This window comes from Pseudoalteromonas sp. G5_S1_54_S4, from assembly GCF_054968565.1.
The window spans coordinates 1-57,671 of sequence record NZ_JBQKUL010000009.1 but is presented as its reverse complement, the minus strand read 5'-3'; the positions used below and the strand labels follow the sequence as shown (position 1 = coordinate 57,671).

General features: G+C 39.6%; 51 protein-coding genes (1 of these 51 running past the window's edge). 12 read left to right on the top strand and 39 right to left on the bottom strand.

Going from position 1 to position 57,671, the window contains the following annotated elements:
• Positions 1 to 96: the final stretch of a lipid-binding SYLF domain-containing protein gene (locus tag ACTRWE_RS05855; RefSeq protein ID WP_008108715.1), read on the top strand. 468 nt of this gene lie to the left of the window's left edge; 96 of the gene's 564 nt are visible here — the last part of the coding sequence; its start codon lies beyond the left edge, outside the window; its stop codon occupies positions 94 to 96.
• Between the two features lie 437 nt (positions 97 to 533).
• Here the strand turns inward: ACTRWE_RS05855 and ACTRWE_RS05850 are convergent, their stop codons facing one another.
• The 5 genes from ACTRWE_RS05850 to ACTRWE_RS05830 form a co-directional block, all read right to left on the bottom strand.
• Positions 534 to 1,580 carry a patatin-like phospholipase family protein gene (locus ACTRWE_RS05850; protein WP_024601002.1) on the bottom strand — a complete coding sequence of 349 codons (1,047 nt, stop codon included), beginning with the start codon at positions 1,578 to 1,580 and terminating at the stop codon, positions 534 to 536.
• Positions 1,581 to 1,673: 93 nt separating this feature from the next.
• Positions 1,674 to 3,080 (bottom strand): alanine/glycine:cation symporter family protein, encoded by a 1,407-nt coding sequence (locus ACTRWE_RS05845; RefSeq protein WP_024601003.1) that lies wholly within the window; start codon positions 3,078 to 3,080, stop codon positions 1,674 to 1,676.
• A gap of 332 nt (positions 3,081 to 3,412) precedes the next feature.
• On the bottom strand, positions 3,413 to 4,408 hold the full coding sequence (locus tag ACTRWE_RS05840) for a patatin-like phospholipase family protein (RefSeq protein WP_462879634.1): 996 nt from the start codon (positions 4,406 to 4,408) through the stop codon (positions 3,413 to 3,415).
• 212 nt (positions 4,409 to 4,620) lie between these two features.
• On the bottom strand, positions 4,621 to 5,613 hold the full coding sequence (locus ACTRWE_RS05835; RefSeq protein ID WP_128583734.1) for an LLM class flavin-dependent oxidoreductase: 993 nt from the start codon (positions 5,611 to 5,613) through the stop codon (positions 4,621 to 4,623).
• A gap of 144 nt (positions 5,614 to 5,757) precedes the next feature.
• A complete protein-coding gene (locus ACTRWE_RS05830; RefSeq protein WP_128583733.1) occupies positions 5,758 to 6,504 on the bottom strand; it encodes a siderophore-interacting protein in 747 nt (248 codons plus the stop codon).
• A gap of 103 nt (positions 6,505 to 6,607) precedes the next feature.
• On the opposite strand from ACTRWE_RS05830, the gene ACTRWE_RS05825 reads away from it, so the two are divergent.
• From ACTRWE_RS05825 to ACTRWE_RS05815, 3 genes are all read left to right on the top strand, one after another.
• Positions 6,608 to 7,027 (top strand): MarR family winged helix-turn-helix transcriptional regulator, encoded by a 420-nt coding sequence (locus ACTRWE_RS05825; RefSeq protein ID WP_128583732.1) that lies wholly within the window; start codon positions 6,608 to 6,610, stop codon positions 7,025 to 7,027.
• Positions 7,028 to 7,108: 81 nt separating this feature from the next.
• Positions 7,109 to 7,522 carry a translesion error-prone DNA polymerase V autoproteolytic subunit gene (umuD, locus tag ACTRWE_RS05820; RefSeq protein ID WP_010388819.1) on the top strand — a complete coding sequence of 138 codons (414 nt, stop codon included), beginning with the start codon at positions 7,109 to 7,111 and terminating at the stop codon, positions 7,520 to 7,522.
• Complete coding sequence (locus ACTRWE_RS05815; protein ID WP_462879633.1) at positions 7,510 to 8,766, top strand: Y-family DNA polymerase; 1,257 nt, start codon at positions 7,510 to 7,512, stop codon at positions 8,764 to 8,766. The genes umuD and ACTRWE_RS05815 overlap by 13 nt, the downstream gene beginning before the upstream one ends.
• On the opposite strand, the gene ACTRWE_RS05810 is transcribed toward ACTRWE_RS05815, so the two are convergent.
• From ACTRWE_RS05810 to ACTRWE_RS05790, 5 genes are all read right to left on the bottom strand, one after another.
• Entirely contained in the window at positions 8,763 to 9,218 is a 456-nt protein-coding gene (locus ACTRWE_RS05810; protein WP_008468096.1) for a hypothetical protein, read from the bottom strand. The genes ACTRWE_RS05815 and ACTRWE_RS05810 overlap by 4 nt on opposite strands.
• Positions 9,219 to 9,403: 185 nt before the next feature.
• Positions 9,404 to 9,922 (bottom strand): DUF4240 domain-containing protein, encoded by a 519-nt coding sequence (locus tag ACTRWE_RS05805; RefSeq protein WP_013463337.1) that lies wholly within the window; start codon positions 9,920 to 9,922, stop codon positions 9,404 to 9,406.
• Positions 9,919 to 10,113: a YwbE family protein gene (locus ACTRWE_RS05800; protein WP_008468098.1), complete on the bottom strand. Its 195-nt coding sequence runs from the start codon at positions 10,111 to 10,113 to the stop codon at positions 9,919 to 9,921. Before ACTRWE_RS05800 ends, ACTRWE_RS05805 begins: the two co-directional genes overlap by 4 nt.
• A gap of 130 nt (positions 10,114 to 10,243) precedes the next feature.
• A complete protein-coding gene (locus ACTRWE_RS05795; protein WP_033103166.1) occupies positions 10,244 to 10,534 on the bottom strand; it encodes a hypothetical protein in 291 nt (96 codons plus the stop codon).
• Positions 10,535 to 10,537: 3 nt separating this feature from the next.
• Positions 10,538 to 10,747: a hypothetical protein gene (locus ACTRWE_RS05790; RefSeq protein WP_013463335.1), complete on the bottom strand. Its 210-nt coding sequence runs from the start codon at positions 10,745 to 10,747 to the stop codon at positions 10,538 to 10,540.
• 100 nt (positions 10,748 to 10,847) lie between these two features.
• On the opposite strand from ACTRWE_RS05790, the gene ACTRWE_RS05785 reads away from it, so the two are divergent.
• On the top strand, positions 10,848 to 11,651 hold the full coding sequence (locus ACTRWE_RS05785; RefSeq protein WP_171046529.1) for an ion transporter: 804 nt from the start codon (positions 10,848 to 10,850) through the stop codon (positions 11,649 to 11,651).
• 32 nt (positions 11,652 to 11,683) lie between these two features.
• Here ACTRWE_RS05785 and ACTRWE_RS05780 read toward each other — a convergent pair whose 3' ends face one another.
• From ACTRWE_RS05780 to ACTRWE_RS05695, 18 genes are all read right to left on the bottom strand, one after another.
• Positions 11,684 to 13,129 (bottom strand): methyl-accepting chemotaxis protein, encoded by a 1,446-nt coding sequence (locus tag ACTRWE_RS05780; protein ID WP_462879632.1) that lies wholly within the window; start codon positions 13,127 to 13,129, stop codon positions 11,684 to 11,686.
• A gap of 133 nt (positions 13,130 to 13,262) precedes the next feature.
• Positions 13,263 to 14,132: an MBL fold metallo-hydrolase gene (locus ACTRWE_RS05775; protein WP_076922788.1), complete on the bottom strand. Its 870-nt coding sequence runs from the start codon at positions 14,130 to 14,132 to the stop codon at positions 13,263 to 13,265.
• Between the two features lie 148 nt (positions 14,133 to 14,280).
• Positions 14,281 to 15,420, bottom strand: a complete 1,140-nt coding sequence (gene asd / locus ACTRWE_RS05770; protein ID WP_462879630.1) for an aspartate-semialdehyde dehydrogenase — start codon at positions 15,418 to 15,420, stop codon at positions 14,281 to 14,283.
• 227 nt (positions 15,421 to 15,647) lie between these two features.
• On the bottom strand, positions 15,648 to 18,281 hold the full coding sequence (locus tag ACTRWE_RS05765) for a TonB-dependent receptor domain-containing protein (protein WP_016900182.1): 2,634 nt from the start codon (positions 18,279 to 18,281) through the stop codon (positions 15,648 to 15,650).
• An 80-nt stretch (positions 18,282 to 18,361) separates the two neighbouring features.
• Entirely contained in the window at positions 18,362 to 21,151 is a 2,790-nt protein-coding gene (locus tag ACTRWE_RS05760) for a hypothetical protein (protein WP_013463330.1), read from the bottom strand.
• A gap of 310 nt (positions 21,152 to 21,461) precedes the next feature.
• On the bottom strand, positions 21,462 to 22,790 hold the full coding sequence (locus ACTRWE_RS05755) for a tetratricopeptide repeat protein (RefSeq protein WP_013463329.1): 1,329 nt from the start codon (positions 22,788 to 22,790) through the stop codon (positions 21,462 to 21,464).
• 37 nt (positions 22,791 to 22,827) lie between these two features.
• Positions 22,828 to 23,433, bottom strand: a complete 606-nt coding sequence (locus tag ACTRWE_RS05750) for an energy transducer TonB (protein WP_013463328.1) — start codon at positions 23,431 to 23,433, stop codon at positions 22,828 to 22,830.
• Between the two features lie 6 nt (positions 23,434 to 23,439).
• Positions 23,440 to 23,850, bottom strand: coding sequence for an ExbD/TolR family protein (locus ACTRWE_RS05745; protein WP_008111500.1), 411 nt, complete (start codon positions 23,848 to 23,850; stop codon positions 23,440 to 23,442).
• A 53-nt stretch (positions 23,851 to 23,903) separates the two neighbouring features.
• Positions 23,904 to 24,431 carry a MotA/TolQ/ExbB proton channel family protein gene (locus tag ACTRWE_RS05740; protein ID WP_008111501.1) on the bottom strand — a complete coding sequence of 176 codons (528 nt, stop codon included), beginning with the start codon at positions 24,429 to 24,431 and terminating at the stop codon, positions 23,904 to 23,906.
• 3 nt (positions 24,432 to 24,434) lie between these two features.
• Positions 24,435 to 25,802, bottom strand: a complete 1,368-nt coding sequence (locus ACTRWE_RS05735; RefSeq protein ID WP_013463327.1) for a MotA/TolQ/ExbB proton channel family protein — start codon at positions 25,800 to 25,802, stop codon at positions 24,435 to 24,437.
• A 10-nt stretch (positions 25,803 to 25,812) separates the two neighbouring features.
• A complete protein-coding gene (locus ACTRWE_RS05730) occupies positions 25,813 to 26,565 on the bottom strand; it encodes a DUF3450 domain-containing protein (protein WP_013463326.1) in 753 nt (250 codons plus the stop codon).
• Between the two features lie 223 nt (positions 26,566 to 26,788).
• Positions 26,789 to 27,409, bottom strand: coding sequence for a DsbA family protein (locus ACTRWE_RS05725; protein ID WP_128583728.1), 621 nt, complete (start codon positions 27,407 to 27,409; stop codon positions 26,789 to 26,791).
• A complete protein-coding gene (locus ACTRWE_RS05720; RefSeq protein WP_013463324.1) occupies positions 27,387 to 28,493 on the bottom strand; it encodes a GGDEF domain-containing protein in 1,107 nt (368 codons plus the stop codon). Before ACTRWE_RS05720 ends, ACTRWE_RS05725 begins: the two co-directional genes overlap by 23 nt.
• Complete coding sequence (locus ACTRWE_RS05715; protein WP_016900175.1) at positions 28,490 to 30,379, bottom strand: methyl-accepting chemotaxis protein; 1,890 nt, start codon at positions 30,377 to 30,379, stop codon at positions 28,490 to 28,492. The genes ACTRWE_RS05720 and ACTRWE_RS05715 overlap by 4 nt, the downstream gene beginning before the upstream one ends.
• Positions 30,380 to 30,617: 238 nt before the next feature.
• Positions 30,618 to 32,261 carry a M1 family metallopeptidase gene (locus ACTRWE_RS05710; protein ID WP_462879629.1) on the bottom strand — a complete coding sequence of 548 codons (1,644 nt, stop codon included), beginning with the start codon at positions 32,259 to 32,261 and terminating at the stop codon, positions 30,618 to 30,620.
• 196 nt (positions 32,262 to 32,457) lie between these two features.
• A complete protein-coding gene (locus tag ACTRWE_RS05705; protein ID WP_064663205.1) occupies positions 32,458 to 32,973 on the bottom strand; it encodes an RNA methyltransferase in 516 nt (171 codons plus the stop codon).
• Positions 32,973 to 33,485: a YcgN family cysteine cluster protein gene (locus tag ACTRWE_RS05700; RefSeq protein WP_016900173.1), complete on the bottom strand. Its 513-nt coding sequence runs from the start codon at positions 33,483 to 33,485 to the stop codon at positions 32,973 to 32,975. Before ACTRWE_RS05700 ends, ACTRWE_RS05705 begins: the two co-directional genes overlap by 1 nt.
• A 96-nt stretch (positions 33,486 to 33,581) precedes the next feature.
• Positions 33,582 to 35,399 (bottom strand): DUF885 domain-containing protein, encoded by a 1,818-nt coding sequence (locus tag ACTRWE_RS05695; RefSeq protein WP_462879628.1) that lies wholly within the window; start codon positions 35,397 to 35,399, stop codon positions 33,582 to 33,584.
• A gap of 159 nt (positions 35,400 to 35,558) precedes the next feature.
• Between ACTRWE_RS05695 and ACTRWE_RS05690 the strand changes: the two genes are divergently transcribed.
• Positions 35,559 to 36,830, top strand: coding sequence for a Xaa-Pro dipeptidase (locus tag ACTRWE_RS05690; RefSeq protein WP_462879653.1), 1,272 nt, complete (start codon positions 35,559 to 35,561; stop codon positions 36,828 to 36,830).
• Positions 36,831 to 37,124: 294 nt separating this feature from the next.
• Positions 37,125 to 39,545: a TonB-dependent receptor gene (locus tag ACTRWE_RS05685; protein WP_462879627.1), complete on the top strand. Its 2,421-nt coding sequence runs from the start codon at positions 37,125 to 37,127 to the stop codon at positions 39,543 to 39,545.
• Between the two features lie 52 nt (positions 39,546 to 39,597).
• On the opposite strand, the gene adhP is transcribed toward ACTRWE_RS05685, so the two are convergent.
• Positions 39,598 to 40,608 (bottom strand): alcohol dehydrogenase AdhP, encoded by a 1,011-nt coding sequence (adhP, locus tag ACTRWE_RS05680; protein ID WP_462879626.1) that lies wholly within the window; start codon positions 40,606 to 40,608, stop codon positions 39,598 to 39,600.
• A 216-nt stretch (positions 40,609 to 40,824) separates the two neighbouring features.
• Between adhP and ACTRWE_RS05675 the strand changes: the two genes are divergently transcribed.
• Positions 40,825 to 41,373, top strand: a complete 549-nt coding sequence (locus ACTRWE_RS05675; protein ID WP_013463314.1) for a GbsR/MarR family transcriptional regulator — start codon at positions 40,825 to 40,827, stop codon at positions 41,371 to 41,373.
• A gap of 49 nt (positions 41,374 to 41,422) precedes the next feature.
• Here the strand turns inward: ACTRWE_RS05675 and ACTRWE_RS05670 are convergent, their stop codons facing one another.
• Both ACTRWE_RS05670 and ACTRWE_RS05665 read right to left on the bottom strand, forming a co-directional pair.
• Complete coding sequence (locus ACTRWE_RS05670; RefSeq protein ID WP_016900168.1) at positions 41,423 to 42,439, bottom strand: lytic murein transglycosylase; 1,017 nt, start codon at positions 42,437 to 42,439, stop codon at positions 41,423 to 41,425.
• On the bottom strand, positions 42,432 to 42,713 hold the full coding sequence (locus tag ACTRWE_RS05665; protein WP_013463311.1) for a YcgL domain-containing protein: 282 nt from the start codon (positions 42,711 to 42,713) through the stop codon (positions 42,432 to 42,434). The genes ACTRWE_RS05670 and ACTRWE_RS05665 overlap by 8 nt, the downstream gene beginning before the upstream one ends.
• 155 nt (positions 42,714 to 42,868) lie before the next feature.
• On the opposite strand from ACTRWE_RS05665, the gene minC reads away from it, so the two are divergent.
• The 3 genes from minC to minE are packed head-to-tail and all read left to right on the top strand — an operon-like array spanning position 42,869 to position 44,653.
• Positions 42,869 to 43,573, top strand: a complete 705-nt coding sequence (gene minC, locus ACTRWE_RS05660) for a septum site-determining protein MinC (RefSeq protein ID WP_076923225.1) — start codon at positions 42,869 to 42,871, stop codon at positions 43,571 to 43,573.
• Between the two features lie 5 nt (positions 43,574 to 43,578).
• A complete protein-coding gene (minD, locus tag ACTRWE_RS05655; RefSeq protein WP_013463309.1) occupies positions 43,579 to 44,388 on the top strand; it encodes a septum site-determining protein MinD in 810 nt (269 codons plus the stop codon).
• Between the two features lies 1 nt (position 44,389).
• Entirely contained in the window at positions 44,390 to 44,653 is a 264-nt protein-coding gene (minE, locus tag ACTRWE_RS05650; protein ID WP_008111532.1) for a cell division topological specificity factor MinE, read from the top strand.
• A gap of 54 nt (positions 44,654 to 44,707) precedes the next feature.
• Here minE and rnd read toward each other — a convergent pair whose 3' ends face one another.
• From rnd to ACTRWE_RS05635, 3 genes are all read right to left on the bottom strand, one after another.
• Positions 44,708 to 45,838, bottom strand: a complete 1,131-nt coding sequence (gene rnd / locus ACTRWE_RS05645; RefSeq protein WP_013463308.1) for a ribonuclease D — start codon at positions 45,836 to 45,838, stop codon at positions 44,708 to 44,710.
• A 50-nt stretch (positions 45,839 to 45,888) separates the two neighbouring features.
• Positions 45,889 to 47,541, bottom strand: coding sequence for a long-chain-fatty-acid--CoA ligase FadD (gene fadD, locus ACTRWE_RS05640; RefSeq protein WP_028834578.1), 1,653 nt, complete (start codon positions 47,539 to 47,541; stop codon positions 45,889 to 45,891).
• Between the two features lie 115 nt (positions 47,542 to 47,656).
• Complete coding sequence (locus tag ACTRWE_RS05635; protein ID WP_462879625.1) at positions 47,657 to 48,508, bottom strand: alpha/beta fold hydrolase; 852 nt, start codon at positions 48,506 to 48,508, stop codon at positions 47,657 to 47,659.
• A gap of 187 nt (positions 48,509 to 48,695) precedes the next feature.
• Between ACTRWE_RS05635 and ACTRWE_RS05630 the strand changes: the two genes are divergently transcribed.
• On the top strand, positions 48,696 to 49,982 hold the full coding sequence (locus ACTRWE_RS05630) for an alkaline phosphatase (protein ID WP_427683371.1): 1,287 nt from the start codon (positions 48,696 to 48,698) through the stop codon (positions 49,980 to 49,982).
• A gap of 68 nt (positions 49,983 to 50,050) precedes the next feature.
• Here ACTRWE_RS05630 and ACTRWE_RS05625 read toward each other — a convergent pair whose 3' ends face one another.
• The 5 genes from ACTRWE_RS05625 to ACTRWE_RS05605 all read right to left on the bottom strand — a co-directional run bounded on the left by ACTRWE_RS05625 (position 50,051) and on the right by ACTRWE_RS05605 (position 57,293).
• Entirely contained in the window at positions 50,051 to 50,380 is a 330-nt protein-coding gene (locus tag ACTRWE_RS05625; RefSeq protein WP_013463304.1) for a hypothetical protein, read from the bottom strand.
• A gap of 74 nt (positions 50,381 to 50,454) precedes the next feature.
• Positions 50,455 to 51,156 carry a tRNA (adenosine(37)-N6)-threonylcarbamoyltransferase complex dimerization subunit type 1 TsaB gene (gene tsaB, locus ACTRWE_RS05620; protein WP_462879624.1) on the bottom strand — a complete coding sequence of 234 codons (702 nt, stop codon included), beginning with the start codon at positions 51,154 to 51,156 and terminating at the stop codon, positions 50,455 to 50,457.
• Between the two features lie 8 nt (positions 51,157 to 51,164).
• A complete protein-coding gene (locus tag ACTRWE_RS05615; protein ID WP_462879623.1) occupies positions 51,165 to 53,081 on the bottom strand; it encodes an ATP-dependent DNA helicase in 1,917 nt (638 codons plus the stop codon).
• Between the two features lie 100 nt (positions 53,082 to 53,181).
• Positions 53,182 to 55,038 carry a M28 family metallopeptidase gene (locus tag ACTRWE_RS05610; protein ID WP_462879622.1) on the bottom strand — a complete coding sequence of 619 codons (1,857 nt, stop codon included), beginning with the start codon at positions 55,036 to 55,038 and terminating at the stop codon, positions 53,182 to 53,184.
• 71 nt (positions 55,039 to 55,109) lie between these two features.
• The gene (locus ACTRWE_RS05605; protein WP_462879621.1) at positions 55,110 to 57,293 is read right to left on the bottom strand and encodes a M4 family metallopeptidase; all 2,184 of its coding nucleotides are present in this window, start codon (positions 57,291 to 57,293) and stop codon (positions 55,110 to 55,112) included.
• Positions 57,294 to 57,671: the final 378 nt, after the last annotated feature.

Here is a 57,671-nt window from a genome sequence, read left to right as displayed (position 1 = left end):
GACCAAGTTACTGTTTACTCTTTAACCGAAAGTGGCCTTGCACTGCAAGCTGTTTTAAAAGGTACTAAATTTTGGGTCGATTCTGAGCTAAATTAAGACCTCAAAACCCTATCATAAGTGGGCTAGTTTGTATGATTACGCCCACTTTAATTTAAATCCTGCAATTTAACATAACGTAATTTATGGGTTTTCAGCTATCAGCTATCAGCTATCAGCTATCAGCTATCAGCTATCAGCTATCAGCTATCAGCTATCAGCTATCAGCTATCAGCTATCAGCTATCAGCTATCAGCTAAAATAATTTAACGCTTATAAAATCTATTATTCAATGCTTATTATTCTCTTTTCATTGTGTAATGAATATCAGAAAATATGTATAAAATATTTAAAGTACAAAAAAACTTAGAATATTTATTTATCCGACCTAAAAAGCTAGCTATTAAATATATTTAAAACTTAAACACTTTAATATAAAGGCTTACACTCTTTTATTTATATCGCTTGAGATGGTTATTTTAATTTTTAAAGTTAAATTAGTTATATAACTTCAAATCAAAATTCTCAGCATTTAATTTTTTATCAAACGCCTCAGCCAGTTTCTCAGTTTCACTAAAAACGGTGTTCCAATATTTAATACGCGTGTCTGCATCAAGATCAGTAAAGTCGTTTCTGTCTGGGATTTTTCCGTAAGGTAAACCCGCGACAAATTCTTTTGATGGGGTGATCATCACAACGTTATCATAATTTTGTGGTGCGACTTTTCGTTTTAAATTTTTATCAAACCACCCTGCTTTTGGATCTGAATTAAAATGCGGATACAAAATTAAGCCTGGGTTATTAATTTTTAAATCAAAGTGGTAATCAATAATGCCGCCATCGCGGTAAATTCCTGGTGGCGAACCAGCAATATTTTTTATGCCTTGCATTACTAGTGGTATAGAGCCCGATGCCAATAAGGCATCTTTTAAATTAGTTTGGCTAAGGACTATGTTTTGCGTTTTAAAATTGTAACTGTCGGTAATACTTAAATTACTATTGGGCGCGCCAAAAATAAAACGCTCATATTGCGAGCCTAATAATTTTCGATTAATGCGGTTAAGCATATAACTTTTTGATAAACCTAAAAGCTGTATTAATTTATGCTCACTGGCAATAAAGCCGTTAGATTTTGCGACAATAAAATGCGCTTTAAATACCGGATTATTTATAATTTCAGTGACACCGTTATCACCAAACACATCTTCAAGTAATGCGCGGGCTTTAGTGGTAATTTCAGTTGGGGTGGGTTTATTACTAGAATATCGGGTTTGCGAATACGATTTTGCTAAACGTTCAATGGCTTTAACTGGATCGTTTTGTGCAAAACACGCAGAACGAAAAGCCCCTGCCGATGAGCCAATTAAATTAAGCGGTTGGGTGCGATGTTTAAAAAATTCGCCAAATATATATTTGTCTAAGCCAAATAAGGTAAACCATTTAGGGCCACCACTTGCCCCTAAAAACGAGGTAAAAAGCTCGGGTTTAAACCCTTGTTCGTTTATTATTTTTGCTGCAGTTTTACCTGCAAAAATGTCGATCATCTAAAAATACTACCTGTAGAGTCGCAGTTTAATGTTGTTAAAGCCAAACTTAAAAATGAATACTTATGCAATATAAAATTTTAAACTTTAATCTTAATCCCAAATTCCGTCTTCACATTTGCCCTGCACTTTTACGTTTTTTACCTTAAACTCAGGCTCTATGCCTTTGTCTCTTTGTGCGTGGTAGTCGTTAGTAACAGACAAAATAGTCGGTGTTAACAGTATAATAGCGATTACGTTCACCACTGTCATTAACCCTAGGGCAATATCGGCTAAATCCCATACTTGTTTTAAGGTGGCTGATGCGCCCCACAACATCATTGATAAATAAAGCAAAGTATAAATACCGCGCCCTACTTTGTTATCAAGCTTAAATAGGTGCAGGTTACTTTCAGCGTAGGCGTAGTTAGCAACCACCGAGGTAAAAGCAAATAAAGTAATGGCAGCGGCTACAAAATACACGCCACCTTGTGCTAAATGTGAGGTCATAGCGGTTTGGGTTAAACGAATGCCTTCCATTTCGCCGCTTATGTTCACATCGGCCAATAAAATAATAACCGCGGTACAGCTACAAAGTACAATGGTGTCGAAGAACACGCCTAGCATTTGTATGTAACCTTGGGTAACCGGGTGGTTAGGTATGGGGCTGGCACTTGCCGATGCATGCGGCACACTACCTGCGCCTGCTTCGTTTGAATATAAGCCCCGTTGAATACCATTTTTAATCGCCGCCCCCATTGCGCCTGCTCCCGCTTCTTGTAAGCCAAACGCGGATAAAAATATATCTTTTAGCATACTGGGTACTTGGGTAAAGTTAATCAGTGTAATTACCACAGCAACAAGCACAAACACGATGCCCATAACAGGGACTACTCGCTCAGCAAAACGGGCAATAGCTTTAAATCCACCTAAAATAATTGAACCGGCTAACAAAGTGATCACGATGCCGGAATAGTGTGTGGGAATTTCAAAGGCATAATTAAGCGCATCGGTAATGGTGTTGGTTTGCATGGCGCTAAAGGTAAAGCCGTAACCTAAAAATAAACAGGCGGCAAACACAATAGCAAACGCACGGCTGCCTAAGCCTTGTTGAATATAATACGCAGGGCCACCTCTAAAATCGCCATTACTATCACGAATTTTATAAATTTGCCCAAGGATGCTTTCTGCAAAACCGGTCGCCATACCCAGTATGGCAATCACCCACATCCAAAATATGGCGCCACTTCCACCAAGTGATATAGCAACAGCCACACCGGCCAAATTACCAGTACCAACACGCGCACAAAGCCCCGTACATAAAGCCTGAAAGGAGCTAATGTTATTTTTATCACACTTGCTACTGCCTTTTAGCAAGCTAAACATATGTGTAAATTTAACGAGTTGAATAGCTTTTAAACGCACAGAAAACCATATGCCAGCAAAAAGTAAAATGTAAATGAGTACTTGGCCTTCGCCCCATAAAAGGCTATTTACACTTTTGATCAGCGTGTCGAACATCAGGCTTCCTTTTTATTATTATTTGCCACGGTATTAATTTAGCGACGTGAGTGTTTAAGTTTAGTAGAGACTTAGCCACTTTATAATAAAGCTAATTAGATGTGAATTATTTTTCTTTATTGGTGAATATAAATTCACCCAGCAAACTAATTTATATTGCAGTGTAATTGCTGATGTAAAAGGAATGTTTTAGAAAGGAATTAGTCGCGTGCTTTAATAACCGTTAGCGCATTATTTTCGAGGTAAAAAACCGAATATTTCTCACGGCTAAATGACTGCCATGAGAACACAGTAAATGCTGATTTATTATCTTGCTGATAATAAACACACAGCTACGCTATGTAGCTGTGTTTATAATCATGCTGATCTGGATGATGGTTTTTTAAGTAGTTATGGCCTGCTGCTAAACCAAGTTTATAGTCAAATCGTAAGTCATCATTTGAGCTGCCTAATAACTTACTATACAACTTTTGATTTGCAAAAATTTGGATTATTTCTACATCTTTTGGTGGGTTAGTAATAAATGCTAACTCATCTTCGTAGGCTTGCTCATGTTGTAATAAGTAGTCTATTGTTTTTGGGCAATAGCCAGATACTTCAACAAATGATTTTAATTTACTTACCCATGCTGATTGAGCCTGAAAGGCTTCATCAACGGTGCGTATAACCACAATTTTGCGTGCGCCACGATTATAGGCTTCGCGTACAGGAAGCGGTGCGGCAAGGCCACCGTCTAAGTAAAAATCAGACTCTGACTGTATCTCGGTCTTACCTAATTCATTTGCGGCTAATGCATTTAGCCACGGCGTCAATTTTACACCTTGCTTATATAAAAATGGCAGTGCACTTGACGCTTTTAATAGCTCTCGCCATTGTTGGCCTTCCCCTGTTGGGGATAAAAAATAAGGTTTGCGATCACGGGCATTGGTTGCAGTAATTAATAGCTCACGGTCGCCTAAACTGGCTTTAGCAGTTTTAAAATCAAGCGCTCTGTTCACTTCGGTGGTTTTATCAAAGTACCAATCTAGGTCAACAATATGTTTACCCATTAAGCCGCGACCTAATTGAAAAAAACGTTTATGACGCGAAAGGCCTCTGATCAGGCGTTTAGCATAGCCTTTTTGACGTGCCAAATAGCTTGTTAAGTTTTGAGAGCCTGCAGATGTGCCAATAAATAAGTCAAATGGATCATACTCTTGCTCTAACCAAGCATCGAGTACACCCGCGGTAAATATCCCTCGTTGTCCGCCACCTTCTGCTATCAGCGCTACTTTTGGCTGCACTGAGTTGTTGCATGAATGGGGTGTCGTACTATTTTGAGATTTCACGCTTTACCTTCCTATTTATTTAGCTGAATTGTGTTGCATACCCTTATAATAATCGTTCAATATTCATAATTAAAATTGATTGTTTAAATCAGTTCTATTGAAAAAATAGAACAAGCTTTTTCATTGCCACTTTTTAAAATAATACAAAATGGCCACGACTCAATTAACTTTAATCTGTTTAATAGCATAACAAGCGTAGAGTGTACGCTTGCTTAACCGTTTTTTATTTGCATTAAAATTTCAAGCGCTTTATGGCGTTTTTCATTATTAAATAAGTCGTTGGTGAATATAAGCTCATCAACCCCTAATTGATTTACAATCATTTCTAACTTGTGTTTAATACTGGCTGGCCCACCGGTAACACTTAACCCTAAAAAGCTCTCAACATGAGCGCGCTCTTGTTCGCTCCACAAACCTTCCATTGTTTCTACTGGGGGTTTTAACCACAGCTCGTCGCCTCTAATTAACGATAACACTCGCTGTTTGGATGTAGTTGATAAATACTGTGCTTCTTCATCTGTATCTGCAGCCACTAAAGGTAATGCCAACATGACATAAGGCTTAGCTAATACATTTGATGGTTTAAATTCTCGTTTATACAAGGCTATTGCATCATGCACAAAACGCGGTGCAAAGTGCCCCGCAAATACATAGGGTAATCCTTTTTGTGCAGCTAACTGCGCACTAAATAAACTTGAACCTAAAAGCCAAATGGGAACATTGGTGTTTTCACCAGGTATTGCTCGCACGCGCTTAGTTCCCTCATAAGGGCCCAATAATGTTTGTAACTCGCTCACTTCATTAGGAAAGTTTTCAGCACGACTGATATCGTTATTTAATGCACGACTTGTCACAGGATCGCTACCTGGAGCGCGCCCTAACCCTAAATCAATTCGACCTGGGTATAAACTTTCTAAGGTGCCAAATTGCTCAGCAACAACTAAAGGAGCATGATTAGGTAACATAATTCCACCCGACCCTACGCGTATTTTTTTAGTGTGACCGGCTATGTGCCCCACCAAAATTGAAGTAGCCGCACAAACAATCCCAGGCATATTATGATGCTCGGCTAACCAAAAACGATTAAAACCGAGTTCCTCAGCTTTTTGTGCATAGGCTGTACTTTTATTTAAGGTGTCACTCACAGTGGCGCCTTTAGGCATAGGCGCCAGTTCTAATAACGAAAAAGGAATAGTTGATAACAAAGTAGTACCTCCAAATTAAATAGCGATTTATAGCGCTAGCCATAAATAATGAGTCTATGCTAAGAGATGGGTGTGTATGACAGTCAATTCAAGGCGCCTTGCCTTTTAAAAGCTAAATAGCGATGTGATTGAACAAAAATTAAGTTAGCTATTTTTAGCAGCAGCGTGTTGGCGCTTTAGTTTATAAGCTTCTGAATCAAGCCCTTTTTTCCAATAGCCCGATGCAACAATTTGACTGCGCGGTATAGCTAATTCATCAGTTAATATGGTTTTTGCTTTACGGACTAATCCGGCTTCAAGTGCCATAAATACAATAGGTTGTTGCTCACTAAGTGGTAGCGATTTTAATGCGTTTATCATATCTGTATCGGGGTTATTTGTTATTAACCAAGTTACATCACGCGAGGAGTCTAAGCTAATCACATCATCTTTTGTTGGTGCATGAATAATCGCGTCAATTTTTGCGTTTATAGGCAATTGTTGCACGTAGCCTTTAATTGCATTAACCGAAGTTAAATCGCCAAGTAATAGATAATATGAATGATCATAGTTATCCAACTTTTTAGGGCCTGGCCCTGCTATACCCACTTCATCGCCTACTTTTGTTTCTTTAGCCCAATTAGTGGCTGGACCTTGGTGCATATTTATCACAAAGTCGAGGGTAAGTGCACCAGTGTGCTCATCAACATGTCTTATAGTGTATGAACGCATACACGTAGTTTTAATATTAAAGTCAACGAGGCCATTTTGTGGAATAAGCACCTTAACGTAGTTACCAATGTATTGGGCACTCAGGTCGTTAAACTCATCTGAGCCAACAATAATGCGTTGTAGATGTGGGGTTATTTGCTTTGTGCTTAATACGGTTGCTTTGCGTACTTTTTTACCCATATAAATTTACCTCATTAAAAAAGATGAATTGCACAACGCCCCATTGGTTGATAAAATCAACTATAACGATTTAATTGACTTTGTCAACTATAATGGAGTTATTATGAACTCATCAGTGGCTAATACATTATTTGCTTTAATGCAAAATTATCGCGTTACCATACGCGAAGCCATTAATGCAGGTGAGCTTGGGTTAAACGCGATGCATGTGCGTTGCCTGCATATTATTGCAGCGACACCTCAGTGCACTGCTAACGATATTGTAAATCAAACCCAACGCGACAAAGCCCAAATAGCACGGTTAGTGAAAGAACTGCTCGCGCTAAACTTAATTCATAAAAATGCCAGTGAGCATGACAAGCGTTGTTTTATTCTGTCGTTTACCGCACAAGGGTGCACGCTTTACGACAAATTATTAAACGCTGAGCAGCATGTAAATGCGCAAATGTGTAAAAACTTAAACCCACAGCAAATCAATGACTTTTTACATACTGCCCAACAAATGATCAAAAACATGGATTGATCTACCATTCATTACTTGGCATAACTGATACAAAACGCATATACTGTACACTTATACAGTATATGCATTTTAGGTTGTGTTATGTTTGTTATTCCCATTTATATAGAGGCCGGTGTTTGCGGGTTTGAATCGCCTGCAGCGCAGTATAGTGAGTTAGGGATATCACTTGACGAGCTATTAATAAAACACCCAGATGCTACATTTATTGGCGTTGCCTCAGGGTGTTCTATGCAAGAAATTGGTATTTTTGAGGGCGACTTACTGTTAGTTGACCGTGCAGAGATTCCTAAAGATGGCGATGTTATTGTGGCGAACTTAAATGGTTTATTTGTATGTAAGTTGCTAGATAAAACCAATGCGCGGCTGCTCTCGGCTTCTGCTGCTTATAAACCCGTGCAATTAACCGAATCTGATGAATTTCAGCTTGAAGGCGTGGTAACTCGCTCAATTAGATTACATCGGCAAAGCCCTGAGATACTTTCATGTATGCCTTAGTTGATGCGGTTGCTTTTTATGCCAGTGCTGAAAAGGTATTTGACCCCGCAATTCGTTCAAAACCAGTAGTGGTGCTTACCAATAACGATGGCTGCGTATGTGCGGTATGCCCTATTGCCCGTAAGCTTAATATTCCTAAATTTGGCCCCTACTTTAAAGTAAAGCAATTACTAGCAAAACATCAGGTCGTAGTGCGCTCATCTAACTACGAACTATACGCTAATTTAAGCGATAGAATGATGAACGTTATTGCTCGCTTTTGTGATACCCAGCATATTTACAGTATTGACGAATCGTTTTTGCACTTTAAAGGCTATCAGCCATTAATCACCGATTGGCACCACTACGGTCAGCTAATTAGACGTACAGTATGGCGCGAAACCAAACTCCCTGTTGGGGTTGGTTTTGGGCCAACACCAACCTTAGCCAAAGCCGCGAATCATGCTGCTAAAAAGCTAACTGGCTTTAATGGGGTTGCCGTGATTGATGATGAAGCAAGCCGACAAGCTATTTTACAGCAAATGCACTGCCAAGATGTTTGGGGGGTGGGCAAACGTATAGCTAAGAAGCTGGCGCTAATGAATATTAATACCGCATGGCAGCTGGCTGAGCAAAGTCCAAGAACAATTCGTCGTCAATTTAGCGTAGTGCTTGAGCGTACAATTAAGGAGCTCAATGGCATTACCTGTTTAAACTGGGATGATGTGCGCCAAGACAAACAAGCTATTTTTTCAACGCGTAGTTTTGGCCAGCGCCTTAGCGATCCTGATGCAGTGAGAACCGCATTAATAAATCATGCTAGTGTAGTTGCACAAAAATTAAGAGCGCAACAGTCGCTCACTCATCGTATTTATATTTTTGCTGCCAGCTCATCACATGAACACGCCTTTTATAAAAAGTCAGTTATGCATCAATTTGATCCGCCTACTAACGATACTCGCGTTATGGCCAATGCGGTATCAAAGAGTTTTGAGCAAATATATCAACCGGGAATTCGATTTTATAAATGTGGTGTGGGCGCATTAGAGCTCAGCCCGCAGCAGTTTCAACAACATCATTTATTTGATAAGCAAACCGATAACCCGCAGTTAATGAGCTGTTTAGATGCTATTAATCATAGATACGGTAAAGGAATGCTTAGCGTGGCGAGCAGCCAATTAAATGATCATTGGCATATGAACAGGGCTTTTTTATCGCCGCAATACACGACTCGTTGGCGTGATATTCCAAAAATACAGTGTTAGTCGGCAACTTTAATAAATTCACATTCTACACTCGGATTGTCCAATGTGTATTTAAGCGTATTGCTGGTTAAAAAAGTAATGCTTTGTTTAATCGTTCCTTCATGGATAGGATTATCACAGCGGCTCATGCGTAAGCTATTTTCTAGGCCATCTGTTTTATATTTTAGCGAGCTGGTAATAAAACAATAATTTGGTTTTTCAATGGTACGAGTACCATTGTGTAAGGAGTTAAACAAAATCTCTTTGCCTAAGCTAAAACCTTGCTCAGGATCTTCAGGGTTATTAAATTGTAATCGGCTATTAGTACATAACCCAGAGTTACTTGAGGTCACTTCGTAATTACCCAGCTTAGTTTGTAACAGCGGAATAAAGCGAGTTTTATTACTTGGGCCTGCTACTGCATAGCAGCTAAAAAGGCTTATGGTAAGTAAAACCAGTGTGAAAAATTTCATTATAGGCTCTATCCTCGTGTATCAAATATGATCAAGCACTGTGACTATGCTTAGCTATTTCTAACTATAACAGAGATTTACTATAAAAGATGTGAAGGATAGCGCAAGCTGTATCAAAACCTAAGCAACATAAAATGCATTACTCATAAACCCTAAGTAATGCATTAATAGTCAAAAGTGAGCGATTACTGCCAATACTTAGCAAATAATTGCGGGTAATTTTGTTTTAAAAACTTAGGTTTGTCTTTAAAGCGCTTACCTTTAGGTTGTTCAAGCCCTGAGGGGATAAAGGGTAACTCATCGTCATTACGTTCTTCATATAACAAACCTGCAATTAGGTCATACTCATCTAAATACGGGTAAGGTTGCTCGTTTAAAAAATAAAGTGGTGTGCACTGTGCAAGGCTATCGGGGTTTTCTAACGCTGCTTTAAATACCGCTTCACCCCGAGAAATTAGCCAACAACGAAATTCAGAAAAACCATATTCATCATTACAACCAGCTATTACAAACGCCGCACCAAATAAATCCCAAGTATAACTTTGGCGCATACAAATACTAAACTGTTTATCAAATTCAATAAGCTGCTCGTCGGATAAATCACTCAATGCAGCCTTAAGGGATTGGCATACAGACTCAGGCTCTGCGGTTCTGTCGTTTACAGTTACCAATCGCCAAAAATCAGTTAAGGTTAAATCGCTCATGCAATGATCTCTTTTACCCGACCTACTTGACCATCTTCTAACTGTACTTTAATACCGTGCGGATGATTAGGTGACTTAGTTAATAAACGCGACACAATACCATTGGTTAAAGTACCACTGCGTTGATCTTGTTTAAGCACAATATTAACCTCAGTGCCGGGTGTTATTTGTGAACGTGTTGGAACAGCCATATATAATCTCTTTTGCTATTTTTGGGGATTATAGCCTGCTTAATAAAATCACTCCATATTAAAGCTTTTAAAGGCCCTATAAAGCATAATTCAAGCTAATGTGAAGAATAAACAAAACCCATCGTACACATTATGGCTGCTTAGAAAATGAAATGGCATTGGCTTTAATATGTATGTTCAAGCTGGCTAACGCATTACAAATAAGCTGCTCAATGTAATAAAACTGATTTTTTTGTTTAGCCTGCTCTAGTGCAATATCATCGATAAAATAACAACTTACTTTAAACTTAGAAGGTAAATTGTTTAAGTCTGCTGAATGGGTAAGAAAGCTAAAGTCCTCCACAGTATCTTTTATTTGCTCACAAGCGAGCGTTAATTGCTGACGAATACGTTTATCTAGCTGCTTTTGGGTTTTGGTCATCGTTTATTGCTGCTCGCGAGCTTGTTGTTCTTTAAATTCTTTGTAACTGTCTTGCTGTTGTTTAACACACTCATGGTATTCCTTATCTGCCATGTAGCTGCATTCACCCAACCGCGCTGATTGAATTTCATGGTAGCGGCTATCGCTGCTACATCCCGCTAACACCAATAATGCGGATAACGAAAATAGATATTTTAACTTATTATTTAACATTCAAAATTCCTACTATTTTAACGGGAAAACTACTGATTTTCGTTATTTTTGCTGTATATTGCACTGGTTTTGTATTTATAACCGTTAAGGGCACGTTATGATGTTGTCGCAGTTACAAGAGCTGTTCCAGCGTATCGATAAAAGTAAACTATTTCAATCATTTGTTATTGCAGTTATTGTTGTTTCTGCATTGACCGTGGGCGCACATACTTATTCATTGCACCCAACCGCCGAACTCGTTCTACATTGGATGGATATAGGCATAACGGTGTTTTTCTTAATTGAACTGATTATTCGCTATATTGCCAGCAAAGGTATCAAGGACTTTTTCTCCAAAGGTTGGAACATTTTTGACTTCATTATCGTGATCGGAAGTTTATACCCCGCGGCAGGCTCTACTATTTTTATTGCTCGACTACTACGCATTTTCCGCGTACTACGTTTAGTGTCTATGATCCCAGAGCTGCGCTTATTAGTGAACTCACTAATAAAAGCCATCCCGCAAATGGGCTATATCGCGCTGCTAATGTTTGTGATTTTTTATATTTATGCTGCCACAGGTAGCATGTTGTTTGCTGAAATAAACCCAGTACTGTGGGGCGATGTCTCTATTTCTATGCTTACTTTGTTTAGAATCGCCACCTTCGAAGATTGGACCGACGTGATGTACGAAACCATGGCGGTATACAAATTAAGTTGGATTTTTTACCTAACCTTTATCTTTTTAACTGCATTTGTGTTTTTAAATATGATGGTTGGCGCTATTTTAGAAGTGATGAGTGAAGAGCATCGCAATGCACGAGAAGAGCAAGCCGATATAGACTCACTCCCTGCCACCCAAGGCCAAGTAAACGAATTAAAAGCACAACTAGCAGAATTAAAAGAACTACTTAAAAATAAGTAGCAGGGATAAAAAGGGCATGCATTTGCTTGCCCTTACACTTTAAATTTACCCACCAACCCCGTTAAAATTGACGAAAGACGATTCATTTCGTTGCCGTTTTCACTGGTGGTCACGGCAATATCACTCACCTCATCAGCCGCATTTTTAATTTCAGTAACATTGCGGTTTATATCTTCAGCTACATGTTGTTGCTCTTCAGCAGCGGTGGCTATTTGGGTATTTAAATCGCTAATATGAACGATAGATGCCGTGATCTCACTAAATTGTTGCTGCGCCGAATGCGCAAGCTCTACGGTTTTATTAGTGGTTTCTATACTGCGTTGCATACCTTTAGAAACTTTAGATGACATAGTGCGTAGTTTATCAAGCTGTGAAGCCACTTCTTCGGTAGACTCAGCGGTTCGTTGCGATAACGCGCGTACTTCGTCGGCCACCACAGCAAAGCCGCGTCCGTGCTCACCGGCACGTGCAGCTTCTATTGCAGCATTTAAGGCCAATAAGTTAGTTTGTTCTGAAATACCGCGAATAACACTGAGTATCGACATAATGTTTTCGCTTTCAGTATCTAGCTGAGTAATATCTGCTGAGGCATTGTTTATTACATCACATAGCTGAACCACACTTTCCACAGTTTGTGTAATAACCGATTGCCCCAAGTCTGATGCTTGCTGTGTTTGAACAGCCAAATCCGCTGCATTTGCACAACTGCTAGACACTTCGTTCGCGGTGGCAGCCATTTTATTAATAGCCGTAGCTGCCATCTCTAAAGCTTGTTGCTGTTGGCTGGTGGAGCTTGTTAATTGTGCCGCTTGCGATGAGGTTTGTGATGAGGTTTTACTTACATTTTGCGCGCACTCATTAATTTGAGTTACCAGCTCGCTGATCAAGTTTAAAAATAAATTAAAGCTATTAGCCAGTTTAGCGGTTTCATCTTTGGTTTTTATTGTTAAGCGTTGGGTTAAATCACCGCCACCTTGCGATATTTCAGTTAAGCCATCACTCACTTCAACAATAGGGGCTGATATTAATTTAGAAATATAACTCGCTATAGCAACAAATACAGCAATTAATATCGCACTAATAACCAATATGGTATAAGCCATGGTATTCGCCGTGCTCATCACTTCGGCTTTCTCTACTACCCCAATAAACTTCCAGCCTAAGGTAGCAGAGGTATGAATATTAGCCATATATTGTTTACCATCTATCTCTACATCAAACAGCCCTTGGGTATTTTTAGCTAAGTCGGCGTATTTTCCCCCCTCAATATCTGCTAAGTTTTTAAATCGGTAATCTGGGTGTTTAACATCCACCAGCACACTGCCACTATCTTCAATCAACATTAAATAACCGGTTTCGCCTAATTTAATATCGGCAATAATATCGGTAAGCCCGCCTAATGATACATCCATTCCTTGGGCGCCAATTAATTGCCCGTTATCAATAATCGCTTTAACCGTAGTTATACGATGTTGCAACGTAAAATTATCACGCCTATTTTACAAAAAAAACTTGCTATATTCAGGTATGAGAGATGGTAAAGCGATCATCTAGCTACAATAAATTTATTTGTGCTCATTACTCTATCCCAATAATCATTATGATATTGAACTATAATTGGTTTAACGGAACTTTAAGGTAGCTTATGCCGTTATCTTCGGCGGGAGGTGGGTTGCCGGCTCTAATATTCATTTGAATAGCAGGTAAAATTAAGCGAGGCATAGGTAATTCTTCGTCACGGCTATCGCGCATTTGAACAAACTGCTCTTTGCTTATTTTAGTCTTTACATGAATATTTGTTTCTTTTTGTTCTTTTACTGTGACCGCAAAACGGTGATTTCGTTTTTCAGTCGGATAATCATGGCATACATAGATTGTTGCCTCATCGGGCATCGAGAGTAGTTTTTGGATTGAATCGTATAATGTTTCAGAGCTACCACCTGGAAAGTCGCACCTTGCAGTGCCTACGTCAGGCATAAAAATCGTATCACCAACAAAAATGGCCTCTTCATTTATAATGTAAACTAAGTCGGCGGGTGTATGCCCCGGTGTGTGCATTACTCGTATCGATAACTGGCCAACATTAAAACTATCTCCATCTTTTAATAGTCGGTCAAAATCAGCCCCATTGGGTAAAAATTCTTTTTCAAGATTAAATAGCGCCTTAAAGCTTTGTTGTACCGTTTTGATATGTTCACCTATGGCGATTTTAGCACCAAAGTGTTTTTTAAAATAAGGAGCTGCAGAGATATGATCGGCATGAGCATGTGTTTCGAGAACCCACTCTAATGAAAGAGAATGGCTTTGAAGGTACTCGCCGATTTTTTTGGCGCCTGATTCACAGCTGCGACCTGATTTATAATCAAAATTTAAAACGGGATCAATCAAGATTGCTTGCTGAGAGTTACTATCAGAAACAACATAACTAAAGGTTTCGCTATCGTCATCAAGAAATGTGTGAACATGAAATTTACTGTGCATAATATTCTCCAATAAGTCTGAACTCATCACTTGAATTAATAAAAATGACCGGAAGCAATAATATAAATGTTGGTAAAGGCCATGAAGATATTAGCGATTTAATTATTAAATAAAAAGGGCTAGCAAATGCTAACCCTCAAAGTAAATATTATTTATTATCAACAATAATACGTAACATACGACGCAGTGGCTCTGCTGCGCCCCATAAAAGCTGATCGCCTACGGTAAAAGCGCTAATATATTTTGGCCCCATGGCGAGTTTGCGAATACGTCCTACTGGAATACTTAATGTGCCTGTCACTTTAACCGGTGTTAAATCTGTAGCTGTAATATCACGCTCATTCGGGATCACTTTAACCCACTCATTGTGTGACGCTAAAATTTCTTCTATTTTTTCTACGCTAATGTCTTCACGTAATTTAATGGTCATCGCTTGGCTATGACAACGCATTGCACCAATGCGTACACATAAACCATCAATAGGCACAGGTTGTTTAGATGAGCCTAAGATTTTGTTGGCTTCAACTTGCGCTTTCCACTCTTCTTTTGATTGACCGCTTGGCATAGGCACATCAATCCATGGGATTAAGCTACCCGCCAGTGGCACACCAAACTGGTCTTGTGGCAAATCCCTTGATGCCATTTTTTCGCTGACTATTTTATCAATTTCTAAAATAGCTGAACTTGGGTTATCTAGTTGCTGTGCAACACTTGCATGAATAGCCCCCATTTGAGCTATGAGTTCTTTCATATTGCGTGCACCCGCGCCCGATGCTGCTTGGTAAGTCATTGGGCTTACCCATTCGATTAGGTCTTGCTCAAATAAACCACCCAGCGCTAGTAGCATAAGTGAAACCGTGCAGTTACCACCTACAAAGGTTTTAACGCCTTGCTCTAGCCCTTGTTCAATGACATCTTTGTTAACAGGGTCAAGTACGATAATACTGTCGTCACTCATACGCAGTGCAGAGGCTGCATCTATCCAATAGCCATCCCAACCTGATTCACGTAATTTTGGATACACCGCATTGGTATAATCGCCACCCTGACAGGTAACAATAATGTCCATTTTTGCAAGCTCAGAAATATCGCTGGCATCTAAAAGCGGTTTAGCTGCACCCGCTAACTCAGGGCCAAGCTGACCTGCTTGTGAGGTGGTGAAAAAGGTGGTGTCGATATGTGCAAAATCATGTTGTTGTTCCATTCGCTCTAGTAACACTGAGCCTACCATGCCGCGCCATCCGACTAATCCTACTTTTTTCATTGTTTGTTCCACTGTTTGAGTCATAAGAAATACCTAATTCATTAAAAATTAAAATTCATTGCGTGAGATTTAATTTTTAGAACAGTTAATCTAGCACCCTATACCCTGCAAAACTAGTCAATAACAGCTAACTTAAAATTATTTCATATGCTTTTTTTAATTCTGAAATTAATAACGGCACAAAAAAAGCCCTACACAAGGTAGGGCAATTATTGTAAGTTTTTATATTCGCCTTCCTAGGCTATTTTGAATTAGAACTGATATTTGTACTCAACAGAGAACTCAGTCCCTTTTTCTTTTGAGCGAGTTAGCGTACCAGCAGATTCAATTTCTGATTTTTGCCCCAAAATATTAAGCACTTTAAACTTAATACTTGAGTTAAAATCAGGGTAGTAAGTATAATTCAAATCAACTGAGTGGAATGGCTGTTCCATCCAATCATCTTGCCCTTCTATACCAGGGATAATAATACGCTCACCAAATACGTTATAAACCAATGTTGCAGCATGTTCACCTGATGGTGCATCATAGCCAAGCTGCATATTCACAACATATTTAGAATGTCCCGTTAAACGACGTTTAGTATTAGTGATCGCCGCAGATACACCAGTTTGATCAACAATAGCTTGACGGTCTAGGTTTATCTCAGAATCACTGAGTGTAACATTACCACTCATAAATACATCTTGCCAAAAACCACCTAAGAAAGTGAAATCTTTAAGATAATCAAACTCAACGCCGGCAACATAGCCATCTTCAGCATTGGCAATACGTACAAGTGGCGGTCCATCTTGAGAAGGAGATTGCACCGACTCAATTGGATCAATCATGTCTTTATAAAACAGACCAACAGAGAAGTTTTCACCAGTATCAAAGTAGTTTTCCCAGCGGAAATCGTAATTTTTGATTTGCGTTGTACGTAATCCAGGCGTACCGCCAACAGGATATTCAGTTAACGGATCAATGTAAGTAGATTCAGATATCTCACGTAAATCAGGACGTACAACCGTTTCACCGTAGCTTAAACGCCATTGTGTTTGGTCGTCCTGAATATAAGTGAATGCAAGCGCACCATAAATATCATCTTCTTGAAACGCTAAGTTACCTAAATCATCATAATCGATTGAAGGATCTAAGCCACCAGTAAACGGGTCAAGTGGCACTGACACTTGCCTGAAATCTTCCCAACGTAAGCCACCTGTCAAACGCCATTTATTATTGAAGAAAAAATCAGCTTCAAAATAATAAGCATCTGTTTTTTGTGCTGAGCGGTAATCATCACCTGCAAACGTTGTATCATTAAGTATGGGTAGATTTAGTTCTGCGTTAGCTATTGCATCATCAGAAAGAATCGTATTCAGCTCATTGCCATTTAAATCAAGGTCTTTAAATGCGCGAGTGTTTATGTCAAAGCGACGATTCGAAGCTGAGCGCTCTTTAGAGACATAATCAGCACCTGATTTTAATTCTATATCCAAACCATCTAACATGATTGGAAAAGTAAAATTAAACCCGTAGTTTTCTACTTCATCATTAAGGTCTTGGAATGTATAACGAGCAGCCGTTGTGGCATTGGTTAATGCGATTTCATTAACTAAATCATAATTACCATCTTCGTTTGCATCATTTACAATGAACCGCGTCTGCATATTTCCTGGTGCATAACGGTTTGAGCGGCCGTTTGAGTATTTCCAATCAAAACCTGCATAGTTAAGAAAATCGAATGTATGCATGCCTTTGATTTGGTTTACTATTAACTCTCTCTCTTCATACCTTACATCGTAAGAACGAATACGCTTATTATCAGACTGGTTATTATTCTCATCAATACCTAGACGATCACGAATTTTATCTTCGGTGTCGCGTAAAATCAGCGTACTAAGGTCAATGCGATGAGCATTATTATACTCAATACCAAAGTTTACCATTCCAGACATTTTCACATTATGCTCAGTGGCAATGATTTTATCGTAACCACGCACCATAGCAGCACTGTTCTCACCTAAACGGAAGTCTTCGCCTTGGTACTCTTCGCCAACAAAATATTTGTTATCATAGCTAACCGCTGATAAAAAGCCGTAACGCCAATCACCTGACTCAAAACTATTACCCAGTGTTGCTGTAAACTTAGTATTGGGGTTTACACTTGTTGCTTGCGGGTCATAATCACGGTTTAAATCAAGTGCTAAAGCACGACTTTGCTCTGGTGTGAGATCATCTAATGATTGCCCAGAGTTATAAATATCCATGATTGAATCTGGTATTTCACGGGTGCCATCATCAACACCATACCAGTCATTCGAGCCGCCATTGTACTCAATGCCATCATCAAAGTTATTGGTGTTATAACCAAGCTGACCTGATACATCAAAAACAAATTGGTCTGGAATGCTTTTTAAGCGTATATCCACATTACCACCACCAAAAGAGGCTGGCATAGAAGGAGAATAAGACTTTTGCACAGACAAACTTTCAATAATTCCTGATGGAAATAAATCAAGCGGGATGACTGAGCGGGTCGGATCAGGACTTGGCACTGCTGCACCATTTAACTGAGTACTTGAATAGCGCTCACCTAAACCACGTACATAAATAAATTTACCATCGACTAAAGTTAAACCCGTTACACGGCGTAACGCAGATGCCGCATCACTATCGCCACTACGGGATATTTGGTCAGCACCCATAATATCGGCAACAAATGCTTGTTGTTTTCGCTCTTCAAGCACGGCTGTTGCAGTGCCTTTTAAACGACTTGCGCTAACCACAACCTCCTCAAGTACAGCCTCATCTTCGGCTTCAGCAGCATGTGCTGAAACGCTTAAACTACATAAAATTGCTGCGGAAAGTGTGGATAAGCAAAACTTTTTAGAAAACTGTTTCATGTTTACCTCTATCTGAAATAAGTTACAGAAAGTGTTAAAAAAGGTACTAGTACTATGTGCTAGCACCCATTCTTACTGTGTTATTCCAGACCTACTGTCCAGCCAGCTGTCCAGTCATTATCACTCGATACAGCACCAATATGTGATGTAGTATCGAAGAAGCTATCTACAGCGTTTACATCTGTAGGAGTTGTTATATCAATAGTATAGATACCATTAACTACGTCAGTTTGTCCTGATGCTACTAAGTTACCTAACGTCGCTGTCCACCAGTTTTCTACGCTAAAATCAACACCACTTGGGTCTTTGAAGTTCTCAGAACAGGCGATAACCGATGACTTAATCGTTAAGGTGCCATCTTGTGCATTTTTAACTGTTTCACTTTCAGTAAATATTGGTGCACCATTTTCATCTACTGGAATACCTTCAACCTCTAGACACTCACCCATGCCTACTGGGCCTGTTACAATCGTGTTATAGATTTGCGCACCCGTTCCCTCACGGAAGTACATGCCTTCACCGTCATCTTCACCTTTAAAGGTATTACCAATAATGGTTAAGTTAGCAATCATTGGATTTGATTTAGGCATTTTAGATGGTGTTTTACCGTCATTATCGGCTTCTATACCACGGTTAGCATCTGAGTTATCTGCAGCTTGCTTAACAAGGATGTGCTGAAGCTTACCTTGGAAACCATTATCCCAATCGATGCTGTCATCTTGAATACTAGTTAGCACAAGGTATTTAGCCTGCACATTACCACCAAAGAACTCAACACCGTCATCAGCATTTTGATGAACTTGTAAATACTCTACAGTAGTACCAGAACCCACAGCACCAAACGTAATACCGTTAATTTCATTACCAGGTGACAGTAAGTAGCCGCCATTCATAACGCGAACATAACGTAATGTTCCAGAATTATCTGCAGTGTCAGTACCACCAAAAACAGCACCGGCTTCAACACCTTCAACTTGTAGCGCACACTCGCCTGTTTCTGGACATTTATTAGATGGCGCATTACCTAGTAGTACTAAACCGCCCCATTGACCTGCTGCCGTTGCTTGACCAGCAACATCTTGACTTGAAGTAAATGAAATAGGCTTATCTTTAGTACCGTTGGCTTCAATTTTAGAGCCACGGCTAATGACAATATAATCTTTACCGTTACGACCATAAACAGTAACGCCAGGCTCGACAGTTAGAGTTGCAGAGTCAGCATTATCATTACCAACAAAAACAGCGCCATCAACTGCGTATAAGTTACCCGCTGTTAATGTTAAGTCTGACGTTATACGGCCAGATATTTCACATGTTGTCGTTACGTTATCCGCTGGTGAAATTGAAGTAGTACCTGCAGGACAACCAGCAACTGCAGCAGGTGCTGTCACTTCTCCACCACCATAACCAAATGCCCAACCTTCACGCCAATCGTCAGAATCATTTAGAGCACCGACAAAATCAACCGTATCAAAGAAGGCATCAACCGTATTAGCAACATCTTGTCCTGCACCTAGTAGTGGCGAACCAGCAATTGGTTGACCATTCACACCAAGCATAGGCTTGTCGTTGATCACATTACCTGTTTGTTGACTAAACCAAGACTCAAGCGCAAGCAACGTAGAACCGTCAGCACCTTTTGGATCTTTAAAATTCTCACCATTGGTACATGACATAAAGGTGTTTTGCATCAAAATAGTGCCATCATTAGCATTATTAACGGTTTCACTATCAGAGAATAATGCATCTCCGTTATCATCCAGCGCAATACCTTCTAATTCTAAGCACTCGCCCATTTCATCAGAGCCTGTGATCACTGAATTATATAAATGTAAGCCGGTACCTTCACGCAGGTAAATGCCTTCGGCTTCATCTTCACCTTTAAAGTTATTACCAATAATGGTTAAGTTTGAAATAATAGGCAAAGACTTAGGCTCTTTTGATGGCGTTTTACCATCGTTATCGGCTTCAATACCGCGGTTAGCATCAGTCGAATTTTTATCTTGCTCAACATACACAAACTGCATTTTACCTTGATAACCGTTATCCCAATCAATACTGTCATCGTCGATGCTCGTTAAAACAACATGCTTTAAGTTAACTGCACCACCGAAAAACTCAACACCGTCATCAGAGTTATTATGTACTTGCAAGTAATCAACGGTAGTACCTGAACCTACGGCACCAAAGGTAATACCGTTTAGCTCATTACCGGTTGAAAGCTCGTAACCAGCGTTTTTAACAACAACATATTTTAACGTACCAGAGCTATCCGCATTATCAGTACCGCCAAATACCGCACCTGCTTCCACACCTTCAACTTGCAGTGCACAATCACCTTCAGCAGGGCATTTATTTGAAATACCATTCCCAAGTAAAACCATGCCGCCCCATTGTCCAGAGGCTGTTGTTTCGCCCATTACATCTTGTTTTGATGTGAAAATGATAGGGTCGCTTTTGGTCCCTGTCGCTTCAATTTTAGAATCACGGCTTACGACTAAGTAATCAGACCCATTGTTACCAAAAATAACGGCTCCAGGTTCAATGGTAAGGGTTGCGCTATCTGCTTTATCTTTACCTACAAACACAGCGCCATCTAATGCCCAAAATGCATCCGTCGTTAATGTCGTATCTTCAGTGATTTCACCTGAAAGCACTTGCACTTTTACTTCACGACCCAAGGCAGCTGAAGCTTCAGTAGAAAGACTTTGACTATATTCACCTGGAAGATCAGTTGGCACTGGTGGTGTAGGTGGTGTAGGTGGTGCTACTGTTTCTTCAACATTAATATTAATATCACCACCGCCACAACCAGCGAGTGTAATTGCAGAAGCCAAAAGGCTGATCTTAAATAAACCAGATAATTTCATTGTTCACTCCGTTAAGATATTTAATTATTTTATTAGCGCATTAAGTAAAAACCCAAGTCACGTTAAAACACGAAAGTCATGCTTTAAGATCACTTGAGTTTTTCAACGAGCACTACCTTACGGGAGCTATGTGACAATACAGTTACACTTTAATAAACATAAAATGACAATGTAATTTATTTAAATAACAACCTGTTATGATAAATTTAAACGAAAAAAACCGCCCTAAGGCGGTTTTGGTGTTGCGATTATAAAACAGGTTTTGTAATCAAACTGGCAGCGTTTAAATTACAATAGTAGCGTTGGCAAATTATAACAATGCGGTGCGTAATGTTTCCGCGTGTAACTTTTCACGCTTGACATATTTGATCCATTGTTCAGCCAATCGCTGCGATTTTTTGTGTTTCTCGGCTTGCTCAAACGCTAAAATAGAGGCATCAAAATTTTGCATGCTGTATTGGGCCATACCTAATGCAACATAAGCGTTGGATTCAAAATCAAGTGAACCTTTATCTAATGCTAACCGAGCAGCATCAGCGGCATCTTCAAATTGCTCTAAGTTAACAAGTACTTCAGCCATACGTTGATCGTACTTACCGTGTTCCGAAAGCTCTGCCGCTTTTGCAAAATAACTAACTGATTTATTATCTTCTTTAGCTTGCACCATGGCTTCTGCGATAAATGCATAATTCTTCGCAGACTTTTCAGCAACGCCTGATTCAATCGCTTTACTCATTACACTGGCTGCTTTATAAGCAAGCTGATTATATAAATATACCTGCGCAAGCTGCCTTAAGTCAGATTTAGAGGTTAAAAATCCTTGCTGGTAAGCCGCTTCTAAAACACTAAGCTGCTGTTTTTCTTGCCCAGTTTCACCATACATACCGGCTAATTGGACCCAATACTCAGGTTTATTGTAAAGCTTTACCATACGCTCAAGTACGCTCACTACTTTATCGGTTTGGTTAAGTGAGTAATACATAGCGCGTTGCAGTACCAGCCAGTTTTCTTTGGGTACTTTGCCTTCGCTATCACTTAAGTTAATGGCTTGCGTAATGTAACTCAGGCCTTGCTCATAGTCTTTTAATTGATAGTAGGTTTGCGCCCTTAATAAATAATAGGCGTCGGTTTTAGGCTTAGTGTTTATAGCATCCCATTTGTCTAAAAATGCAATCACCTTTTTATAGTCACTGTTAGCCATAGCAAGCTGCGCAAGGCTGAATGTTGTGCTCAGGCGTAGTGTTTCTGGAATGCCATCTTCGGCAATCACTTTTTCAAATGAAGCAATCGCTTTTACAAGGTCGTTTTCATTGTAATAAATAAACCCATAAAAGTTATGCATCATCGCAATTTCATAAGAGTTCATACTTGATGAGCGCGCTTGTATGCTGTCAAGCGCAGCCAAGCCCGCTTTACTGTCGCCATCATCCGCAAGTTTTTGGGCGCGAGCTAATTGGCTGTATACTTTTTCACGCAGTGCGGGCACTCGTGTTGTTTTTTGCTGTTCAGCGGCCTGTACTGTCGCCAAGTTTATACCCGGAAATACACTCAATGCACTTGGTGTAACAACGCTGGCACTGATTGCAACAGTGCACAACATACTCAGCTTTAATAGCTTGGTTGTTAGTTTTAATTTCATAATTGCCTCACGTTCACTCTTTGCTTACTTAACAGAATTAACCATTAATTTGAAAAGAAATTTTATTTTGCACACCGGCTACTTCAACAGCTTCACCATTAACCACGCGCGGTTTATATTTAAATTTAAGGGCCGCATCCATCGCTGCTCTGTCAAATAATGACTCTGGCTCGGCTTTAATAACTTGCGGCTCTTTAACCGTGCCTTGCTTTGTCACTGTAAATTCAACAATGACATACCCTTCAATACCACGCGATAACGCACGCCTTGGGTATACCGGTGCTACTTTTACTATGGGTAAATACTCACCATCACTGGTTTCTAACGCTAATCCACCCGCTAGATTTACATCCGCATCGACATTGGCAGCAAAATCAAAGTTGTTGCTAGCAGCGTTGTTATCGCTACTTTGCATTTGTGGCGATTCCATTGGCGGTGGTGGCTCTTTAGGCGTTGGCGGCTTTTGTGGTTTACGCTCCTTTTTTTGTACCGTTTCTTCTTTTTTCAAACGGACAAAATCTAACACATTCCCTTTGGCAGGCTCCGTCATGGCGCCTTCACCACCGGTGATCAATGCCTGCATACCTAAAAACAGGATAAAGGTCACCACACCCGCTATAATTAACGCAAGTACATAACGCATCACTCGTTACCCTTCTTGAGCCGCTATTGAAACATCAAATACACCCGCTGCACGCGAGGCATCCATGACTTTTATCAAGGTTTCTGTGGTGGCTTTTTTATCGGCCTGAATAACTACACTGCCTTGTGGATTTTCAGCTTTTAAGCGCTCAATGTTGGCTTGTACAGCGCGTACATCAATTTGACGTTTATTGATCCAAATTTCGCCTTGATCTGAAATGGCCACTAATATGTTAGCCCGCTCTTTTTTAACTGCGGTTGCCGCTTCTGGACGGTTTACATCAATACCCGCTTCTTTAACAAACGAGGCTGTCACGATAAAGAAAATAAGCATAATAAATACAACATCCAGCATAGGGGTCATGTTTATTTCTTCTGCTTCGTCTTCTTGGAATAAATTACCTAATGGGGCTCTCATGTTATTTCTCCTAGAATAAGCGGTGATTATGTTCACCGCTTTTCAATAATTATTTAGTGGTCTAACACCATAGTGTCTTGCAACAATTCAACTTCACGCTTTGCTTTTCGTTGTAAATAGGTTGAGGCAAACACCCCAGATAACGCACCGACCATTCCTGCCATTGTCGGTATGGTTGCTTTTGACACACCTGATGCCATAGAGCGTGCGCTGCCTGTACCTGTAATGGCCATTACATCAAAGACTTCTATCATCCCTGTAACTGTGCCAAGCAATCCTAATAGTGGACACAGCGCCACCATTACATTAATCAGCGGTAAATTTGCGTTTAAACGCATGCTGGCGCGTGAAACCATGGCTTGGCGTATTTGCTCTGCGTTCCAGCTGTTGCGTTCACTGCGCGTTTTCCACGTATTTTTAACGTCTTTTTTGTAGTGCCGATAGCCATTAAAAAAGTACATAAATCGCTCGAGTATCAATAACCACATCGCGAAAATTAACACGGCAATGACCAAGAGCACTTGGCCACCTGTGTCGAGAAAATCACGGATAGCATTGATTGAATCAATCAATAGCACCATGGTTTAGGCTCCTTTCTCGCTTCGCTCGGCAATAATACCTGCACTTTGTTCTTGTAAAATAAGCAGTAAACCTTTTGAGCGAGTATTCAATAAGGTGTATAAAAACACCGTTGGAATGGCAACAACAAGACCTAATACCGTAGTAACCAGGGCTTGCGAAATACCGCCCGCCATTAGTTTAGGATCGCCAGTACCAAATAAAGTAATTGCTTGGAAGGTATTAATCATCCCGGTTACCGTACCGAGCAAGCCAAGTAATGGCGCTACCACAGAGATAATTTTAATAAGCGTTAAATTACGGGTGATTTTTGGCATTTCGCGTAAAATGGCTTCGCTTAACTTAAGTTCAAGCGTGTCGTAGGCCACATTTGGGTATTGATCTTTCACTTTCATGACGCGCCCTAACGGGTTGTCATCACGGGGTGTATCGTCTTTTAATTGACGACGGATTTTTCCACCCATCAGCATGAGCGATACAAAACGCTCTAGCGCAATTAATAACGCTAATAAACCAACGCCTAAAATAACGTAACCGACCGCACCACCTTGGTGAACTTGCTCGCTGGTATCAGGGGCTTGTACTAACAAACCTAAAATTGAGCCGCCTGTTGGGTCAAGCGCAAACGGTACAACACCCGTGTTTGCTTGCTGCAAATCAGCCGCAGTCGCAGTAAAGCGGCTACTTGGTTGGCGAGTAAGCTGGCTAATGGTATTGGTGGCCGGTGTATACTCTAGGTACTGACCGTCACTAATAAGGTTAAATGCACCCACACGTACCACTTCTTTTTGTACTTTATTGCCACCGTCAACAATTACATCAGTATTGAAGCGGCTTACTTTTCCTTGTTCGGTCATTTCGCGTTGTAGCTCAAACCAAACCTTTTCTATATCTTCAATAGACGCAAGCTTTGAAGTTGAACCCATTTTTTGCGCCAATTCGTCCATAAAAGTACTACGCCCAGGTAACTGTGCCGATACCACAGAGGTAGCAAACTTGTTACTTGAATCGCCAGCGACTTGTTGTAGCACACCAAATAGCTCTTTTAATGAACCCATACGCTTTGATAAGGTATCAGTTAGATTAGCCAATTTAATTTCGTTTTCTTCAAATTGCGTCTCTAAACGCTCTGACTCGCTAAGCATTTGGTTACGTTTAGCTTGGGTGTTTTTAAGCATTTGCACTTGTTCATTTTGGCGTGCTGCAAATTCTTGTTCACGTTGTTTATTTTGCTCTGATTGCGCTGATTTACCCTGCTCTAAGGTTTTTAATAAGGCATCTAAATTCATCGGCTCAGCGGCAATGCTGGTGCCCACAAAGCTTAAACTGGCTGCAAACACGGCCATTTTTGTCATTTTCGTTAATAATTTCATGGTAAACCTCTTATTCTGCAGCGTGAATTGGCAGTGTTAACATATCGGGGGCTAGTTGTTTGCGAGCAATGCGAAGCCCTTTATTAATTTGGCTAATGGTTGAATCAGGCAGTGCAACAAACGACTGTGACTGTTGATCCCAACTACCTGCTTGTTTGCCATCGCGGGTAAGGTAAATGAGTTCTAAACGGCCAATGCGCAGAAAGTCAACTTCACGTTCTTTATTGTCCACATCAAGCAATGCGGTATACGCTTCAATAGTGCGTCCGTAGTCAACCTCAACTTGATAAGCCTCTAAAACACGACGAAATTTTTCACTTGATGAAATATCAGCGCGTTCCATCATTGCATTTAATGATTCAAGGCGCTGCTTACGCTCTTGCTTTAAAAACGGCACATCTAAGGCAACAAACTGTTCAAGCCCGGTGATCATACGAAGCATTAAAGGGGTTATTTGGCGTTCAATTATCGATACTTGATCCATCGATAAATTAATCGACTCCATCTCTTCTATTTGATTATTTAACTGTTTGGTAAGCTGTGCGTTATAAACGGCTAGGCCATCTATTTCTTTATTTAGGGTTTTAAATTGCTGTAAACGCCCTTGCATTGAATCTGCAATCTTGTCTATTTTTGTTTGTGATTGCGCAGCTAAATTATTAATTTCGCTGCTTTTATCAATTACCGTGTTTAAATCATTGGCGTGGACTGCTGCACTTGCGGCTACAATACCAGCTAAAATTAATGGTTTAACGCCTTTCATCGTATACACCTTTGCTCGTTAATTAGCGGATTTGCTAGTGTTTATTAATCGCTTTAGCTCGTTTATAAAAAACAATTTAAAGCGAGATAGTTTCAATGAGCGAAAGTGTATAGATTAAAAATGACAAGCGTGTTGCGTAAAAAAGTCGCTTTTATGACAACGGTAATAAATTAGCCTTATTGGCCTATTTTACAATTCAGGGATGAAAATAGTGGGATTAAGTTTACAGGTAGGATTGTATTTCAATCAGGGTTTGTCGCCAATCTGTGTAGTTAATAGCAATAGGGTAAGCGCGATTGTTATGTATTAATACTAACGACGGAAAACCTTGAATAGGTAAACTGCGAACATAATTAAGCTCATCATCAAAGCGACGCTTAAGCTCATTAGAGTGAAGTAACTGTGCAAATAAACGGGCGTCTAAACCAATTTTTTCGCTTAGTTTAATTAAAACCGCTTCATCCGATGGGTTTTGTGCCTGTAAATAATATGCCTGCTGTATTGCCGCTATCATCTGTGGTTCTTTGTTGAAGCTGCGAGCAATTAAAGCGGCCCTGCAAGAGGGATAGGTAGAACGGCGAGGTTGGCAGTCTCGCCAAAAATCAAAATTAAACTCTGTGCCTAACTGGCTGCTAATTTTTTGCCATATGGCTTGTAGTTGCAACTGCATATCCTGACTCATTGGCAAGTCAGTATCTGCAGCTAAACCACCCACTCTGTACTCAATGGGAAGTTTGTTTGCTAAGGCAGCCTCAAGCGCATGCCAAGTCGGTGCATAACCCCAGCACCAGCTACACATAGGGTCGTGTACATATATTAATTTACTCTGAGGCGTGTTGATCATGTACAGATACCACCTTATTTCTACCTTGCGCCTTAGCGCTGTATAAATACTGATCCGCTTGCTTTAACGCATTATTATAATCATCTACACTGTTAGCCTGAGCAATACCCATACTACACGTTAATGATACTCGCTGATGTTTGTCGGTTAGCATCACATGGTTTTGCACACATTCTCTAAAACGGTTGGCCAAAATGCTGGCCTCAAGGGTTGTTTGTTGCGGTAAAATAACCACAAACTCTTCGCCGCCATAACGTGCTTTAAGCGCTGTTGCAGGAAACTGAGACTCTAATAACTTAGTAAATTCAATTAAAACCGTATCACCAAAATCATGCCCGTAGCTGTCGTTTAATTGTTTAAACTTATCTAAATCAATGAGTAAAATAGACAGCGGCAAATAATGTTCTGGCCTTGAAGCTGCTAGCTTTAAAAAATGTGAGGTAATAAAGCGACGATTAGGCGCCCCGGTAAGCTGATCGGTATGAGCATGCTGTTTTTGCTCTAAGGTGATATCAGCAATTGCTAAATGACTGCGGTGACGAAAATATTCACCTATAAACGAAAACACTAACACCAGCGAAAATGCAGCAACAAAACGGGTCTTTTCTACCGCGCCATAAATAACTTGCCCCATATCAGGGCCATACAACATAACAATACAGCTCAATAACATGGCACTGCTTAACCAGGCGCCAAACTTCACACCCAGTATGGCAAATGCAGCAACGGGATAAAACATTAGCCAATATAAAGCAGTGTTTTCTTTACCGCCGGTGTATACCAAAGCTAAGCACATCACAAATACAATCACTAAAGTGATGAGGGCGATTGCATCAATCTGCTTTGTTTTCATAAAATAAATAATACACCCTACAATCGTTACGTTAACCACAATTAACGCAATAGTAAGGATTGGTGCATACACGTGATGATTGGCAATTACTAAATAGGTAATTAACACCAAGGCAATCGCTATCATGGTAAATAACGAAAATACTTGGCGTTGTTTATCAAAGCTATAAACGCTGTCAATATTGATTAAATTGAGCCAGCTTGGCTTATTTATTTTTGTTTTACTGATCATACTTTGAATTTTTTAACCATGCGCTCTAAGTCACTAAATTGATGCTTAAGTTTGGTACACTCTTCCAAAGTAAGATTTAGGTTTGATTGGCCTTGAATCGATAAGTCGCTGATAACGTGAATATCGCTATGTAATGACTTAACCACTTGGTTTTGCTCATCCGTAGCATTAGCGACACTATGATTGGCGTCGGTTATTTGCTTAATCGCACTAATTATTTGTTTCATTACATCGCCAACCGCATCCGCTTGCTGAACACTTTTTTCACTTTCTTCTAAACTGGTTTTCATAAGCTCAACGGCAGAGCTTGAACCTTTTTGTAATTCAATGACGGTGTTTTCTATTTCTTGGGTTGATTGCTGAGTACGCTGTGCTAGTTGCCTTACTTCATCGGCAACAACCGCAAATCCTCTTCCCGCTTCACCAGCACGAGCCGCTTCTATCGCCGCATTTAAAGCCAGCAAATTGGTTTGCTCACTCACCCCTTTTATTACTGCCAGTACATTTCCTATATTAGCGGTATGCGAGTCTAAACTATTTATGGTTTCTTGCGCTTGCTCTATATTTTGTGACAGTTGATGAATACTTGAAACGTTGTTTGTGAGGGTCTGTTGATTCTTAGCACAGTATTGATCTGCATCTTTGGCAAGCGTCGAGGCATTACTGGCGCTGGTTGAAATTTCTGTTGAGGTGGCTGAAAACTGGTTGATTGCCGATGCCACACTATTGGTGCGCTCACTTTGGTCGTCATACATAGTTAATGTTGAGTCTGTCTGCGTAACCAATTTAGCAACTGCCGTTTCCAGTAACTGCGTTGAAGATTTAACCTGAATTATTGAATTTTGGATTTTTTCTATAAAAATATTAAACGAATTGCTCAATTGACCAAATTCGTCATCGTTTTCAACGCTTAACCGACAGGTTAAATCGCCCTCACCTTGCGCTATATCTCTAATGGCATCATTGAGACGATACATAGGGCGCATCAAATAACGCAGTAAAAATTCCAGTGACGCAACAATCACTAAAATACCAATAATTAAAAATACAATTGCCTTTTGCCCAAACGAAGAAACACTTGAATACGCTTTATCTTTATTGACCACTACACCTAAATACCAATCAACGTTTTCAATACCACGAATTTTAGTAAAGGATACCAGCGAGGTTTCACCTGCTACTTGATACTCGGTGAATTCTCTTGCTAACGGTGCATTTTTACCAATTAAGTCAGCGACTGTTTTTGAATTTAATTTACTATCAGGGTGACTTAATATTTGCCCTTTATTATCAAGCAAAAAACCATAACCGAGTCCTAAAAAATCAATATCTCCAATAATTTCAGCGATGGTTTGCATATCAATATCTGCCCCCGCTACCCCTTTAAATTGACCATTACTATTAATAGGGGCAACGGCTGAAATTGTCAGTTCGTTGGTCGTTACATCGATATAAGGCGTTGTAAAAGCCGTTGTTGTTTTATTTTCTACTAATTTATACCAAGGGCGACTTGTCGCATCAAAATCGCTGGGGAGTACAACACTCTGATCATTTAAAATAAATGTACCCGATGATTTACCTATGTAGGTATTTTTAAAATCCCCCGCAAGCTCAGCGGTATTTAATTGCGAAAGCGTTAAAGACTTGGCATCGTCATCTTGGTATGTTTTTGCGATAGAGATCACAATCGCTAATTTATTATTTAGCCAGCTTGCAATATTTTTAGAGACAGACTCAGAGTTTTGCTCTAGTACTAGCGATAACTGCTCTTGAGTTTGATGCCGCATTGAAAAATAATTATTTATGGTGAAAACACCTAACACTAAAACTAACACTAATGATGCAGCAATGGTGATTTTGGAGGTGAATTTAAGCGAGCTAAACATAAGTACCTTAAGTATTAATCATTATTATCAGTGTCTTTTTAACAAATTTTTAACTGAATGTCTTAGCAAATATGACTTCAATGAAATTAAAGAACAAAAATAATAATAAATAACTAGTTCTTTCAAGGATGACTTTGCCACAGTGCGTTTAATTTTTAGACTAGCAGAGCCCAGATAAATAAGTGTTTAAAAGCACTATGGGGATAAATTTTATCCCCATAGTAACGCTTTACCTAAATTATTCATCTTGTTGGCACTGGCTTGTGATCGGTAATTGCCGAAGTACCTTCATCTGTGGATCTACAATAATATGATCAACAGGTTTAGCTTTAATGGTAATGACTCCTTCAATTGGTATATAAACTTGAAGCTGGCCATTAATTGAAATGGGTACTGGCATTTTAAAAGGCGTCGCATCTTTTTCACTTTTGCTCCAATATAAATTGGCCACGTTATTTTGACGTTTCATGGTTAGTGTTGGCAATGAAGCTTGTTTTAAATACACATCAAATAGCCAGTTATAGTCTTTTTTTGTAATGCGATTAACAATATCAATGAACTGCTGCGTGTTGCGATATCGGGATTGAATTGGGTAACTGAGGCTTTTCGTGTCGCTACTCCCGTAGATTAACTCGCGTGTTGCTTGCCAAAATAACTCATCACCAATTAACCAACGCAAAGTGTGTAATGTCCAGCCTCCTTTACCATAAATATCTGAGTTAAAAGCTTCTTTTGAGCTTAATTCACCTTCTTTAACAATAGGTTGGCAGTTTTTTATACCTAAATAGGCTTTATACATTGCATGGTTATAAGCGGCCTCACCAAAGGTATATAAACTGTAAGACGGTTGCATGTAAAAGCCAAAACCTTCATGTAACCACGCATCATTCAATTGCTCATGTGTCATTAAATTACCAAACCACTCATGCGCTAATTCATGCTGAATAAGCCAATCATAACCACTAGGGTCGCGAGTGTACCCTTTGCCATAAGCATTTATCGTTTGATGTTCCATGCCTAAATGAGGCGTTTCTACAAAGCCAAGTTTTTGTTGCCCCCAAGGATATGGACCTAACACAGATTCAAAAAATGCCATTTGTTGATAAACATCGTTGGTGAGCAAATTACTGGCTTTTTGCCTATTTTCAGGTAACACCCAAAATTCCACAGGAATGTTAGTACCATTTATACTGGTATATTGCTGTTGAATGCGCTCAAATGGGCCAATATTCAGCGCAATGTTGTAATCACTCGCAGGCTCAGATAAAAACCAATCAAACTCGGTAGTCTTGTTTTGTAATACAGTTACATTTTTTAGTACCCCGTTACTGGCAACATACAATCCAGTGGGTACCGTTACCCGTATACGCATACTATCGGCTTTGTCACTAAAGTGATCTTTACAAGGCCAAAATAAATCACAGCCCTCACCTTGCACCGCTGTTGCTATCCAAGGTTTACCATCGTTTGTTTCACTAAATACAAAACCACCACTCCATGGAGGGTTAAGCGCAATATGTGGCTTGCCTGAATAGTTAATGGCAACTTCAACCACTTCTCCCGGGTATTTTTTTTCATATAAGTTAATCGTGATCACACCACGAGAATGGATAAAGTCGGCTTTCTTATCAGCAACTGTTACTGTGTTTATACTAAAGCGACTATCGAGTTTTAGTTCAATTTGCTGAGTTTCTTTAACGACCCGAAATACTGTTTTCCCTGTGCCGGCTATCTGCTTTTCTTCTGGAAAAACGGCTAACTTAAGATCATAGAAAATAACATCGGTTGATTGAGCCACGCTAGATAATGGTTGACCAGTATTAGCAACGAGGGGATCTAATTTTGCAGGTTTGCTGGTGCAGGCACTGAGTATATATATCAATGTAACAACCAAGTAACACCTAATCACATGGTGCAAGAACAACATAAATAATAAGCTCTTATAATTATAATTTTTTAATATAATTACATAGTTTTACATTTATAGTGTCTAAAAAAGACGAATTGCTTATTTTTTAAGTTAACTAGTTACTTTATTTTACATTTAGCAAGGGATAAACCTTAAACAAAAAATATGTTTAAGGTTGTTTTTGCCATTTCATTTTATTATTGGTATCGCGTGAAGTGATAATGGTTTCATCACTACTTTGAATACCGCCAAGCTTGGCGAGCCGGTCATAAAGAACAACATTACAGGTTGCTGCTAAATTCATACAGCCTATGGTTGGAATATAAACAACTTCATCACACCATTTTAAAACGTCTTTTGGCACTGAACCATCCTCTGGACCAAACACATAAAATGCGTTCTCAGGGTGGGTAAACTCAGGCAAGGGAGTCGCCCCTTCTATTAGCTCTATCACCACCACTTTAGCACCTTCAGGTTTACTTGATGCTAAATTATCAGTGGCGGTTAATGGAATACGTTGCACTACATTTTTAGTATCGGTATGAAATTTCTGTGCGTTTAAATAACGGTTGCCAGTAAAAAAAACCTGCTGTGCGTCATAACAGCCTGCGGCGCGTAATACGCCCCCCACGTTGGTCGGGCTTTTAGGATTAATTAAACCAATACTTGCTTGTAATTTACTCATTAGTTGCAATCCTTGGTTGGCCACTCGGCTATATACAAATCAAAATCTTCTAGCTTTACGTCACAGTCTTTTACGGTTTTATCTTTAACAGAAATGTTTAGCTCGTGCATTTTAGTTTTATCGCCGTTATTAAGTAACGGATGCCACGTTGCTAATCCACGTCCTTCGTGAAGTCGGCGATAGCTGCAGCTTTGCGGCATAAAGAAAATGTCTTTGAGGTTTTCTTTGGTAAGCTTAACGCAAGAAGGCACTAAGGTTTGGCGGTTTTCGTATTCACTACAGCCACAGGTTGCGTTATCAAGGTATTGGCAAACAATATTGGTAAATATAAGTTGCTCACCTTCTCTTAGCTGATCAGTGGCGGTAAAGTCATCTTCGTCTTCGCTGTCAATAAAGGTGTTTAAACAACACTTTCCGCATCCGTCACAAATGGCTTCCCATTCTTGCTGGTTCATTTCATTGAGACTTTTGCTAAGCCAAAATTGGGTTTTTGCTAATTGTTGATCAAACATGGTGTTCTCGCGCCTTTTAAGAGCGCGCATTCTAACGTATTGCAGCAAAGCGCGCAAAGCCAATCCCAGTTCAAATAATGACTTTGCGCGATTATGTTACTGCTGAGATTTAACCCAACGTTTAATTTTTTGCTCTAAGATAGGCATAGGCAATGCGCCATCTATTAATATTTGCGTATGAAAGGCTTTAATATCAAATTGCTCACCTAACTGCTGGTGGGCGTAATCTCTGAGCTCTTTAATTTTAAACTCACCCAATTTGTACGATAATGCTTGCCCAGGCCATGCAATATAACGCTCAACCTCAGCAATAACATCGCTTTTTGCCATTGAAGAGTTTGCTAACATGTAGTCAATGCCTTGTTGACGTGTCCACCCTTTGGCATGAAAGCCTGTATCAAGCACTAAACGCATAGCTCTTAGCTGCTCATCGTTAAGACGCCCATACCACATATACGGGTCGGTAAATAAGCCAAGCTCTTTGCCAAGACTCTCTGCGTATAATGCCCAGCCCTCAGCAAACACAGTGTAGCCGCCAAATTTACGAAAATCGGGCAGGCTTTCCACTTCTTGTTGCAGTGCAATTTGAAAGTGATGACCTGGTGCTGCTTCATGAATAGACAGCGTTTCAAGTAAAAATTTAGGCTGCGCTTTTAAGTTGTAAGCATTAATGTAAAAGATACCCGGACGAGAACCATCTGGTGCAGGCCCAGCATAAGATGCCCCTGCTGCCGATTGCGCACGATACGCTTCTACTGCTTTAACAATGTAAGGTGCCTTAGGCTCAATATTAAACAAGCGCGGTAAACGCGCATCTATTTTTAGTTTAATATCTTCATAGGCGGCAATTAACTCATCGGCTGTTTTATAATAAAACTCATCTGAGTCACGTAAATGATCAAAAAACGATGCTAAATCACCTTTAAATCCCACGGTATTTTTAACCGTTTTCATTTCACTTAAAATTCGAGACACTTCACTTAAGCCAATGTCATGAATTTCATCTGCTGATAAACTCAACGTGGTGTTTTTCTTAATTTGATATTCGTACCACGCTTTACCATTAGGTAAATCAGCATAACCAACAGAATCACGAGCATGAGGAATATAGTTGTTGAGTAAAAACTCACTCATACGCTGATAAGCGGGCACTAATTTATCTAAAATAAGCGTTTTATACTGCTCAGTGAGTTGCTGTTTTTGTGCATTAGAAAATGAGTCGGGCATGGCCTTTATTGGTGAATAAAATAATGAATCTTCTGCGTTAGTTACTACGTGCACTTTAAACTGAGGCAATAATTTTTTAGCCAATGGCATAGGCAATACCACGCCTTGTTTAACACCTTGCGCCATTGATTGTTCAACACTGGCTAACCATTTCACAAAACCATCAGCACGTTTAATAAATTGCTCATAGTCGGCAACAATATTAAAGGGCTGTGCACTTTGCCCTGAACCAAATCCAGCAAAGGTATTATGTGCTCCCGACATTTGGTTAATCGGTAACAAATAATCTTTATATTGCATGCCCTCAAGCTTCAGGGCTAAATCTCGCGATAATACTTCAAAGTTAAGTAGCGCCTGCCCTGTTAATTGTGATTCATCGATTAGCGTTAAACGTTGTTGATATTTTTTATAAAAAGCAGTTTTTTTATCACGATTAGCCTGCGATATCACCGGCAAGAATTGATCATCGAATTCATGGCGACCGTTATAAGTGGCGCTTAAGGGATTAAAGGTTAATGACTCATCGTAGTACTGTGCAACGAGCACATCCAACTGTTGCTCGGCTGATAACTCGCTTATTACAGGCGCGACTGGCTGATTGGTGTTTAATTGTGAGCTGGTGCTCATACAACCACTTAAGGCAAACATAACGCTACTGGCAACCAGTGCTATTTTAATAACTTTCATAAAGATCCTTGTTAGTTTTTACCCGCCAATTATGCGGTTTTAAATGCCTTAAATAAAGCAATTACGGTGAGTGGGATTCGTCGCTAAATAATTTACTCAATAGCTAATGATTGCTACATTCAGGTAAATTTAAATAATTAAATAATAAAAATGATCAAAATAAAAAAACATTTACTAACTACATCAATCGCATTACTGAGCTTAACCAGCGCAAGTACACTGGCAACCACCTATATATCGGCCAAAGCTTTGCTTGATGTAAAAACTGGAGAGTTAAAAGCTAATCCGTTAATCGCGATTGACGAGGGTGTAATAAGCCAAATTCAATTTAATAAAAAGCCAGCGCTTACCAGTAATCATGAACTAATTAACCTACCTGAACTCACCGTAATGCCGGGGTTGATGGATATGCATGTGCATTTAACCAGCGATCCAACCGTTTCGCGCAGTGAACGTATAGGCCAATCAGTACCGCGTATGGCTATTAAAGCCAGTTACTTTGCTAAAAAAACACTAGAAGCCGGCTTTACCACGGTGCGTAACCTAGGTGCAGAAGGCTTTAGTGTTATTGCGGTTCGCGATGGCATTAATGCGGGCGATATTATTGGCCCTCGCATCTGGGCTGCAGGTCCTTCTTTGGGGATTACTGGTGGGCACTGTGACAATAATCGTTTGCCTCCAGAAATGAAATATACCGCCTCGGGTGTTGCTGATGGTCCGTGGGCTGTGCGTATTAAAGTACGTGAAAATATTAAATATGGCGCTAATGCAATTAAATTATGTGCAACTGGAGGGGTATTTTCTAAAGGAACAAAGGTAGGCATACAACAATACGCATTTGAAGAAATGAAAGCCATTGTGGATGAAGCGCACATGCGTGAATTACCTGTTGCGGCTCACGCACACGGCACTAACGGCATTAAAACAGCCATTAAAGCCGGTGTAGACAGCGTAGAGCATGCTAGCTTTTTAGACGATGAAGCGATTGAGCTTGCTTTAAAGCACGGTACTTGGCTATCTATGGATATTTATAATACCGAGTATACGCTCAGCTTTGGTGAGCAAAATGGGGTTGATGAAGAGAACCTAAATAAAGAACGCCTTGTTTCTAAAAAGCAAAGAGACAGCTTTAAACGCGCCGTTGAAGCTGGGGTTAACATGGTATTTGGTACTGATGCGGCTATTTATCCACATGGTGATAATGCAAAACAATTCTCGCGAATGGTTGAATTTGGTATGAGTGAATTACAAGCTATTCAAGCCGCGACCATTAATAGTGCTAAATTACTAAAGGCAGATTCACAACTGGGGCAAATTAAAACTGGTTTTGCTGCTGATATTATAGCGGTGAGTGCTAACCCACTTAAAAATATTTCTACACTAGAGCGTATTCCTTTTGTAATGAAAGCCGGTGTCGTTTATAAGCAGTAAACCCAATACATCTTTATAAGGTTGAGCTTAGCTCAACCTTAACAATTTTTTAGCTAATGTAGCTAAACTGCCCATTTAATCATCAATACTTTATTTAAATTCTCTCTTGGTAAAGCCAACTAGGGACTGCAATACCCCGTTAATATTTTTAAATGTGATTGTTTTTAAATCACATTGTATAACTATCAAGCAAACACACCCATTAAAGTAAAAAAGTTTGAACTTTTTATTTTATTTTAAAATGATAACTATTATCATTCACGCAAATTAACAAATGCGAATGATTATCACTCTATGAAAAGGTTTCAATACTCACTACTCACACTCGCGTGCTTAAACGCGCACTTGGCATTGGCAAACGAGTCACAAGTTAATTCCGATATTGAACGTATTAGTGTTTACGAGCAACAAAACCGAGTGGTAATGAGCTCAGGTTTGGCCACTAAATCTGATATGTCACTAATGGAAACCCCTGCACCCGTGGTCATTGTTGATAAAGCGCTAATTGCATCGCAAGGTATTGATAGTTTACAAGATGTGATCCGTAATGTAAGTGGTTTAACGCAAGCCGGTAACAACTATGGCATTGGTGATAATTTAGTAATTCGTGGTTTAGGTGCTAATTATACCTATGATGGCATGTACGGTGGTGCAGGATTAGGCAATACCTTTAATCCAACGCGTTCTTTAACCAATGTTGAATCAATTGAAGTATTAAAAGGCCCAGCAACTGGTTTATATGGCATGGGCAGTGCTGGTGGTGTGATTAACCTGATTGAAAAAAAGCCACAGTTTAACGAACAACATACCTTAGAAATGGATATTGGTCAGTGGGATAGTTATTCACTGGCACTCGATAGCACCAATGCAATAACAGACGACTTAGCTTATCGAGTCATGGCAAAAACCGCCTCTAGCGATGGCTTTCGTGATTTAAAAGAACAACGTGATGAAATTTATTCGTCTATAAAATATGTACTAAATGATCAACATGCGTTTGTGTTATCGGGAGCCTATATCAAGGACGCCATTGCTGTGGATTCTATCGGCCATCCTATTCGTATTTTTAACAGTGAATCGGTAAACGGTTTAACTGCAGGTGAAGTATCAGGCGCCGATTTAGTGAATGACCCTACAGCAAGTGGCTTACAATTGAGTGAAGCACAACGAAATGAACTAGCTAACTCTTTGGCAAGCAATGATGGTTTAACAACCTTTAACTTTGGCACCAATGGCATAATATCACCGATGGCAAAGGATAACGAAGGTGAAGAGCTGCGTTTTAAATTAGCCCATAATTATTACATTAGTGATGATTTATTTGTTAATCAACAACTACAGTACCGTAATTACACCTCAAGTTTTGCCCGCCAAACAGGTGCTTACAACTACGTTTACTGGAAACGTAACGGCGTGATCAACCAAGACCCACGCGCACCGCTAGTTGTTGATGACGTGTTATACCCTTTTGCAGCCAGACGCCAAGAGTACCGCCAAGTAGAAGCGGATGAAAAATCATGGCAATACTTTTTAGATTTACGTTATGACTTTATACTCGGTAACATAGAAAACGAATTACTGGTTAATGCCAACTATGAAGACCGTGATATTCGTTTTAAACAATATTCTATTTACGATGCTGATAAAGTCATTAAAAACAAAGCTGGTGAAGTTATTTACCAAGGCGCACTGCCGTATATTTTTGATATGCGTCAGCCAAATTGGCCTACAGGTGAATTTAATGATTACGATCCGCTTAAAACCAGCGATTATAATAAAAAAGTACAAGCATGGGGTTTAGGCCTTCAGCATGTTGCCTACATCAACGATAAAATCACCACCCGTATTGGGATTGCTCATAATCGTATAAAACAAAGTTACGAGCATTTTGGTGTTGACCCACGTTATAGTCAAAGCCGCGCAAACCCAACGCCAGAGGCAAACACCTCAGATAGCGGTTTAACGTACAATTTAGGGGCTACTTATCAATTAAGCGCTGACATGGCTTTATTTTTAAATCACTCAAAAGGTCGTACTGCCTACAGTGTACTTGGCTCTGTTGCTGGTAATGAAGCCGATAGAGAAGACTCAGAATCTGTTAGTAACGATTTAGGATTTCGTTTTAAAGCGTTTGATGACCAATTACTGGCTTCAATTGTAGTATTTGAAAGTGCACGTACAAACCTAGAGTACGCCAACCCACTTTATGAAGCAGGCGTGTCTGCACCAAACGTAGTGGAGAGCTTCTTTGATGGTGAAGAACAAACCAAAGGTGTAGAAATTGACTTAAATGCGTATTTGAACGATCAATGGAAAGTTAACATCAACGGTGTTTATCAAGATGCTAGAGATAAAACTAACCCAAACAGCACAAGCTTTGATACTCGCCAAAAAGGCGTGCCTTATGTAACTGCTAGCTCATGGGTAACTTACTCTGCGGCGTTATTTGAATTACCTCACGCAGTAGATTTAAGCGCAGGCTTAACGTTTGTTGATAAGCGCAGTACTAACTCAAGTTCGTTCGGTATTGATAACGGCTACGTACCTGCTTATACCGTGTATGATGCTGCAGTTAGCTATAAAGCAGACAACTGGCGAATACAATTAAACATTAATAACCTGTTTAATAAAAAATACTATTCTAAAGCCATGTTTTTAGGCGGTATGCCAGGTGAGGAAAGAAATGCAAAGTTAAGCTTTAGTTATATGCTATAGCATACAATGCGCACAAGCCAGGTTGGTTTGTGCGCACTATATTTTGGTATAGTTAGATTGTAACAACTATACGGCCGTTAATTTCGCCTTTGAGCATGTCATCGAAAATTTCATTAATATCTTCGAGTTTTTTCTTTTCAATGATGGCTTTTACTTTACCTTGTGCGGCAAATTCAAGGCATTCTTGTAAGTCTTTACGCGTACCTACAATAGAACCTACTACTGAAACACCATTCAATACGGTATCAAAAATTGGCAATGGCATATCTTCTGGTGGTAAACCAACTAATACACATTTACCCCCACGGCGAACACTTTTATACGCTTGTTCAAACCCAGGTTTTGATACTGCGGTACAAACAACAGCGTGCGCCCCACCTACTTGCTCAAAAATAGCCTCACTTGGCACCACTTCTTTAAAATCAAGCGTAATATCAGCGCCTAACTCTTTAGCTAGGGCCATTTTTTCTTTGCCTGTATCTACAGCAATAACATTAAAGCCCATTGCTTTTGCATATTGCACCGCTAAGTGACCTAAACCGCCCACACCAACAATAACAACCCATTGACCCGGTTTTGCATCTGATACTTTTAATGCTTTATACGTTGTTACGCCGGCACAGAATAACGGGGCAGCTTCAGCAAAGCCTAATCCTTCCGGTATTTTGATGATGTAATCACCATGTGCTAAACAATATTCTGCATAACCACCGTCAATTGAGTAACCGGTATTATGTTGCGATAAACACAGGGTTTCACGTCCATCTAAACAAAATTCACAATGGCCACAGGCGCTATACAACCAAGGTACACCCACTCGGTCGCCCACTTCTAAATGTTTAATATTACTGCCTAGTTTTTCTATTACACCCACGCCTTCGTGACCTGGTACCAATGGCATTTTTGGTTTTACCGGCCAATCGCCATGACACGCATGTAAATCGGTGTGACATACACCACAAGCGGCTATTTTAACCAGCACATCGTTAGGACCTACCTCTGGGATTGGTAAATCGGTGATTTCTAACTTGCCTTTATATTCTGTATTTATTGCTGCTTTCATAGTCATTCCATCGTTTATAAAAAATTATGCTATTTAACAAAGGCGTTAAACAACAATGTCATGTTGCATACCCGCAACATAACCCACTATAAATGCTTAAATATTAATCTATATCAATCATTAGTCGTAAAACGTGGTTTTTTATCCAAGCTAAACGCTTGCCATACTTAACCAGCGTGCTAGCATAGATTTCATTTATTTTTGAAACTTGTAACAATGACATTATCAGAAAAAAACTTTGCCTTTGTAATGCATTGTGGCGAGATGGGCAGCCGCTGGGGATTTAATCGTACAATCGGCCAAATGTGCGGATTACTTATTATTACCAAAGATCCAATGACGGCAAACCAAATCGCAGATGCACTGAGTATTTCACGCGGTAACGTAAGTATGGGAATTAAAGAATTACAATCTTGGCAGCTGATCAAGGTAATGCATATCCCAGGAGATAGAAAAGAATACTATGCACCTGCAGGCGATATTTGGGATATGGCTAATCGCGTGTTTGAAGAACGTAAAAAGCGTGAAGTAGAACCTACGCTTAGCTTACTCAGAGATAACTTATTAGATGAAGCAAGTAACGACGATGAAATTTATGCACAAAAACAAATGGGCGAAATTCATAACTTACTTGAAACGGTGACTAAATGGTCGTCAGAGTTACAGCGCTTAACCCCAGAGCAGCTCAACAAACTAATGAAGCTAGGTTCAGGCATTGGCAAAGTCATTGACCTCAAAGATAAAATATTCAAAAAAGAGCAATAAACCATTAAAAAAAGCCGCAATGAGCGGCTTTTTAGTTATTCTCTTTAGCTTAAATTTTTGGGTAAGCAATTCTATCTGACAAATAACCTACGCTGGTTGCAAAGTAGTATGAACGATTCCAGTGCATAAATACTTTGTAGTTATCGTATGCTAAATACATGCGTCCATTTATATCATCCGGCATCACCAGTGCTGCATCTACAGCAACCGTAGGTAAATCACTGCCATCAACACGACGAACACCTAATGCTTGCCAATCTGCTAAAGAGCGCTCTGATTTATCCCAGTACTCTAGCCATTGCTTTCGGGTTTTAGTACCGCGCTTTAATATATACTGCTTATCAAAATCAGCGGGCAATTGTACCTGGCGACCCCAGGTTAAATTATCATTCCAACCCTCTTGCTTTAAGTAATTTGCAATTGAAGCAAACGCGTCTTCTTTGGTTGTCCAAATATCTTTGCGGCCATCGTTGTTGTAATCAACGGCGTAGGCATTAAATGAGGTTGGCATAAATTGGGTTTGACCCATAGCACCCGCCCATGAGCCTTTAAATTTATCAAGCGTGATATGACCCGACTTTAATATATCCAGTGCTGCCCACAATTGGCGTTTGTATAACGCTTCACGACGTCCATCAAATGCTAAAGTTACTAAGGATGAAATAACATTGTGGCCGCCTTGAATAGCGCCAAAATTGCTTTCTAAACCCCAAATAGCCACAATAAAACGCGCTTGAACACCAAAGTCTTTTGCTACTTTTTCCAAGACTTCTTGGTTTTCTTTATACAATTTACGCGCACGATCTATTTTCCATTGCGGTACTCGTTTTGGTAAATACGTTTCCAGCGTTTCTTTTACTTCTGGCTGGTTTTTGTCTGCTGAAATGACTTTTTCTTTATAAGATGCAGTGGCAAATGCTTGCTCAATTAACTGAGTATCGTAGCCTTTTGCTATTGCCTCTTGCTTTAAATTAGTAAGATATTGTTGAAACTCAGCTTGTGTTTTTGCCATCACCGATGAGCTTAAACACACACCACACAATACAACCGCTAATTTTTTAATCACTATCTGCTCCATTTTGTTTTCTTAATTGACTTAGCAAGTTTTCCTCTGGTGGCGGAATTTGTAAATAATAGCCTTGGTCGCTAAGCGACTGTTTTAAAGTGTCTAAATCCGCTACGCCTAATTGAGTCCGCTTCGCTAAGTTAATGATCATCACGTACTGAGGTTGACCAAACATGGCCATTAAAGGTTCCGGAACTTTACTAAAATCGTCTCTTTTTTCAATAAATAAGAAAGTATCTGCTTTTTTCTTACTTTTATATACCGCAGTTAGCATTATGGCCCTATAAAATCTTGCTTAACAGTGCTACACACTATAACATGGCAATAATAATAAGTTATAAAAATTAGTGTGGAAACTGTAATAAAAGCCTTGTTCAGCCTAGGTTTATATAAAGTTACATGCTAACTAGACAATCCAGTTGAGCATCTATGTCGGACCAAATTTTTGAGCTAAAAGGCAACCTTTTTACGTTATCAGTTTTACATCTTTATAGTACTGATATTAACCTTTTAGCAGAACAACTGTATGTAAAAATTGCCCAAGCCCCAAAGTTCTTTGAGGGTGCCCCCATTGTCGTCAATTTAATTGAAGTAAAAAACAGCGCAATCGACTTTGTTCACTTAAAATCGCTTATTGAACGCATGAGCTTTAATGCTGTAGGTGTATGTAATGGTTCGGATGAACAGCATAAACAGGCAAAAGCCGCAGGGTTATCTGTTTTAAACTATTCACAAGACGTTAAGAGTGAACCCGCAAGAGTAGAGCCAAATACTTCGGTTGTAGAAAAAACCGTGTATTTACCAGCGCAAATTATTAATGGTGCGGTGCGCTCAGGCCAACAAGTTTACGCCAAAGACCGCGACTTGGTGGTGTTAGGCGCGGTAAGCCATGGCGCAGAAGTGATTGCCGATGGCAATGTACATATTTACGGAACCCTACGAGGGCGTGCAATTGCCGGCGCAAAAGGGCTCGAAAACGCATACATATTTTGTAATAAATTAGAAGCAGAACTCGTTTCAATCAATGGTAATTACTGGATCAGTGACTCACTGCAAGGTGAACACTGGGGTAACGCAGTTCAAATACAACAAAAAAATGAATCTTTAGAAATTTCAGCTTTGGTTAAAGGATAAATCTCATGGCAAAAATAATTGTCGTTACCTCGGGTAAAGGGGGTGTTGGTAAAACAACATCAAGCGCAGCAATTGGTACAGGCTTAGCATTAAAAGGCTACAAAACTGTTATCATCGATTTTGATATCGGCTTACGTAATTTAGACCTCATCATGGGTTGTGAACGTCGCGTAGTGTATGACTTTGTTAATGTGATCAATGGCGAAGCTAACCTTAATCAAGCACTCATAAAAGACAAACGTGTAGAAAAGTTATTTTTACTTCCTGCTTCACAAACTCGCGATAAAGACGCACTCACCCGTGATGGTGTTGAACGCGTATTGAACGAGTTAAAAGAAGACTTTGACTATATTGTTTGTGATTCTCCTGCAGGTATTGAAGCCGGAGCTATGATGGCGATGTACTTCGCTGATGAAGCGATAGTTACAACCAACCCTGAAGTCTCGTCAGTACGAGATTCGGATCGTATTCTAGGCATTTTACATAGTAAATCGAAACGTGCCGAAGAAGGATTAGAAAACATTAAAGAGCATTTGCTAATAACACGCTATAATCCAGATCGTGTATCAAAAGGTGAAATGCTATCTGTTGAAGATATCCAGGACATCCTAGCCATCGACTTACTAGGTGTCATTCCTGAATCTCAAGCAGTGCTTAGTGCATCAAACTCTGGACAACCGGTAATTCTTGATAGCGAATCAGACGCAGGTCAAGCTTATGCTGATGCGATCAGTCGTTTATTAGGCGAAACGGTTGAATTTAGATTTTTAGATGTAGAGAAAAAGGGTTTATTCAAACGGATATTTGGAGGTTAATGTGTCTTTACTTGACTACTTCCGCTCAGAAAAGAAAAACAGTGCGTCATTAGCAAAAGAGCGATTGCAGATCATTGTCGCGCACGAGCGTTCTCAGCGTGGAACACCAGATTACTTGCCACAATTAAAGCAAGATATTCTTGATGTCATTCGTAAGTACGTTAATGTAGGCGCCGATGCGGTTCAAGTTCAGTTTGATCAAAATGAAGACGATTTAGCGGTACTCGAGCTCAATGTCACATTACCTGACGAAGAAAAGAAATAATAAAAAAGGGCGCTAAGCGCCCTTTTTATTTTTTACATCAAGCTATTTAATACTTTAATTATCCCACTCTTTTAGCGCATCTTTAACAAAATCATATCGCCATGAGCTGAGTAAATCTGGTTTTATGTGTTTTTCTTTTTGCTGAGCAGTTAATTTCCAGTTCCAACTAATTAGCTGATTTATTTGCTTTTTAGAGGCCATAACGTCTTCTGGAATGTTATGCTCTTTAGCAACTTTAGTAATTTTTTGTTTGATCTCCTTCGCTACTTTTTTATAGGTAGGAAAATCAATTAATCGCTTTAATACTTGTGGGTGTTGCTCAGCTGGAATGGCTTTGGCCTGCTCAATACACTTTAAAATTTCAACCCCAGAACGATTCACTTCAATGGGTTCTACCCCAGGAATTTGTCTCAGAGCATTTAAACTTGAAGGGCCTCGTTTGGCAATTTCGGTCATATTGTGCTCTTTAAGCACAAAATTAAGCGCTAGATTTTTACGAATAGCTTTATTTCGACGCCATACTGCTAACTCTTTAAGTACCGCTAGTTCATGCGGCTTAAGTTGCCATGCATTTTTAATTTCTTTGTAAAGTAGCTCATCCGGAATTTGAAAAGCACGTTTATTGGCAACTAATTCACTTTCATTGATCACAATATCAAATAAATCAGCGGCTTTAATGCTATCTATAATTAACTCAAAACAAGGCAGCAGGTGATACGTATCAGCAGCAGCGTATTCAAGTTGCTTTTGGGTAAGGGGGCGTTGTAACCAATTAGTGCGCGATTCGCTTTTATCAATCTCAATATTCAATAATGTTTTCACCATTAAGGCAAAGCCCATACAGTTTCCCTCACCTAATAGCTGAAGTGCAAACTGGGTATCGAATAAAGGATAAGGAACAAATCCTGCGTACTTTTGAAAAACTTCAATATCTTCTGAGGGTGAATGGAGTACTTTTAGCACTTTAGGATCTTTAAGTATTTGCCAAAAATCAAACAAGGAAAGCTCGGCAAGCGGGTCAATAAGCGCTAAATGTTCGCCATCATAAACTTGAATAAGTGCAACTTCTGGATACAAAGTACGGCGGCGCATAAACTCGGTATCAATAGCAAGAATGGGTTTGTTTTTAATTTGTTCTACAAACGTATTAAGCTCATTTTGGGTTTGGATCAATTGGTAGTGCACTGAGTCTCCTACAATAAAAAAGCCGACTGATGTCGGCTTTTTTATAGTTGCTAATCTTTTAAGGCTCTTCTGAGAATTTTACCCACGTTAGTTTTGGGTAACTCATCCTTAAACTCAACGAGTTTAGGAACCTTGTAATTAGTTAAATTATCACGACAATGTTTTATTATATCTTTTTCAGTTAAAGAAGGGTCTTTTTTCACAACAAAAACTTTAACTTGTTCACCACTAATGTCATGAGGGATACCAACCGCGGCCACTTCAAGCACGCCTTCATGCATGGCAACCACTTCTTCTATTTCATTTGGGAAAACATTAAAGCCTGAAACAATAATCATGTCTTTTTTACGATCAACAATGTAGAAAAAACCTTCGTCATCGTAAGTGGCAATATCACCAGTTGCAAACCAGCCATCTTTTAAACATTCAGCCGTTGCATCAGGGCGATTATAGTAACCAAGCATTACTTGCGGACCTTTTACCCACAGTTCACCCGGCTCACCTTTAGCAGCTTCTTCACCGTTATCGAGCATTAATTTAATGTCAGTACTTGGCGCAGGTAGACCGATAGAGCCATTATAAGCTTCTAAATCATACGGGCTAATTGTGACTAAAGGAGAACATTCTGTCAGGCCATAGCCTTCCATTAGTTTGCTGTTAGTGACCTTTTGCCATTTTTCTGCAACAGGGCGTTGTACTGCCATGCCGCCGCCTAATGACATTTTAAGGTGACTAAAATCAAGCTCAGAGAAACCAGGGGTATTTAATAAGCCATTAAATAAAGTGTTCACCCCTGTAATAGCAGTAAATTTATGCTGACTAAGCTCTTTTACAAATCCAGGCATATCACGTGGATTAGTAATTAAAACGTTTAAGCCGCCGTATTTCATAAATGCTAAACAGTTCGCTGTTAATGCAAATATATGATAGAGCGGTAGTGCGGTAATAACCACTTCTCTACCACGCTCAAGCACGTTATCTAAACAACCAGATACTTGCTCAAGGTTACCCACCATATTACCGTGGCTCAGCATTGCCCCTTTAGAAACACCAGTTGTACCACCTGTGTATTGTAAAAATGCTAAATCGCTTAAGTTAACGTCTGGGCGCTTATAGCCATTCAGATCAGCTTTTAATAAATCACAAAAGTTAATCGTGTTAGGCAACGTATAGCTTGGTACCATTTTTTTGAAATGCTTAACCACAAAATTAACTAAATGCTTTTTAAGACCACCCATCATATCACCAACCTGCGTAACCACAATGTGTTTAACGTCAGTATTAGGCAGTGCTTTTTCAAGCGTGACAGCAAAGTTAGCAAGAATAAATATTGCTGATGTTTCAGAATCTTTTAATTGGTGCTCTAGCTCACGAACGGTATAAAGCGGGTTAACGTTAACCACCACACACCCTGCGCGTAGAATACCTAATATAGCAATTGGGGTTTGCAACAAGTTAGGCATCATAACAGCGACTTTATCGCCCTTTTTTAATCCTAAATCGTTTTGAATATAAGCAGCAACACGTTTTGTTGCTGCGTCAATTTCGTTGTATGACAATGTTTTACCCATATTAGTAAATGCAGGTAAATCTTTGTAATCATTAAAACTTTTTTCAAACACTTCGAGTAACGAGTTGTAGTGCTCAGGATCGATTGTTTCAGGCATACCTTCTGGGTAGCGCTTAAGCCAGATTTTTTCCACTCTTAGCCCCTGTTTATAATTATATTTTTATTAACCTTAATCTAAGTAAGGCACTTTCACAATTGAGCAAATACTCTAATTTAGAGATAATCCCACATTTATCGGTAATATACAATTAACATGCACTACTTTGCACCATAAATGCGTGAATGTGTTCAAAACATAGTCCACTACTTTGCATATGGCAATGATGCCCACCAGGCACATCTATTACACTCAAGTTATTGTAATATTTACTATACTTGTCTAGATTTTGTTTTACAAATGGATAACCTTTATCACCTAATATTAATTGGCATGGTGCAATTAATTCTTTTATTGCACCAATACATTGCGCTTCATCAAATCGAAAACCTGAGTGATTTTTAAGCTTAGGATCGCAAGTTAGCTCAAAACCACTGTGCATTTGTTTTATGTTTCTGTCCATCAGCAATGCAATTTGTTCATTATTTAAATCAGTTGTTTTTGCACGTGCTTGATAAATTTGTTGTTTTGAAGTGTATACCCGTGATTTTTTTGTACTAAGCCTTGCTCGGTTTAGTATGGCATTTCTTAGCTGAGAACACACTTCATCGCTATCGGTAGTGACACAACCTATACCTTCAATAAAAGAAACAGATTTTACATACTCACTAAAACAACTAGCAAATAGTCCTGCAACCATAGCCCCCATAGAATGACCAACTAAGTGTACCTTCTTTAACTTAAGCGCTGTGATTAATGCATACACATCATCCACATAATCAATAAAGTAGTAATGTGCCTGAGGGCTTCGCCAAGATGACAGTCCATGCCCTGGAAAATCAATGCAATACCATGTTTGCGAAGGTGCAGCTCGACTCAGCATAGGCACAAAGCTAGCACTATTATCTAGCCAGCCATGCAGAGCGATAACGACGTCTTCACCGTCTCCAAATTTAATACCGTGTATATCTAGGTCATTAGCTTTTACCGAAAATGGTTGCAACGCAAACCTCAACTTTTTTATTTGGTTATGGCCATAACATACAAGAGTTAATACACAAATAATAGAACTGAACTAATAGAACACACACTTAAATTTCGAGATTTCATAACATATTCATTTATTTATCTTGCTATCGGTATACAATATTAGTCGCTATTAAAATAAGTACACTTAAAGGGTACACACAATGAAAAAACAGTTCGGCTTATTAGCGCTTTTATGTACAACAGGAGCATTCGCTCAAACAGCGCCTAAAAATGTTATTTATATGATTGGTGATGGCATGGGTCCCGCTTTCACTACCGCTTATCGTTATTACAAAGATGACCCTACAACAAAAGAAATAGAAACAACCGTTTTCGACACTATGTTGAAAGGCATGGCGCACACTTATCCTGATGACCATACTTATGTAACAGACAGTGCCGCAGGTGCAACCGCACTTAGCAGCGGCCATAAAAGTTATAATGGCGCAATCGCTGTCGATACGGCCAAAAAACCGGTTAAAACCATGCTAGAAATTGCAAAAGAGCAAGGAATGACAACAGCGTTAGTGGCTACATCACAAATTAACCATGCAACACCTGCAAGCTTTGCCGCACATAATGAATCAAGAAGAAATTATGATGACATCGCAAACGACTACATTGACAATAAAATTGCTGGTAAATTACCGGTTGATTTAATGTTAGGCGGTGGTACTCAATATTTTATTCGTGATGACAGAAACTTAGTCGACGAATTTAAAAAAGCAGGTTATCAATACGGCGACGATATTAAAAACTTAGGTCAAATCACACAAATCCCTGCCATTGGTCTATACGCACCTAAGGGATTACCTTTTGCGCTAGATGAAAACCCTACGAGATTAAAACAGTTAACCTCTAAAGCGTTTGATTTGCTTGATGGGCAAAACGATAGAGGCTTTTTTGTGATGATTGAAGGCAGCCAAATTGACTGGTGTGGTCACGCAAATGACATTGCTTGCGCAATGGCTGAAATGGACGACTTTGCAAAATCAATCGAAACGGCAAAAGCCTATGTAGATAAAAACCCAGACACTATTTTAGTGATCACGGCTGATCACTCTACAGGCGGTTTAACCATTGGCGCGCATGGCCAATACAAATGGGAAACCGACATCATCAAAGGTGTTAAAGCCACTGCGGGTACATTAACCAAATTATTAATGGGATCAGATAACCTTAAAACGGTATGGCAGGCCAATACCCGTATTGAGTTTACAACTGAAAACGAAATTAAACTTAAGCAAGCTAAAGCCATGGGTGAAAAAACCCTTAATTTAGCGGTTAAAAGTATTATCAATGATTTAAGTTTCACTGGTTGGACAACGGGCGGACATACCGCTTCTGATGTACAAGTATTCGCCTATGGTAAAAATAGCGATGATTTTATTGGTTCACAAAACAATACTGACATAGCTAAAAAACTGATTAGTTACATAGAACAGTAATTACTGGTATGAAAATAAAAAGCCCGAATAATTTATTCGGGCTTTTTATTTGGCTATTAATTTTATAATTAAGCGTATATATCAACACCAATTAAGCTTTGAACTTCAGCTCTTCGCTCTAAATTAGCAAACTCAGTGTAAGTAGAAATTGCCTTACTGACTTGCGCACTCGGTTGATCGTAAATAGTTTGGCTGTATTGGGCCTCTTTGGTGTTCGCTTTTACAAACTCTTTTGCAAGTTCGAGCCCTTCGGGGCTACTCTTAACATAGTCTGTATTGGTTTTCTGTGGTATTGGCTGCTCTGATAGTCGTTCGGGCTTTGCCGTAACAACAGCAGTAGAACGCACCTTAGCAGGGATATCACCAGTAAAAAAACCAGAGCTTATAGGCAGCGACATTACGCTTCTCCAACCAACAACATGCTTAAATTATGATTTAAAATAGCTCAATATGCAAACAATACAACTTAGCGTTACTCGCGGCCTGGTAATTTTTTCCATGTCACTGTATCACGCACATACTTAGGCTGAGCATCACTTGCTTTTACGCCATTACCTGCAAGATACTGTGCATCCACAAACGCTAACATGTATTGTGCATCGGGTAGCGTAATTTCAGGGTGTACACTCACATTTGTAAATGTAGTTAATGCATCGGGATAGCTTTTAAATCCAGTCCCCACGCCGGTTGCTGTTTTGTTTGTGTCTATCAATGAAGCATCAAGCAGTTCTGGCTTAAAAACACGTTCTTCACCTTGAAGTGTCATCAAATTATTATTAACTTGGTATTGAGCAAAGTATATTTCCCCCATACGCGCATCAATGCTTGAATAAACCACTTCATCGCCAAATTGTTCAAACGCTTGTTGCGCCATAACCGCTAAGGTAGAAACCCCCACTAGCGGTAAATTCGTTGAATACCCAAGCCCTTGTGCTATGGCCACACTAATACGAACACCCGTAAAGCTGCCTGGACCTTGGCCAAAGCCAATAACATCTAAATCTTTTAATTTACAATTGGCTTTATTAAGCAGCTCATCAATAAGTGGCAGAATTTTTTGGCTATGCTGCTGCGGACACTCTTCAAAATGATGAAATGTTTTACCCTGATAATGCAAAACAAGCGATAAAGCCTCAGTAGAAGCGTCTAGGGCGAGAATGTTACTTTTGATCATTTTTGTACTCAATTAATATGTTTTAAAAATGTATTTGCATCTTCTAAGCTACGTGTACGGCGCATTGGCGGTAAACTCTTTAAAAATACTTGTCCATATTGGCGTGTAACTAAACGATTATCGCAAATTACTAACACGCCTTTATCTTTGTTATCACGAATTAAGCGACCTACCCCCTGCTTTAAGGCTATAACCGCTTGTGGTAACTGAATATGCGCAAACGGGTCTTTTCCTTGCATTTGGCAATCTTGCATTCTAGCTTGCAGTAGCGGATCATCGGGCGCTGCAAACGGCAGTTTGTCGATAATAACACAGCTTAAAGTACTGCCTCTTACATCAACTCCTTCCCAAAAGGACGCTGTACCGAGTAACACGGCATTACCATGACGGGTAAATTTTTCTAATATAATGCGTTTAGACATTTGCCCTTGCATGTAAACCGGGTAGTCCATTTGTGTGGTTAAGCCCTCAGCCACTAAATGCATCATTCGGTAACTAGTAAATAGCACAAAACAACGCCCTTTTGCTGATTTTATGAGTTCGAGAGTTAACTTTACAATCGCATGCGGCATATTATCTGCGTGGGTTTCAGGTAAATAGCGCGGTAAACACAATAGCGCCTGATTTTCATAATCAAACGGACTGTCTACCATCATACTTTGCTTTGGTTTTAACCCAAGGCTGGCATTAAAGTGAGTGAGTTCGTTGTCGACCGATAACGTGGCCGAGGTAAACACAAACCCTGCGCCAGACTCTTTCATCATCAAAGCAAATTTAGCCGATACATTCAGTGGCGTTATATTAATGGTTAAATAGCGCCGCGTGGTTTCGTACCAATAACTAAAGCCTGTTTGGGCGGTGTCGAACACACGCTCTAACTGGCCTTTAAATGCCAGCACCCGCTCAAATGGGTGTTCAATTTTATCACTTCGTTCTAAGCAATGTTTTAAAACCTGATACACAAATTCTAAATCACTAATAACACGATGTAATGCAGAGCAAATAAGCTTATTACTGAGCTTTTCACGCCAATCACCGCGGCTACCATCCACACCAAACTGCAATCTTAAATCGGCGACACTGGTTTCCAGTTTATTCAAACTTTTGCCTAATTGCATCATGTCAGGAATTTCAGCGCGGTAAATAGCGCGTAAATCATTAATTAAATCCACCAGCTTTTTAGTACTCATGGTTTCGCCAAAATAGTCGCTGGCAATTTCACTTAACTGGTGGGCTTCATCAAATATATAAGCATCTGCGCTAGGCATTAGCTCTGCAAAGCCAGACTCTTTAACCGCCATATCGGCAAAAAATAGATGATGGTTAATCACGACAACGTCGGCATCCCCTGCTTTTAAACGCGCTTTACGAATGTAGCACTCTTGAAAGTCAGGGCACTCTTTACCTAAACAGTTATCTGCAGTCGAGCTGACATACGGCAACACTTTGGCATCTTCTTCAATACCAATACAGTCGGCTAAATCGCCCGTATGCGTTTCACTGGCAAATTTAGCAACCATAGCGAGCTGATGCATTACATCAGGGTCGTCTGTGGGTACGTGTGCAACATGTTGGGTAAGCCGATAAGTGCATAAATAATTGGCACGCCCTTTTAACAATGCCGTTTTTTTTGCCGCGCCTAAGGCTTTTACTAACACCGGTAAATCACGATGATACAGCTGTTCTTGCAGTGCTTTAGAACCGGTTGAAATTATTGTTTTGCCCTTAGATTTAAGGGCTGGCGCTAAATAAGCAAAGGTTTTACCTGTGCCAGTACCGGCCTCAACAACAAGCTGGGAACTTGTTTTTAATGCATCCTCAACAGCCACGGCCATATCAATTTGAGGTTGGCGTGGTGAGTATCCATCTATTGATAAAGCCAAAGGCCCGGTTGCACTAAACAGCTGTTTGATAATACCAATCACTTTATAAAAAATAATAGCGGGATTCTACGTAAGCTATTGATGAAGGGCAAGCCAAATAGCGTGAGAATTTGGCCTTTAAAGGGGCTTATGCCCCTGTTAATTATTCTGCATTAATAGTTAAGGTAATGCCATTTGCATTACGATAACCTTTAATATCTATGTACCATAAACCTGCTTGGGGTGCAGAGACAGTACATGTTTCTGTGTTGCCATTTTTATAAGGGCGACACACATATTGTGTATTAGATGATGGCGCATCAAAATTTAAATACAAATCAGCATCGCCAGTTCCACCTGAAATGGCAACATTTAGCGAAGAATAGCCTGCAACTAAACGTTGTTCATAACGCTGCCAATCACCAGTATTTACGCTAATGTTATCTTCTACGCGATTAATGGGCTCTAAAGCACCAGCTGGCTCAAAACTACCTATCAAAGAAATATTGTTAATTGCGCTATATGCCTCAACCATTACATAGTAAGTTCCATCATCGCTTGTAGGAATATCACAACGTTCATTACTTGTGGCAGACGTACTTTTACAATCGAAATCGCTTAATGTTGGCGCCTGATTATATTTAACGTATAAATCGGCATCGCCATTATCACCTGAGGTTTCAAAGCTTAAATTTTGCGCTCCTTTTGGTACATTCAATGTATAGATAAGCTGCTCTTTAGCAGTGGCATTTATACCAGAAATTGGTTCACCATTTACTAACTCATTATTATTTGGCGGAGTGACATCACCGGCATTTTTTGCCAATTCTGCAACAAAACTAACCGCTAAGTTAGCAAATTTAATTGCATGATCAGCGTCAAAATTACTGTCGTTTTGTGTATGTATCAGTGGGTTAATGTCATTCATTTTTGATTCGAAAGGCATAGAGGCCGCAAACCCTTGTTGATACCACGAAGCATGATCGGAGCAACCATACCCACATTGATCAAAGCCATAACTAATTTGGGGTAAGTAGGTGTCTATCAGCTGGGCTAAAAACTGGTTTTGAGCATTGGTGGTGTAATCCGTCATCATAATAATATCTTCGATACTGCCGTTATTACCAGTCATGTCAAATTGCACCATGCCAACTACATTCTTACCCAGCGAACGATAGCTACTGGCTATAGCTTTAGACCCTTTTAACCCCACCTCCTCTGCTGCAAACGCCATTATTTGAATAGTTTTTTGCGGTTTATAATTTGTATCAACAATTGCTCTTAACGCTTCCGTTAACACTGCAATACCCGATGCATTATCATCCGCGCCAGGAGAGCGCCCTTGTGCTGGATTTGCTTTATTAATCGAGTCTAAATGCCACCCAATAATAACAATTTCATCTGCATTTTCAGCACCTGCAATGGTTACAATCACTGATGATTGCGCCCAGCTATGCTGATAACTCTCAATGGTTATATCACTTCGAACGCTGGCAATTTGTTGCCAATAACTTTGCAGCCACTGTGAGGCATCAACGCCGGTTTGCGAAGTATAATAACGATTATTAAAACTAGTGAGTGAATTTACAGTGCTTTGTAAATTAATTGGGCTTTGTGCACTAATTAAACTTTGTACTGTTTGCGCATTATCAATTGAATAATTAAAGGCTGATGTAGCTTGGCTATTTTGAACAACAGCTAATTGTTTTGCGTAATCATTCGCTTCTTCGAACGAACTATGCGCAACAAACCCACCACAACGGTTATAGTTCTGGTGCATAAACTCACTTAAATTGTTCACTGCGTCACGCGGTACACTGAGTAAATCAACGTCAGGTAAAATACTTGATTTTCTATGCGCAAATTGTATTTTTTGCAAAAATGTACCTTGTTCATATTGATAATGCTGGGCTAAAGTTGAATCAATAGTTACCCAAATATTGTCTGGATTTTCATTTGCTAAGCAATTAAAACTTAAGGTTAAAGTAGTAATAACTGCTAACTGTTTAAAGTAGTTCATAAATATTCCTTATCTTGTTACCTTTATTTTAAGCATTAAAAAAGGGGCAAAGCCCCTTTTTATATGTATGCCTAATTAGCCGTTACGTTGAGTGTTACGCCACTTGCTAAGCTGTAACCTCTTAAATCAATGTACCAAGTACCTGCTTGTGGGTTATCAAATGTACATTCTTCATTATTACCATTTTTGTAGGGTCTACATAAGTATGAAGACGTACTTGAAGGCGAGCCAAAGTTTACATAAAGATCAGCATCACCATTACCACCGGCAATACTAATATTTAAAGTGCTATACCCTTCTGATAAATCTTGAGTAAAGCGGCTCCAGTTATTAGTAGTCACATTAATATTAGACTCAGTTCTATTAATTGGTGTCACACCACCATTCCCATCAGAGTAGCTTCCCGTTAGCGATACACCAGATATCGCACTCCATGCTTCAACCATTACATAGTAAGTTCCTACTTGTGCATTACTTATGTTGCAGCTTTCTGTACTGGTAGATGTTGTGCTATTGCAATCATAGTTATTTAAGCTTGGTCTACTAGCAAATTTAACATATAGGTCTGCATCACCTGAGCCACCCATTGTATTAAATTGAAGATTTGTTGCGCCGTCAGGGACTTCCAAAGTAAAGAATAGTTGCTCTTTTTCTGCGCCGCTAATACCCGTACGCGTCACCCCATTGGTTAACACTTCATCGTCAGTCGGTGGTGGTGGTGTAGCACAATCACTACCTGAACTAAGATTTGAATTAACACCTACCGCAGCCAAAGCGGCTTTTACATCATTAGGGTCATAATTTAAATCACACGCAGCATCCATCACACCGTTACCGGCTAAATCCCAGCCTACACCCGCACTCCAATATAGTTGGTTAGCACGTGCCATTACGATAAAGGCTTTTTGCGTATCCCAACCCGGCGTGGTTGCTAGATTATAAAATGCCTTGTTATAAACACCTGAACTATAATGCACGTCCATACCTGAATAATAGTTACTTTGGTTATCTATTGAACGGCCATCTTGGGTAGGATTATTCATGTAACGCAGTGCACCATTACCTTTAAAAATATCCTTTCCAACTAGCCAATCGTTGCTGCCTTTCATATAAAATTCAGCGGCTTCACCAGCCATATCCGAAAATGCTTCGTTTAATCCGCCTGGTTTACCATTGTAAATCAAGCCTGAATTTTGCTCAGTAAAGCCATGGCTGACTTCATGCGCAGAAACATCTAAACTCACCAACGGGTAGAATGTATTTTGCCCATCACCAAAGGTCATTGCGCTGCCATCCCAAAACGCATTTTCATAGTTACTTGAGTAATGAACCCGCATTTGTAACTGAAAACTCAAAGGCGCAGTCCCTAACCAATCGTTATACATATTAAAAATAACGTTACCAAAAAAATGAGCATCGTTTAGCGGTGAATAAGCACCGTTAATTTCTTTAAACGTATTTTCAGGACATGTAAATGAATACGCAGAAGAGCCACTTGTTCCGCCATTTAAATTAATAGTGCGAACATTTGCGTTATTCATGCTACAAGTATTACCTGATTGACTAACATCTAGGCTGTCAAAATCAGTTCCATATAAATACTTGCCTGTTTTTAGATTGCCCCCAGGGCCTGTTGCATTAGCATGTTGCAGGTTATCGTAACTAAGCAAGACCTCACCGGTATTAGCATCAATGATCAGGTATGGCCTTGATGGTGACTTGCCATAAGTAACATAAGACACTTCATAAACTAAATGCGCCTTATTTTGATCGTCAACCCAGATAGCAAGTCTGGATTGCTCATTATGTTTTTTTAAGCCTACTGATTTTGCAGCTATACCCGTTTTAGACCCTTTTAAAATCGCATCTTTTTTTGTCAATTTAGCCGATACATCAGATAAATCTTCATCAATATTATAAACAGCTGCACCATGGGCTTTTTTAAGCAACCCATTATTAAATGTTAAGCTGACCGTATCACCAATGACAGGAATGCCCTGATACGTTTGTTGATAGCGGCGGGTTACTTCTCCGTTATTGCTAGTAAATTCTTTTAATACAACTAATTCGTTCCCTACACTCAACCCAATCAACTGATTTGGACTTACTGATAACAAGGAAGCAGAGTTTGATTGCACCATATTATTAATTGTCGGTTGTTGATTTAGGTATTTCTTATTCGCAGCTACTGCATTTGTTGCTTGAACCAAAGTTAAAGCAGCAAAAGTTGCTATTGTGATTTTAGATAAATTCACGTTTACGCTCCGTTAAAGTTTAAGTTTTTAATATATTTGTATTAATCGGCACACCTTGTACCCGATTAAGGATCAGAGTAGGTCACAAACTTAAATAACGAAAATTAAACATTTAATTTACAATTAAAGTATTAGCTCGAAAATTAATCTATTATTTTACAATGATTTAAAAACTACTGTTTTAACTAATGAAGGCCAGAAATAACATTTCGTACACATACATTTACATAAAACAGCCAGCAAAAAGCATTAGATTTTAAAATCACACGCTTTATTGTTAATCACTAATCGACTGCTTAATGAGCATGTAGTTGCAAAGGAAAATACTTTACCTGTTGAGCTTTAAAAGAGGGGTAATCTATTTTAAATGGGTAGGGA

Excerpts from the sequence above, each read along its gene's own strand:
- ACTRWE_RS05850 (WP_024601002.1), bottom strand. The coding sequence starts at position 1,580 with ATGATCGACATTTTTGCAGGTAAAACTGCAGCAAAAATAATAAACGAA.
- ACTRWE_RS05845 (WP_024601003.1), bottom strand. The coding sequence starts at position 3,080 with ATGTTCGACACGCTGATCAAAAGTGTAAATAGCCTTTTATGGGGCGAA.
- ACTRWE_RS05830 (WP_128583733.1), bottom strand. The coding sequence starts at position 6,504 with ATGGGTAAAAAAGTACGCAAAGCAACCGTATTAAGCACAAAGCAAATA.
- ACTRWE_RS05825 (WP_128583732.1), top strand. The coding sequence starts at position 6,608 with ATGAACTCATCAGTGGCTAATACATTATTTGCTTTAATGCAAAATTAT.
- umuD (WP_010388819.1), top strand. The coding sequence starts at position 7,109 with ATGTTTGTTATTCCCATTTATATAGAGGCCGGTGTTTGCGGGTTTGAA.
- ACTRWE_RS05815 (WP_462879633.1), top strand. The coding sequence starts at position 7,510 with ATGTATGCCTTAGTTGATGCGGTTGCTTTTTATGCCAGTGCTGAAAAG.
- ACTRWE_RS05810 (WP_008468096.1), bottom strand. The coding sequence starts at position 9,218 with ATGAAATTTTTCACACTGGTTTTACTTACCATAAGCCTTTTTAGCTGC.
- ACTRWE_RS05805 (WP_013463337.1), bottom strand. The coding sequence starts at position 9,922 with ATGAGCGATTTAACCTTAACTGATTTTTGGCGATTGGTAACTGTAAAC.
- ACTRWE_RS05800 (WP_008468098.1), bottom strand. The coding sequence starts at position 10,113 with ATGGCTGTTCCAACACGTTCACAAATAACACCCGGCACTGAGGTTAAT.
- ACTRWE_RS05795 (WP_033103166.1), bottom strand. The coding sequence starts at position 10,534 with ATGACCAAAACCCAAAAGCAGCTAGATAAACGTATTCGTCAGCAATTA.
- ACTRWE_RS05790 (WP_013463335.1), bottom strand. The coding sequence starts at position 10,747 with ATGTTAAATAATAAGTTAAAATATCTATTTTCGTTATCCGCATTATTG.
- ACTRWE_RS05785 (WP_171046529.1), top strand. The coding sequence starts at position 10,848 with ATGTTGTCGCAGTTACAAGAGCTGTTCCAGCGTATCGATAAAAGTAAA.
- ACTRWE_RS05775 (WP_076922788.1), bottom strand. The coding sequence starts at position 14,132 with ATGCACAGTAAATTTCATGTTCACACATTTCTTGATGACGATAGCGAA.
- asd (WP_462879630.1), bottom strand. The coding sequence starts at position 15,420 with ATGACTCAAACAGTGGAACAAACAATGAAAAAAGTAGGATTAGTCGGA.
- ACTRWE_RS05765 (WP_016900182.1), bottom strand. The coding sequence starts at position 18,281 with ATGAAACAGTTTTCTAAAAAGTTTTGCTTATCCACACTTTCCGCAGCA.
- ACTRWE_RS05760 (WP_013463330.1), bottom strand. The coding sequence starts at position 21,151 with ATGAAATTATCTGGTTTATTTAAGATCAGCCTTTTGGCTTCTGCAATT.
- ACTRWE_RS05755 (WP_013463329.1), bottom strand. The coding sequence starts at position 22,790 with ATGAAATTAAAACTAACAACCAAGCTATTAAAGCTGAGTATGTTGTGC.
- ACTRWE_RS05750 (WP_013463328.1), bottom strand. The coding sequence starts at position 23,433 with ATGCGTTATGTACTTGCGTTAATTATAGCGGGTGTGGTGACCTTTATC.
- ACTRWE_RS05745 (WP_008111500.1), bottom strand. The coding sequence starts at position 23,850 with ATGAGAGCCCCATTAGGTAATTTATTCCAAGAAGACGAAGCAGAAGAA.
- ACTRWE_RS05740 (WP_008111501.1), bottom strand. The coding sequence starts at position 24,431 with ATGGTGCTATTGATTGATTCAATCAATGCTATCCGTGATTTTCTCGAC.
- ACTRWE_RS05735 (WP_013463327.1), bottom strand. The coding sequence starts at position 25,802 with ATGAAATTATTAACGAAAATGACAAAAATGGCCGTGTTTGCAGCCAGT.
- ACTRWE_RS05730 (WP_013463326.1), bottom strand. The coding sequence starts at position 26,565 with ATGAAAGGCGTTAAACCATTAATTTTAGCTGGTATTGTAGCCGCAAGT.
- ACTRWE_RS05725 (WP_128583728.1), bottom strand. The coding sequence starts at position 27,409 with ATGATCAACACGCCTCAGAGTAAATTAATATATGTACACGACCCTATG.
- ACTRWE_RS05720 (WP_013463324.1), bottom strand. The coding sequence starts at position 28,493 with ATGATCAGTAAAACAAAAATAAATAAGCCAAGCTGGCTCAATTTAATC.
- ACTRWE_RS05715 (WP_016900175.1), bottom strand. The coding sequence starts at position 30,379 with ATGTTTAGCTCGCTTAAATTCACCTCCAAAATCACCATTGCTGCATCA.
- ACTRWE_RS05705 (WP_064663205.1), bottom strand. The coding sequence starts at position 32,973 with ATGAGTAAATTACAAGCAAGTATTGGTTTAATTAATCCTAAAAGCCCG.
- ACTRWE_RS05700 (WP_016900173.1), bottom strand. The coding sequence starts at position 33,485 with ATGTTTGATCAACAATTAGCAAAAACCCAATTTTGGCTTAGCAAAAGT.
- ACTRWE_RS05695 (WP_462879628.1), bottom strand. The coding sequence starts at position 35,399 with ATGAAAGTTATTAAAATAGCACTGGTTGCCAGTAGCGTTATGTTTGCC.
- ACTRWE_RS05685 (WP_462879627.1), top strand. The coding sequence starts at position 37,125 with ATGAAAAGGTTTCAATACTCACTACTCACACTCGCGTGCTTAAACGCG.
- adhP (WP_462879626.1), bottom strand. The coding sequence starts at position 40,608 with ATGAAAGCAGCAATAAATACAGAATATAAAGGCAAGTTAGAAATCACC.
- ACTRWE_RS05675 (WP_013463314.1), top strand. The coding sequence starts at position 40,825 with ATGACATTATCAGAAAAAAACTTTGCCTTTGTAATGCATTGTGGCGAG.
- ACTRWE_RS05665 (WP_013463311.1), bottom strand. The coding sequence starts at position 42,713 with ATGCTAACTGCGGTATATAAAAGTAAGAAAAAAGCAGATACTTTCTTA.
- minC (WP_076923225.1), top strand. The coding sequence starts at position 42,869 with ATGTCGGACCAAATTTTTGAGCTAAAAGGCAACCTTTTTACGTTATCA.
- minD (WP_013463309.1), top strand. The coding sequence starts at position 43,579 with ATGGCAAAAATAATTGTCGTTACCTCGGGTAAAGGGGGTGTTGGTAAA.
- ACTRWE_RS05630 (WP_427683371.1), top strand. The coding sequence starts at position 48,696 with ATGAAAAAACAGTTCGGCTTATTAGCGCTTTTATGTACAACAGGAGCA.
- ACTRWE_RS05625 (WP_013463304.1), bottom strand. The coding sequence starts at position 50,380 with ATGTCGCTGCCTATAAGCTCTGGTTTTTTTACTGGTGATATCCCTGCT.
- tsaB (WP_462879624.1), bottom strand. The coding sequence starts at position 51,156 with ATGATCAAAAGTAACATTCTCGCCCTAGACGCTTCTACTGAGGCTTTA.
- ACTRWE_RS05610 (WP_462879622.1), bottom strand. The coding sequence starts at position 55,038 with ATGAACTACTTTAAACAGTTAGCAGTTATTACTACTTTAACCTTAAGT.